This is a genomic window from Nocardioides sp. NPDC006273 (genome assembly GCF_040613495.1).
Lineage (GTDB): Bacteria > Actinomycetota > Actinomycetes > Propionibacteriales > Nocardioidaceae > Nocardioides.
Window position 1 is genome coordinate 1 of sequence record NZ_JBEXSD010000040.1, and the last position, 53,512, is coordinate 53,512.

Genomic DNA, 53,512 nt, shown 5'->3' on the forward strand with positions numbered 1-53,512 from the left:
CACACTGCTCAGCACGTAACGGCCGATAAACCATGACGACAACTCCTTCAGAACGAAGGTGTTGCGCTGACTCCTTGAATCCGCCCGCCGTTGGGCAGTCGTTCGTGGAGGTACGCCGCGTCGTGGGCGCGGTGGTGGTGGTGACTGCAGAGCAGGGCGGCGTTGTCGAGGTCGGTGGGTCCGCCTTGTGCCCAGGCGAGCCAGTGGTGGGCTTCAGCCCAGGTACCGGGGATGTCGCAACCCTCTGCCTCGCAGGTCGCCGACCTGAGCAGCAGGGCTCGGCGCTGCGCGGCGGTGAAGAAGCGTTGTAGGCGGCCGAGGTCGAGGACCTCGGAGGCCCCGCCGAGGACGGCCGGGATGATGCCCGCGGTGCACGCGAGCCGGCGGACTTCAGCTGCGGTGATCGCGGTGCCGCCGAGGATCTGGCCGATGCCGGTCTCGGTGCGGAGCTGGTCGAGGTCGATGGTCACGATGACGGTGGTCGCGTCGCCGCCGTGGATGGGGAGCCGGGTCGGGTCGAGGGTCTCCAGCATCTGGCAGAAGGCACGTCCGAGCCTGCGGGCGTAGGGCAGGTACTCGCCGGTCTCGGTGCGGGTCCCGTCATCGCGGCGCGGGGAGGCGAACGCTTCCAGGTTGGTCGCGAGCCGGTCCGCGGCCGCGTCGGGGACCACTGCTGAGATCCGGGTGGTGCCGTCCCCGATACGCCGCATCGTGAGCCGGGTCTTCTTCCTGGCGTGGGCCTCTTCGGCCGCGAGCCGTTTGGCTTCCTCGGCCTCGGCGATCTCGGGGGCGATGACGTCGAGGATCCAGCGCCCGAGGCGGCGCAGCCGAGACGGGTCGAAATCGGTCGCGTGGCCGACCAGAGCCTCCTCAGCCTTCACACGGATCACGGGATCCAAGTCGGCGGGCAGATCATCCAGAGCAGCCACGATCACGTGCGCCTGGGCGAGGTTGCACTCCCCGGCCCGCATCGCGGCCGCGACCCGGTGGTAGGTCCGGTCCAAAGCGGTTGCGAGCCGCAGGTCGGCACGCAGGTCCTCCGGGCGCTGCTGGGTGCGATGGTGCAGCCACGCGGCAATGTCCCGAGCCGCGCTCTCGGCGGCCACATCGTCGCCAGCCGCCATCACGCGTAGCTCGAGCTCGGCCAGCTGGGCTTTCGCCCGGGCGACCTCGACCAGCGTGGCGGCCTTCTGATCGGCCGCCATGAACGACGGGTTCGCGTCCGCGACCTGACCCAGGGTGCCGGTGATCGCGACCACGGCCGCCAGCACAGGATGCTGGGGCTGCTGCAGTGCGGTCATCGCGATGGTCACCTCCCGACGTACGAACTCAAAGGATCCGCACACACGCAGATCCGGCTTTGGTTCGCTGGTCCCGGAGGCCCGCCAAATACGGGCTATTACTTACCCTCGCAGCTCAGCGCTCACGCCCCTGGATCCCCTGGAATACCCCACGCCCGTTGTCTCCGGGACTGAGAGGCACGCCTCTGTCGAGGTGGTCGGCCTTCACGTTCACGCCTACCCCCACGATAACATATTATGTGAGACCAGGGAAGGAAAGGGATTCGAAAACCCGATCAGGGACAGGTATCCCCAGCTCAACCCAGGCCGCTGCTGGAAGCCCGCAAGACAGGTAAATGGCACCCAGCCCAGACACCCTGTCTTGAAATCTCCCAACCCAGACACCGTATTGGCCCCACCCACGCTGGAACTCAGGCACAGATGCCAGAGCCTCAGATACCCTGCGGACATGGCTGAACCGCTGGACGTGGGCCCGTTCTACCACGGCACGAAAGCCGATCTGCGAGTAGGAGAACACCTCACCCCCGGGTTCCGGTCGAACTACAAACCCGATGTGGTGATGAACCACATCTACTTCACCGCGCTACCCGACGGCGCAGGCCTGGCCGCCGAGATCACCCCCGGCGACGGGGCTCCGCGGGTCTACCTGGTCGAGCCGACCGGCGAGTTCGAGAACGACCCCAATGTCACCGACAAGAAGTTCCCAGGCAACCCGACTCGTTCCTACCGCAGCAAGGCACCGCTCCGGATCGTCGCGGAAGTCCACGACTGGCCGCGACTGACCCCCGAGGCTCTGCAGATGTGGCAAGAGCGTCTCGCTGCCATCCGGACCGACGACCGGGCCGAGATCATGAACTAGGCCGATCAGTGCAAGGCGGCGTCGGCCGCAGTCGTACGCAAGGCGTGGAAGGCGACCGTGAGCCCCGCCCGCGTAGGAGCACAGGCGAACGGCCCCGCCAACGCAACGAGATCCGGCGCAAACGGGGCAAGGCGGACGAGCCGGAGGTCACCGCCGTCGACCGAGGCGCGAACAGTCAGCGCGTCGCCAGACCGGCTGACTCGCATGAGAACCCTGCGGTCGTGCCAGTCCGGCGCTGGAGCCAGCGACCAGTCCGACCTACCGTCGGTGACGACGGCGCCGACCTGTGGGCGACCATCGGCGAACTCGACGCCTGCCTTGACCCAGTGCGTCTCGCTGACGCGTACGAAGATCCCGGCCTGGTCGAACTGCTGCGAGAAAGCGGCCGTGAACTCGACCTCGACCGCAGTGTCCTGGTCGAAGGGAGCCAGCAGGGCGTGCTCGCTGTCATGGACGAACCCGTAGGAGGTCGTACGCCACGCATCGCTCCCCTCGCCGGCGGTGACGAGGAGGTCGGAACCGCGCTCGACAGCGGCGACGGGCGGATGAGTCCAGCGCCCACTCCCCCAGCGGATGGACGTCGTCTCCAAACGTCAGCCCTCGCGGATGGTCATTCTGGAGATCCGGTCGCCGTCGACGTCGAAGACGAACTTCGAGCGACCGTTGGCATGGGTCGAGCGCCAGTCACCGACAACGGTCACCGCGGTGCCCGCGGTCTGAACCTCCTCGACGGCAAGGGTGCCGTTCGCGCCGATGAACTCGTTGTCGCTCCACCCCTTGATCTGCTCCCGTCCGGTGAAGACACGGCCCCAGTCGTCGACGGCCCCACCCTCGGTGAAGGCATCGAGGAAGGCGTTCTCGTCGTGCCGGTTGACGGCCTCGATGAAGGCCGCGACCGGCTCCGGGATCGTCTGGTCTGTCATGTGTTCGCTCCTTCTCAGCGGATGGCGTAACCACCGTAAGCCCGCCGTGGTGATGAACCGGCTCATGACAAGGCGGTCGCCACAGACTCAGTGTCGCTCCTCGAGCCCCACGGCCTGGCGCAGCGTACGCACCGATTCGGCGAGATCCTCGTCGTCACGAGCCCGGGAATCCATGAGGTCGGAGAGGGCCGCGGCGATGACGTTGAGCTTCTCGTGGGCCGCCTGCTCCGAGCGCCGCCCCGCGTTCTGGAGCAGCACCAGCAGGAGTAACGACAGGACCGAGGACCCGGTGTGCACCGCAAGCTCCCACTTGGTGCTCGAGGACCAGAAGGGAAAGCTCACTGCCCACAACAGCAGAGCGCCCACGATCACATAGAAGAAGGGAGCATGGCTGACCACAGAGGTGACGACCTCGACGAAGCGCTCGAAGGCGTTCAGCCCGTCTCCTCGCTGGCGTGACTTCCTGGCGCTGTTCTCTATGGTCATGCGGTCAACCTAGCCCCGATCAGGCAGCGATGACCGAGGTGACCAGGACGTACGCGGCCGTGCCGGCGAAGATGCTCAGCGTCATGCTGCCGCGCCACAGGTGCAGGCCGATGGTGATCGCGAGGGCCAGCACCGCCGGACCGACCGATGCCGCCACGACAGGGTCGGTGTCGCGGAGGGTGTAGACGGCGAGGATGACCATCATCCCGACGGGCATCCGCTCGCCGATGTGGGCCATCAGCGCACTGTGCCGAAGTGGCGCCAGCATCGCGAACGGGGCAGCTCGCAGTGCCCAGGTCACACCCGCGGAGACGGCGATACCGGACAGGACGTACCAGGGATCAGACACTGCGGCTCCTCCAGGCGGCGAAGACGTACGAGCAGACGAGCGCCGCGGCGAACATGCCCATCGCGATCAGCAGCATGTTCTCTCCCGAGACCAGAGCCGCGAGGATCGCGCAGCCGAGCGCGAGAGCCGGGATCGGCAGCGACCTGCGGACCTTGTACGCCTCGAGCCCGAGCACGACGAAGAGCGCGGTGACGGCGAACTCGAGGCCCACTACCTCCGGCGGGATCAGGGAGCCGACCCCAGCACCGACGGCCACGCAGACCACCCAGGCGAGGTGGAAGAACCCCTGGATGCTGAGGATCCTCGCCCGCGACCACTCCGCCGACTCCGGTGTCGCGGTGAGCGCATAGGCCTCGTCGGTGAGCGCGAAGGTGCTGTACGCCTTCCATCCGGCGCCGTGCACCCGGTGCAACGGGAACGAGATCGCGTAGAAGACGTGGCGGAAGTTCACCAGCAGGGTGCTGACGGCGATCTGCGCCAAGGGCGCCGCGACAGCCAGCAGACCGACGAGCAGGAACTCCATGGTGCCCGCGAACACGATCGCGCCGAGCACCGGCGCCCACCACCACGCGAGGCCGGAGTGGACCACCAGCACGCCGAGCGCGAGGCCCAGCGGGATCACGGCGACACATGCGGGCAGCACGGCCCGCCACCCTGCGGCGATCTCCTCGCGAGCCCCTGTCGGCTCGCGGGTCGCCGTGTCCATCTCCATCACTTGCATATGAGCAAGCGTAGGAGAGTTCAGACGCTCTCGGGTTGCCCATCAACAATGCTAAAGTGCCCCGATGCGCAATGATCAATCGATAGATGACCTGGATCGCGCAATTATTGCCGAACTGGAGGATGACGCCCGACTGAGCAACACCGAGCTGGCCCGACGTGTCGGGCTCACCCCGGCTCCCTGCCTGCGCCGCGTGCAGCGCCTGGAGCGCGACGGCGTGATCAGGGGCTACCACGCCAGCATCGACCCGAAGAGCGGCGGACGCGGGTTCGAGGTCGTCGTCGCGATCGACATCGCCGTCAACGACGGCAAGACCATCGAGGACTTCGAGACCGCGGCCGTCGCCGTTCCCGAGGTCACCGAGATGCGCCGCATGCTCGGTCAGCCCGACTACTACCTGCGCGTCCAGGTCGCCGACCCCGAGGCGTACGAGACGCTCCTCCTCGGCACGATCTCGCGACTGCCCGCGGTGAGCCGCCTGCTCTCCCACCAGACGATGCGGCTGGTCAAAGGCTAGAGCCGCGGGTGGCCAGCAAGATCAGACCGACCGTACGCAGCGAAAGCCGATATGCGTCGTCGCCGTGTCGTCTGCCTGCGGTGAGCGGGCCGCCGGTCGATAGCGCAGGCAGTACTCCGGGGCGCACAGGTGCGAGCCGCCCTTGAGGACCCGACGCGGGATCGTCGACCCGTTCTCGGCGCTCGTAACCGCCTGAGCCTCCTCCCGCGACGAAGGCCCACACCGGCATCCGTCACCACATGCACCTTGCCCGTCGAGCAGGTTCACCGGCTCGCGCCGGCGCTCGGGTTCGTGCCGTTCGGTGTAGAAGTCGGTCGTCCATTCCCAGACGTTGCCGATGCAGTCCAACATGCCGTAGCCGTTCGCCGGGAAGGTCCCCACCGGCGAGGTGCCCACCCATCGCGCGGCACCGGTGTTGCGCCACGGGAAGGAGCCCTGCCAGGTGTTCGCCATCAGGCGGCCGTCCGGGTGCACCTCCTCACCCCACGCGTACGTCGCGCCGGCCAGACCGCCGCGGGCGGCGTACTCGAACTCGGCCTCGGAGGGCAGCCGCTTGCCGGCCCACTCGGCGTAGGCCTGGGCGTCCTCCAGAGCGACCTGGGTGACCGGATGGTCCTCCCGGCCCTCGATCGACGATCCGGACCCGAACGGGGACTTCCAACTCGCGCCCGCGCCCCATGTCCACCATTGCCGCCAGTCGCGCAGGTCGACCGGTCCCCGGGTGGGCACGAAGACGAGCCCACCCGGGACCAGGTCAGCCGGATCGGCGCCTGGGAAGTCCGCTGGATCCAGCGGCCGCTCGGCCACGGTGAGGTAGCCGGTGGCGGCGACGAACGCGGCGTACTGGGCGTTGGTCACCGGATGCAGATCGATCTCGAACGCCGCGACGGTGCGCTCGTGGACCGGGCCTTCGTCCGGGTAGAACGCCTCCGATCCCATCGTGAACGTGCCGCCGTCGAGGCGGACCATCCGGGTCGGTTCCGACATCTCAGCCACGGGACCCGACTCTACGCGTCACTCGGTTCGGGCAAATAGCGCTCTACTGCGCTGCTCCCCCGGGGACCACGCTGAGCGCCTGCCGCGTACGGTCGTCGGCGGGAACGAAGGTCTCCAGATGGAGCCCGTTGAGCGTGACGTCGGCGGCGCTCTCGATCTGGCTGGCGACGCTGAAGAAGCGCAGCACGTGGCCACCCGTCTCGATCTCCAGCGGGACGACGGGGTCGGCGAGCGGTCGCGCGGACGGCTCTCCACCAGAGGAGTACGCGGTGACCTCGTCTCGGAGAGCGACCAGGGCAGGCTCACCGCCGGTGTGCGTGATGCGCCGACCGAGCTGGTGGAGCAGGTGCGCTCGCCAGACCGGCAGGTTGCGGATGGCCCCGGCGAGGCCTCGCGGATGCAGGCAGAGCCGGATCACGTTCAGCGGCGGCTCGAGCAACGCGGGGTCGCAGCCGGCGAGCAGCGCGTCCACTGCCTCGTTGGCATCGACGATGTCCCAGTGGTCGTCGAGGAGCAGGGCCGGGTACGGCGCGTGGGCGTCCAGCAGGCTGCGGAGTCCGGCCATCACCGGCGCGAGCGCGTCGTCATCGGTGGCGCGCTGCGGGTAGCGAGGAGCGAAGCCGCCGGCGAGTAGGAGCCGGTTCTGCTCGGCCATGGGCACCCGCATCACCTCGGCCAGCCGAACGATCATCTCCGGGGTCGGCCGCGAGCGGCCGTTCTCGACGTAGCTCAGGTGCCGGGTGCTCACCTCTGCCTGAGTGGCGAGGGCGAGCTGGCTCAGGGACCGCAGCTCCCGCCAGCGGCGGAGCTCGCCGCCGACCGACGGTGGCGGTGAGGTCAGAGTCGTTGTCACGGCCCGAGGCTAGCCAACCTCGGATCGCGACGGCCATGACCTCGGAGGTCATCGACCGATGCCCCGCTCAACGGCGAACCTTCTTCCACAAGCCCCATCGAGAGAAGGAAGACACCATGAACGACATCGTGACGCGCTACCTCGACACCTGGAACGCGACCGACGAGGCACTCACCGAGCTGCTGGCCACTCACTGGGCCGACGACTGCGTCTATGTCGATCCGCTCGCCGAGGTCCAGGGACGCGAGGCGGTCGCCGCGACCATCCAGGCCGTACGCGCACAGTTCCCCGGCTTCGTGTTCACCCCCGTCGGAGACGTCGACACGCATCACCAGCAGGCCCGCTTCCAGTGGGGCCTCGGACCCGCCGGCGAGGAGCCGATCATCATCGGCTTCGACGTGGTCGTCCTCGACGACGACCAGCGAATCCGTGACGTACGCGGCTTCCTCGACAAGGTGCCCGCCTGAGTCGATCACCGTGCGCTGAGCTGCGGCGGCCGGGGTTGGAATGTCACGGTTGGGCGGCCCGAGCTGCCGTCACGTGTGACATGTGCCCGGACGCCGTAGACCTCGGCGATGAGCTCGGAGGTGAGCACGTCCACCGGAGCACCCGCGGTGGTCACCCGCCCCCTCTGGAGCACCACGACGGTGTCGCAGAACATCGCGGCGAGGTTGAGATCGTGCAGGGCGACGATCGCGGTCACGGGCAGCGCGGAGACGAGGTCCAGCAGCTCGAGCTAGTGGCGGATGTCCAGATGATTCGTCGGCTCGTCGAGCAGGAGCTCGCGCGGTTCCTGGGCCAGGGCCCGAGCGATGTGCACCCGCTGGCACTCCCCACCGGAGAGGGTGTGCCAGAGGTGATCGGCTTTCGCGGTGAGCCCGACGTGCTCGAGTGCCTTCGCGATGATGCGTTCGTCCCGCGCGAGCTCACCACCGAACGCGGAGCGGTGCGGCGTGCGGCGTGCGGAACCACGTCGCGCACCACGATGTCCACATCGGTGTCGGCGTGCTGGGTCACGCTCGCCACGGTCTGCGCGATCTCACGGCGGCGCAGTCGGGAAAGCTCGGTGCCATCGAGCGTGATCGTCCCGGCGTCAGGCTCGGCGATGCCCTGGAGCAGCCTCAGGAGCGAGGACTTGCCCGAACCGTTGGGACCCAGCAGTCCGACTGTCGATCCGGGCTCGGGCTGCAACGTCACGCCGTCGAGGACGAGCGTGCCGCCGCGCCGCCACGAGACGCGCTGGGCTTCGAGTGTCATGCGCGCCCCCTTCTGCGCACCAGCAACAGCACGAACACCGGGACACCGACGAGGGCGGTCCCGACACCGACCGGCAGCGGGGGGGTGGGCGCGAAGGCGACCCGGGAGACCGCGTCCACCCAGACCATGAACCCTGACCGCAGTTCTCGAGCGCGAGCGGGTAGGCGGTGCGGACGCACTCAGCCCCAGCCGCGTCCGGCCGTCAGCCGGGACGAACGTTTCGGAGATCGCGCCGCGCGAACTCGGCCCCCGGAACGCCACCGCCAGCGAGGAGCAGGTTGGGCAGTTCGCGCATGTCGTCGAAGACGACGGTCCCCGGGCCCTCGAGTCGTTGGGCGGGCGTCGGGCCTCCGGCATAGCCGAAGGCCCGCATCCCCGCCGCTCGCGCAGCCGCGACCCCGGGCCCGCTGTCCTCGACCACCACGCACGCCTCCGGGGCGACACCCATCCGGTGAGCGGCATGCAGGAAGAGGTCCGGTGCGGGCTTGCCGCGGGAGACCTCGCTCGCACTGAAGATGCGGCCGGCGAAGGAGTCGTACAGCCCGGTGCGCCCCAAGGTGTGGCGCATCTTCTCGTGCGACCCGCTGGACGCGACACAGGTCGGAAGAGTGAGGGTGGCGAGTGCCTCGGGCAGACCGTCCACCGGCTCGAGACCGAGATCCACGGCGTCCCGATGGCGCTGGATCAGCTGGCTCCACCACAGCGAAGCCGTCTGCGTGCCCAGCCGCTCGGTGAGCTGCTCGATGATCGACTCCCGGGAACGCCCGATGAAGCGTTCGACCACATCGCCGGCGGTGAGCGGCCAGCCGAGTTCCGCGCCGAGCTCGATCTGGAGGCGTACGGCGAGACGTTCGGTGTCGACCAGGACGCCGTCGCAGTCGAAGATCACCAGCTCGATCGGCGCGGCGGACATCAGGTCTCGTCCGTAACCAGCGGCGAGAGCGGCCGTTCGAAGAAGGTCTCCAGGACCACCGTCGCCTGCGTTCCACTGACCCCCTCGATGGCGTAGATCCGGCGCAGCACGTCCTGCAGCTGCTCGGTGGTCGAGGTCCTCACCTTCACCAGCACCGAGGCGCTGCCCGCGATGACATGCGCCTCCACGATCTCCGGGAGTGCGGCGAACGCTTCCGCCGAGTCTCCCATCCACGACGTCGAGTCGACCATCACGTACGCCAGGACGCCGCTGCCCACGGCGGCGGGGTCCACGTCGGCGGTGGTGCGCCGGATCACGCCGCCCTCCCGCAGCTTGCGTACGCGCTCGTGAGCCGCGCCCGCGGAGAGGCCGACGGCCTGGCCGAGTGTGGCGTAGGACTGGGTGGCGTCGCGCTGGAGCTCGGCCAGCAGCTCGCGATCGATCTGATCCACAGGCTCTCCGTTCAGAAATATCTTGCGCTGACCATATCTGATCTTGCAGTCTTCGTCTCAGGCCGATTCACATTCGGCACATTGGAACTTCGAGGAGTGGATTCTATGAGCGGCGATCGCCCTGGGCTGTACGAGATGCTTGACGACCGGTTCCGCACCGGGCGGTGCATGAACGGTGACGAGGCGCTGGAGGTCCTGTTCACCGGCTGCCGTTGGGCCGAGGGGCCGATCTACGTTCCCGCCTGGCGCCAGGTGATCTGGAGCGACATCCCCAACGACCGGATGCTGCGCTGGGACGAGGAGACCGGCAACGTGGGCGTCTTCCGCCGCGGTGCCGGACACACCAACGGCAACACCCTCGACCGCGAGGGCCGGCTGATCACCTGCGAGCAGGGCAACCGCCGGGTCACCCGGACCGAGCACGACGGCACGATCACCGTGCTGGCCGAGCGCTGGCAGGGCAAGCGCCTGAACAGTCCCAACGACGCGACCGTGAAGTCCGACGGCTCGATCTGGTTCTCCGACCCCGACTTCGGCATCACCAGCGACTACGAGGGCTACCGCGCCGAGAGCGAGATCGGCTCCAACAACGTCTACCGGATCGACCCCGCCACCGGCGACGTCCGTCTGGTCGCGGACTGCTTCGGCGCCCCGAACGGGCTGGTCTTCTCCCCCGACGAGCGCCAGCTCTTCGTCTCCGACACCCGCGCGGGCCTCATCCGGGTCTTCGACGTACGCGAGGACGACACCGTCTCCGACGGCGCAGTCTTCGCCGAGGCCGGCGCCCGCGCCGACGCCCGCTTCGACAACCTCCGTTTCGACGACGGCGGGCGGCTATGGGTCGCAGCGATGAACGACGGCGTGCATTGCTACGACCCCGACGGCACCCTCATCGGTCGCCTCGACGTCCCCGAGGCAGTCGCCAACATCTCCTGGGGCGGAGCCAAGCGCAACCGGCTCTTCATCACCGCCGAGACCAGCCTGTACTCGGCGGTCATGGGCGTCACCGGCACCCACCAGACCGGCCCCGGTCGGCGGCCCTGGCTGGAGGCGGCCGCTCACAAAGATACCAACGGCTCGTCCCGGTAGGCCGAATGGAGAATGCGCATGAACTCGGCGTCCGGACGAAGGAGCGAACCACCGATTCGTGCGATCGAGATGCCGGGCGTCCACGAGTTCATCACCACTGCAGAAAGGTGGTCGCCGAGCTCCTCGCGGCGTACGTCGCGCGTCTGCTGCGCGATGCCGAGCCCGCGGAGGCGGCGGTCCAGGATCTGCATCGTGACTCCAGTCAGGATCTCGGCGCGAGGCCAGATCACGGATTCCCCGTCCCAGAAGGCCAGGTTCCAGATCGTCGCTTCGCTGAGCCGGCCCGAGCGATCGACGAACGCGGCGTCGTCGAAGCCGCGCGCCTCGGCACGTCGGATCAGAAGGGTCTTGGAGACCTCGCCCACGTGCTTGACGTGCGGCAGGTGTCTCTCGTGCTCGACGACGTCGAGGGAGAGCGGACCCGTGGGCGGCGTGGCGGGATCGGTGATCTTGACCAAGACGTCGAGGTCGACGGAATCGATGGCCGGCGCGAACTCTCCGGGCCGCGAGGTGACGAAGCACGTCAACGAAACGTCGGCCGGACTCACGGCCAGCGCGCCGCGCAGCCGCTCGACCAGCACCTCATCAGGCAGGTGCCGCCCGAAGAGCTCGTCGCTGGCCTCTCGGAGACGGGCGAGATGCAGGTCCAGGCCGCGAGCTCTGCCGTCCCGGACCTGCATGGCGGTGAAGTGGGCGTAGCCGGCGAAGGCCAGCGGCGCGAGGTCGGCCGAGGTGGCCACCCTACCATTGAGCTGAGTGATCGAAGTGGTCATGGCTGCGACCGTAGGAGCTGACACCAGTGGCAGAGGCAAGTCCTGGCACCGTGTATCGACCGCTACGGATCGGGGACCTCGCCGCGGTCACGTCCACGACTCCGAGGATGCTGCGGCACTACGAGAACCAGGGCCTCATCGAGGCCGAGCGGTCCTCGAGCGGCCAGCGGCTGTTCGACCCCTCGGTCATCGGGCAGGTCCGCTCCATCCGTCGCCTGCTCGGGGCGGGCCTGCCCGTCGTGGCCATCCGCGAGCTTCTCGACTGCATCCACGACACCGACCGGATCGAGCCGTGCGCCGTGCCGATCCTCGTCGAGCACCTCCATGCCTACGACGGACGCATCGCGGAGCTGATCAGCACCCGCGACGCTCTCCAAGGACTGATCGACGCCTCACCGGCGGGATGACCGGACGCCGATGTCTGTCTCGGGCCAGAGCGATCCCGCAGCGTGCCCCATCAGCAGCTTGGGGTAGTAGGACCAGGCGAACCATGGTGCGACGGTCGAGCTTCCCAGCGCGCGGTCGAGGACGAGACCGCCAGCGGTCAGAGCCAGCCCCAGGCTGCGTCGATGGATCGGGGAACGTCGGATGACGGCGGTCGAGAGCATCATGTAGCCGTACTGGGCCAGGGCCCAGGAGGCGACGTTGTCGCGGGCACCCACGCGATGGTCGGCCCAGGCGACCGCGACAGGATGTCCGTGCAGCGCTGCGAACCTGAGGTGGTCGGCGTCGTCCTGGCCGGCACGTTCGTACCACCGGACGGAGGCACGGGTGTTGTTCACGTACGCGCCACCGATCAGGTCGAGGGCCAGCGCGGCCATGGTCGTCGTCGACGCGGCGCCCGCCCCGCTGCGCTTCGCCCACATCGCTGCCCCGACCATTCCGACGACGGCGGATCCGAGGGCGATCGTGGTGTTCGTACGAGTGGCCTCCGGTCCCACCAGGTTCGCCCAGCCACTCTTGACAGATTCTGTCCAGACGCTCATCGTTTGCCTCCTTCGGCGGTTCGAGCTGCTGGTCGGCTCTCGGCGAGGTCCTGCGCGGCGGCGATCACCTCGGCCGAGTTGGTGATCATGGGTAGGTGCGCGCTGGCGATCTCGGTCACGCCGCTTGCGCCGAGCCGCGCTGCGTAGCCTCGCTGCATGCTGGCGGTCAGCTCGGCATCATCCGTGGTGACGACGTACTTCTTGAACGGCACTGCATGCATCGCCTCGTACCCCGTCGTGCGGGTGGTGAAGTACTTCAGCGGTTCGGGATCCATGTCGGCGATCAGCCGCTGCACGGCTTCTTCGTCGAGCCCCGCGGCGAGGCCTTTGCGGATCGCCGACTCGGGAGGTCGGGTGCCCGCGACGCGGAGGATCAGCGGTAGCACCACCTTGTTGGGGAACGGAAGCGACGAGGCGAAAGATCCACCGGAAGCGGGGATCACCGCGGCGACCCCGAGTACTGCGGCCACTCGACCCGCGGCGAGGTGTGCCAGCTCGGTGGCGACCACCCCTCCGGCAGAGTGCGCGACGACACCGAAGGGGCCCTCCGGAGCGGCGTCGAGAGCCGCTCGCGCGTAATCGGTGATGGTCCCTGAACCTGTCGCGGGACGAGGGGCGACCGCCGACGGGGCAGTGATCCCGGAACGAACCTCGTCCCAGATCCAAGCGGGAAGCCCGGCACCGGACAGGAAGAGAAGAGGAAGTGTCATACGCTTCAAACTACGGCTAGAGGCCGACAGGCCGATGTCGGCATTAGGGTCGCGTTGTGGCGTTCTCGAGATCGGCTGATCCGCATCTGACTCTTCGTCGGATCGAGCGGCAGCACGCCCTCATCGAGCAGCTGCGATGGCAGCGCGGCGTACCGAAGTCGGCACTCGCACTGGCTCATGCTCTCGAGGTGACCGCACGGACCGTCGAGCGCGACATCGCCCAGATGCGGGAGAGCGGCATCCCCATCCGGGTTCAGCGAGGCCCGGGAGGCGGCTATCTCCTGGATGTGCGGGCGAGGCTGGACCCCATCTCTCTCGAACCGGACGAGGTGGCGGCGCTGATCGTCGCGCTGGTCGCCCTCGGTCCCACAGCGACCGACTCGGCGCGGACGAGCATGCACAAGCTCACCCGAGCGCTGCTGCCCCCGGTGTAGCCGCGGAGCCGTCGAGCGTGTCCGACGATCGCGGGCGCAGCACTGCCTGCGCGTACGATCGAGGCAGGAGCTGCCCCTGGTTCCCCAATGACGGGAGTCCGGATGTCCGGCACCGAATCACCCCTGTCCATCGTCCCCAGCTCGTCGAGCAGCAACCTGCTCACCCTCGGGATGCTCGCCGCCTCCTCGATGGAGAACGAGCGGCGGCTGCCGATCCACCCTCATCACCTCGATCTGATCGACCCGGATCTCCGTGCGCGGATGATCGTCGAGCGTGGCTACGGCGCCGACTTCCAGCTGGAGTCCGGCTACGTCGAGTCGCGGGTCGGCAGGGTCGCGGATCGCTCCGCGGTGATCGAGGCGGCTGACGTGCTGCTGCTGCCGAAGCCGCAGGCTGCCGACGTGGCCGCGATCCCCGAGGGCCGCGTGCTGTGGGGATGGCCGCACTGCGTGCAGGACCCCGAGCTGACCCAGACCGCGATCGACCGCCGGCTCACGCTCATCGCGTTCGAGGTGATGAACCACTGGAGCCACCGCGGTGACTTCAGCCTGCACGTGTTCCACAAGAACAACGAGCTGGCCGGCTACTGCTCGGTGCTCCACGCCCTGCGCCTGATCGGATCCACGGGCATGTACGGGCCTCGTCGCAGCGCGGTCGTCATCGGCTTCGGTGCGACGGCACGAGGCGCGGTGACCGCGCTCACGGCGCAGGGCATCCACGACATCCAGGTCCTCACCCAGCGCGGCGTCGCAGCGGTCGGCTCCCCGATCCACGGCGCGCACATCGCCCAGCTCAACACCGGCGACGGCGAGACCCACCTCAGCGAGGTGCACACGTTGGACGGCAACGTCCTGCTCCCGGAGTTCCTGGCATCGCACGACATCGTCGTCAACTGCACCCTCCAGGACGTCGCCGCGCCGTTGACCTATCTGCGTACCGAGGATCTGGCGGGGTTCGCCCCGGGCAGCCTGATCGTCGACGTCTCGTGCGATGAGAAGATGGGGTTCGAGTGGGCGAAGCCCACGACGTTCGACGACCCGATGTTCACGGTCGGCGACGGCATCAACTACTACGCGGTCGACCACACCCCGTCGTACCTGTGGAACTCGGCCACCTGGGAGATCAGCGAGGCGCTGCTGCCGTTCCTGCGTACGGTCATGGAGGGGCCGGCCGCCTGGGAGACCGACCTGACCGTCACCCGGGCGATCGAGATCGAGGACGGCGTGATCCGCAACCCGAGCATCCTGAGCTTCCAGGATCGCGACCCGGCTTATCCCCACGTTCGCGCGGGATCGGTGCTCAGCGGATCAGTCAGTTCGAACTGACTAGCGTTCTGCGTCCTCGACTTCCGCGCCCGCCGGAACCTCACCAGCGACGAGCGCGCGACTCTCGCACGCATCTACCTTGATCGGCATGACGCCATCAGCACGTGGGACATGGTGGATCGGGCGGCCCCGCGGGTGCTCGGCTGGCCGATCCTCATCGGAGCCGTCGACGGCTCCGTGCTCGACGAGCTCGCGGGCGCTGCTGATCCGCTCCGACACAGATCAGCGATCACGGCACCCCTCTGGTTCATCAAGAAGGGAACGTCCGCAGACGTAGAACGCGGGCTCGCGATCGCCTCGACTCTCGATGGCGACGAGCACCCCCGCGTCCGATCCGCGGTCGAGATCTATCGAAAGCACGCACTTCAGCGGAACGCGTCCCGAACTGAAAGAGAGAACGCCAGGAATCTACTCGGCGCTCAACGGAGCTTGACTCCTTCCCGTCATCGATATTGCGGACCTTTGATGTCGATGATAGCGTCATAGCGGCCCATTCATGACCTCGACCGAGGCTGCTCGGGACCTGCAGCTGAGCTCGGGGTGACGACACGCTCGGAGTTCGGACTTCACGGACGAGGTCGCCGATTTTTCGCCCCCAATCCTGGATACCACCTACCGAAGGGTCGCTATGCCTGCACGAATGAAGGATGTGTACAAGCTCTCTGCCGATGGTTATCGAGGGCTCAATGCAGTCGAGGAGTACGTGAACAGCAGCGAGATCCCCCGCGGTCTCCTCGAGCTCGTGCGAATCCGAGCCAGTCAGATCAATGGGTGCGCGGTCTGTATCGATATGCACTCGCGTAAGGCGCGGTCGGTGGGCGAGAGCGATGAGCGCCTCTGGTCGGTCGCGGCCTGGCGGGATACGCCGTTCTTCACCGACGCTGAGCGCGCCGCGCTGGCACTGACCGAGGCGATCACCCGCATCGCCGACAGCTCCGTGGGAGTTCCCGACGACAGCTGGGACGAGGCCACCGATCATTTCACAGATGCGGAGCTGGCCGCGCTGGTGACCGCAATCGCATCGGTCAACGCGTGGAACCGGATAAACGTGGCCACGCGACTCGTCGCCGGTAGCTTCCGCTGACCGTTTGAGTGCTCCGCTGTGAACACGATCGACGTGTTGCAGAGCTTCGACGGCGAACCCGCGGAAGCAGCTCGTCCGCCCTTGCGGGGGATCCGACTCCCTCGCAAGGGTGATCACCCGCGATGCCAGGATCGCCAGAGTCAGAGACATGACGATCAAAAAGCTTCTCCACGTGTTCCACCCCACCGCTCCGGCCGTCGGCGACACCGAGCGGCCGGTGCCGCGATGGATCATGCGGCTGGCCTACGCGATGCCGTTGCTGCTGCTGCCGGCATGCCTGTGGCGGCTGCCCTTCGCGTTCCATTTCGAGATGGGGCAGCATCAGGACGGGGGCATGCCGGCCTTGTGGCTGAGCATCCCGTACGTGTTCGGGCTCAGCGTCCTGTCGGAGCTGGTCGCGTTCCTGTGCATCGGGCTGGTGCGCGGTTGGGGCGAGGTCGCCCCCGCACGGCTCCCGTTCATCGGCGGAAGACACATCCGGCCGATGGCGGCGGTGATCCCTGCCCTGCTCGGCGGTCTGACCCTCACCGCGCTGTTCGGATCCATCCCGCTCGGTGGCGGTCAATCACTGACCGTGTTCGGCATCGCGGACCACGTCACCTATGACAATGGGTGGTGGGAAGCGCTCGCGATGACCTGCACCGCTCCGCTCCCCATCTGGGGACCGGTCGTCGTCGTGCTCGCCATCGCCTACTACGTGCGTCGCCGTCCCCGCCCCGGCAACCAGACGCCCGCGCCCGGCTCCGCCCAGCGCAAGTCGGCGAACGTGTGACCGGGCTGCGTAGCGCCGCTCTGATCAGGCCTGCACACTGGCACCGAAAGTATGATCGGATCGTCGCATGGAGATCGAGCGCATCACCCCCATCCTGACCGTCGAGGATCTCGCGACCGCCACCACCGAGCACACCGGCCTGCTCGGCATGCGGGTGGTCATGGACATGGGGTGGATCGCCTTCCTGGCTGACGGCGCCGGCCACCAGATCGGACTGATGACCACTGACGCGACCGCCTCCGTCAACCCGGACGTCTCGATCTTCGTCGACGATGTCGAAGCCGCCCACGCCGCGGCGGTGGCCGCGGACGTTGAGATCGTCCACCCTCTGTCGACGGAAGAGTGGGGCGTACGCCGCTTCTTCTACCGCGACTCGTCCGGACGGGTGATCAACGTCGGCTCCCACACCTGACCGTTGCGAGACAGCTCCTCGGTACGCTCTGGCCGTGTCCGGAGCGCTTCGCGAAGCTGTTTCGAGCTCAATCTCGGGGAGCGCCCGCCTGCCAGATGGCCAGCAACAGATCCGCCCGCGGCCGACCCGGCTCGGTCCGCTCTGGCCCGAGTCCTGCTTGCTGGAGCAGCACCACGGACGATCAGGATCAGCGCGACGATCGTCGGCACATACATCAGCATCAGGAAAGCGGTCAACATCGCCGCAGCCTGACCATCCATCACAGCTCCACTCCGTCAGCCGAGACTTCGGCAGATCCTAGCCGCGATTCGTCGGCTGGCATTGCCACATTCGGCTCGATCTCGAGTGCAACGTTCTGGGTCTCCCGTACGACTGAAAGGTGTGATGACCACGAAGGGGCACGTGCCCAACGCTGGGTTCGAGGAGGCGTACCGGGAGCACCGGATGGCACTCCTGCGGCTGGCGTACCTGATTTCTGGCTCGCATGAGGTGAGCGAGGATGTGGTGCAGTCAGCATTCACCTCGGCGCACGAACGCTGGGATCAGATCAAGAACCCGTTGCCCTACCTCAAGAGGGCCGTGGTCAATCTCGTCAAGGATGGTCAGCGGCGGCACTTCCGCCTCAGAACCAAGGTTGTTGAACGACCACCGGTGGTCCTGCCGCATGAGCTAGACGAGGCCTGGACACAGATCACGCAGTTGCCGTGGGTACAACGCGCCGTCATCGTCCTCCACTACTACGAGGACCTTCCCCTGGCTGAGGTTGCAGACATCCTCAACCGCCCCGCCGCAACCGTCCGCTCGGACCACCGACGCGCGCTGGACAAGCTCCGAAAGGCACTCGCATGAACGACATCCGGAACCCGGAGAGCCTCGGACTGCTTCTGCGCCACACCCTGCACACGGTTGCCGACACCCTCACCGAGGACGACTTCTCCGCAAGCCGGACCAACTCCGCGCGCAAGCCTCACCGCAGGCGGAGGGCCCTCGTCGCCATCGGCGCGGTCGCCATCCCCGTGGTGCTGGCGGCAGGTGCGGCAGCCGCGATCGTCCGCGAGGGAACGGAGTACGTCGACAAGATCCCTCCGCAAGACATCGTCATGCGCGGAAGCGTGGACGGCAGCCGCTACCTGCTGATCGAGTCCGACCGAACCGATGAGTGTGGTCAGCCCGTCACCGGAGTGGAACTGATCGAGGAGAAGAAGAACCTGCTCGGAAGCGAATGGAACACCACTGGCTATCAGTACGGCGAGTACGCCGAACCGGACTGCGGCTACGTCAACGACACGTCCCGCTATCTGAAGAATCCGGCGCTCTTCAACGCTTCTGGTGCCGAGATCGGCGACTCGTTCGTCTGGGTCTATGCGGTTCACCCCGAGGTGAACTCGGTCCGCATCACGTCAGCGGGCTATACCAAGGACCTCGACGTCTACGAGGTCGACGGCGCCGGATACGCCGTCTTCGAAGTCCCCCAAGACATGGACGAGTACACCTCTGAGCTGACCATCGACGGCCAGATCGTCCCGGGGTCGCAGAAGGAGCAGAAGGTTCCGCGACCTTGACTAGCGAGCAACATGGGAACCCTGAGGTCACGGGGTGACTTCGGGACTCCCACGTCGCTGCTGCGTCAGCGCACGGGACGAGTGTTCGCGCAACTCCCATCCGCCGAGCTTCACGACCACGTCATCTGCGCCATCAGACCTCAGGCGTAGCGAGAGCGTCGACCAACCACGCGTTCCGTTGCTTCAGCAACTTCGTCATGTACGGAGTCAGCACCAGGGTATCCACCCACCGCCCGACCGACCCGGCTGGCGACTCGAACTCCACGACATCAGTCATCAACGTGCCGCCGGCGACCGATTCGAATCGGTGCTCATGCCACCACCGCCGAAACGGCCCGGACTCCTGCTCGTCCACGAATCGGTGCGGAGCGTCGTACTGACTGATCACCGAGGTCATCTCGACAAGATCACGGTCGGCACTCATCATTCGACGCTAGTTCGCGGAGGCGGTCCGCGCTCTCAGCATCGGCGGGAAGGAATGTCTCGATCGCGAGGCTCGCCGCTGTAACCTCCAGTGGAGCACCGATCGTTGCGATCAACGTGAACAGCCGGACCGGGCCCAATGGCGTGCGGAGCTCGAGCGTGACCATCGGCTGCTGGGCGGCCACCGTCGGCGTTTTGCCTGGCAGGTAGGACTCGACCTCGTCGATCAGGTCGACGAGTGCCTGGTCGGCGTTGTCGCGGCCCGTGCGCCTCAGCCGTTGTATCAGCGGAAGGCTGCAGGCGGCGGTCATGGACGAGACACTGGGCAGGCCGCCGGGATGGACCGACAGACGCAGCATGTTCAGCGGTGGCTTCATGAGCTCGGGATCCACCCCGCGCCACAGAAGGGACGCTGCGTCGTTGGCGTCGACCAGGTTCCACAACCCGTCGACTATCAGCGCCGGGTTGGGCATATGCGCATCCAGCAACCGGCCTAGAGACTCGCGCAGCAGCCTCATCGCCTCAGAGTCGTACGGCTCATCGAGGTACAACGGGGCGAAACCACCGGCCAAAAGCAGGTGGTTGCGTTCGGACATGGGCAGGTCGAGGTGATTCGACAGGTGGACCAGCAGCTGTCGGCTGGGCTGCGCGCGCCCCGTCTCCACAAAGCTGAGGTGCTTGGTCGACATCTCAGCGTCGAGGGCTAGCTCGAGCTGACTGAGCCGCCGGTGCAGTCGCCAGAAGCGGATCAGCTCGCCGACGGTCTGTGGCTCTCCCCGTGCTTCTGCGGTCATCTGGCTGTTGTCGCAATCTCCGCGGTCTCGTTGGCGGGTTCAGCCTACGACGAGGGTCCGCCGACCATCCATTACCTGCCGGGTAATGCGAATGGCTGCACCAAGGAGGTAATGGATATCGCGCTTCGCCCGGGCGATCGTGGACGGCGTCCACAGCCACGCATCTGGAAGGCAACAGCATGAACCCCACCTACACCGCAGTCGCCACCTCATCCGGTCGCGACGACCGCGCCGTCACCTCCGACGGGCAGCTGGATGTCCAGCTCGCACTGCCCAAGGAGATGGGCGGAACCGGCGACGGCGTCAATCCCGAGCAACTGTTCGCCGCAGGCTGGGCCGCCTGCTTCGCCACGACCTTGGATTTGATCGCGCAGCGGCAGGGCCTGGACGCCACGGACGTCGCGGTCACCGCCGAGGTCAGCCTCGTTCCGGCCGGCGCGGGTTTCACCCTGGCCGCCACGCTCCGGGTCGGGCTGCCCGATCACCTCAGCGGCGAGCCCGGCAACAGGTTGTTGGAGGCAGCACACCGCTCCTGCCCGTACTCCAAGGCCACCCGGGGAACCATCCCGGTCGAGGTCGTCGTCGAATAGACCGAGCCCCGTGCCGTCAGGCGACGTCCTGCTCTTCTCGACGAATTCGCGGGTACTGGGCGGCACGTTCTCCGACGTGCCCCGCACTAGAGAGCTGACCAACCGATGACAACCATCAACGCCAATGACGTCTCGCTGGGCATCGAGTCCTTCGGTGACGACGACGCACCACTCGTTCTGCTCGCGGGCGGGACGACGATGCTCTCCTGGCCCGACGCGCTTTGCGAGCGCCTCGCCGCTGGCGGACGTCGCGTGGTGCGCTACGACCTGCGCGACAGCGGCGAGTCGACGACGGCGGACCCGGCGGCGCCCGCCTACACCTTGCGCGACCTCGCCGCTGACGCGGCGGCCCTTGTCGACGCGCTCGGCGGCGGCCCCGCGCACCTCGCGGGGATCGGCGTCGGCGGGATGGTCGCCCAAGCCGCCGCGCTCGACCATCCCGGCGTGTTCTCGGCGCTCACGCTGGCCGGCACTCGCGCGGTTGCGCCCGGCAAGGCCGATGCCGACCTCCCCGATCACGACGAGGCGACGATGAAGCGCCTGTTCACGCGTCCGATGCCCGACTGGACCAACCGCGAGGCGGTGGCGGAGTTCGCCGCTGCCCGCGCGGAGATCCGCGGCGACGACCCCGTCGCCGCACGCGCGATCGCCGCGCGCATCTGGGATCGCACACCCGGCACAGCACCCCCGATCCAGATGGCCAACCAGCTCGGCATGGTCTTCGCCAAGCTCAACTGCAAACCCCGCTGGCGGGAGCGACTACCCGAGATCGAGGTCCCCACGCTCGTCGTCCACGGTCGCCGGGACCCGTTCTTCCCCGTTGGAAACGGCGAGGCAATCGCGCGCGAGATCCCCAGGGCACGGCTGCTCGTCCTCGAGGAAGCTGCCACTGCGATTCCCGATGCGGCGGCCGGCGAGGTCGCCGAGGCCATGGTCACGCTGGGGTAGAGAATGGCGTGTAACGCGGGGGTATGGCATCCGCGAAGCAGCGGGCGTCGCAGGCTCGAGAGTTCCGCGGGCGCCGATCGCAGGCGCGGTCGCGCGGCCGTGTCGGACACCAACCGACTCGGCATGCCGACTGGTCGCCGGTCCCACTGAGTCTCCAGGTCGCGGAGACGGGGCGAGGAAGATCTCGCGGCTAGCCGCCTTCTCTTGACCCGGTGGTGCTAAGCGGACGATGACTTGCCCGGGTAGGCGGTAGATCTGGTTCTCGCCCGCGCGGATGGCGGATGCGTCGGTCGTTGACCCCGATACTGTGCTGCCCCTTGCGATCGCCCTCGAGCTGCTCGAGACGGTCGCCCGGTGGGATCCGGAGATCCTCGACGTCCGTCGCAGCGTGCAGCAGCTCCAGCTTTCGGAGCGCCTTGCGTTGAAGGACCTTGTCGAAGGCCTTGACGTATCAACGGCTGCACCTGGAGGTCGGCTTGCGTGTTGAGTCCTGCCGCTCGATGAGGCGCAGAGCAACGTTGCAGAGCAAGAGGATGACGTACATGATCGTCATCGCGCACAGCGCGACGAACGCTGCGACCAGCGGCACCACCGCATAGCTCGGGTCCGGGTCGATGTGTTCCCCGACGATCCCGACGACGATCAGAACGGCGACCAGGAGCCCAGCCGCGACGCCGACCCAGAACGACGTGTGTAGCGGGCGCTCGAGGTTGGCCCACGCATACTTGTTCCGCTCCGGGGTCTTGTCGGGCACCGGATCAGGAACCGAATGATGAACCCGCGGCCCCTGCTTCCGCTTCCGCGGACGAGAGCCCGCGCGCCCCATGACCGCAGGTCAGACGTTGAATCGGAACTCGACGACGTCGCCGTCAGCCATGACGTAGTCCTTGCCCTCCATGCGCACCTTGCCGAGGTCACGGGCCTTGGCGACCGAGCCGCACGCGATGAGGTCGTCGTAGGAGACGATCTCGGCCTTGATGAAGCCCTTCTGGAAGTCGGTGTGGATGACACCGGCGGCCTCGGGGGCGGTGGCGCCCTGGGGGATCTCCCACGCGCGGACCTCCTTGGGGCCGGCGGTGAGGTAGGTCTGCAGGCCGAGGGTGTCGAAGCCGACGCGGGCCAGGATGTCCAGGCCGGGCTCCTCGACGCCGGCGTCGGCCAAGAACTCGCGGGCCTCGTCCTCGTCGAGCTCGACGAGCTCGGACTCGAACTTCGCGTCCAGGAAGATCGCCTCGGCGGGAGCGACCAGCTCGCGCATCGAGTCCTTGAGCGCCTCGTCGGCGAGCTCGTCGGAGTCGCAGTTGAAGACGAAGATGTAGGGCTTCGCGGTCAGCAGCATCAGGTCGCGGATCAGAGCCCGGTCGATCTTGGTGGCGATGATCGGGGTGCCGGCCTCGAGGGCCTCCTTGGCCTCGACCGCGGCGGCGAGGTTGGCCTTGAGGTCGGGCGCCTTGCGGGACTCCTTCTCCAGCCGCGGGATCGCCTTCTCGACCGTCTCCAAGTCGGCCAGGATCAGCTCGGTCTGGATCGTGGAGATGTCGTTGGCGGGCTCGACCTTGCCATCGACGTGGGTGACGTCGTCGTCACGGAACACCCGGGTGACCTGGCAGATCGCGTCGGACTCACGGATGTGGGAGAGGAACTTGTTGCCCAGACCCTCACCCTGCGAGGCGCCGCGCACGATCCCGGCGATGTCGACGAACTGCACCGTGGCCGGCAGCAGCTTCTGGGACCCGTAGATCTTCGCCAGCTCCGGCAGCCGCTCGTCGGGCACCCCGACGACGCCGACGTTGGGCTCGATGGTGGCGAAGGGGTAGTTCGCCGCGAGTACGTCGTTCTTGGTCAGAGCGTTGAAGAGGGTCGACTTGCCCGCGTTGGGAAGTCCCACGATGCCGATGGTGAGTGCCACGATCGACAATCCTAGGGTCGTACGTCGAGCACAGCCGAAACGCGGACAGAGCCGGGGTCGGACCGGCAAACTCGACGGCGTGAGCGAGCTTCCCGGCAGCACCCTCCCGACCGGCTTCCGCTTCGGCGCCAGCACCGCTTCCTACCAGATCGAAGGAGCGGCCGACGAGGACGGACGAGGTCCTTCGGTCTGGGACATCTTCTGCGCCGAACCCGGACGGATCGTCGACGGCTCCAGCGGAGCGGTGGCGTGCGACCACTACCACCGGCTCGACGAGGACCTCGCGCTGATGGCGCGGCTCGGGCTCGATGCGTACCGCTTCTCGATCTCGTGGTCCCGGGTGCTGCCGACCGGCGCGGGCAAGATCAACCAGGCGGGCCTGGACTTCTACGACCGGCTCGTCGACGGGCTCCTCGAGCACGGCATCGCGCCGATGGCGACCCTGTTCCACTGGGACACCCCGCAGGTGCTGCAAGACGCCCATGGCGGCTGGCTGAGCCGGAAGACGGCGCAGAGATTCGGAGAGTACGCCGCGGTCCTGGGCGAGCGGCTCGCCGACCGGGTCGCCCACTGGTGCCCGGTGAACGAACCGAACGTGGTGACCGTCCTCGGGCACGCGATGGGCATCCACGCCCCCGGTCAGGCCCTCGTCTTCGACGCGCTGCCGGTCGGTCACCACCTGCTGCTCGGTCACGGCCTGGCGGTCCAGGCGCTGCGCGCCGCGGGCGCGGGCAGCATCGGCACCGCGACGAACCACATGCCGGTCTGGCCGGCGACCTCCTCGGAGGCGGACCAGGCCACCGCCGGGCTGCTGGACACGCTGTGGAACCACTCGTTCGCCGACCCGGTGCTGCTCGGGAGCTATCCCGAGGACCTCGCCGCGCTCTTCCCGGTCCAGGGCGGAGACCTGGAGGTGATCAGCGCGCCGCTCGACTTCTACGGCCTCAACTACTACAACCCGACCGCCGCTGCCGCCGCGCCGGAGGGCGCGGCGAACCCGATCGAGCAGCCGCCGATCACCGGCTACCCGACCACCGACTTCGGCTGGCCGGTCGTCCCGGACGGCCTCCATGACCTGCTGACCGCCCTGCACGAGCGCTATCCGGAGCATCCGCCGTTCGTGATCACCGAGAACGGCGCCTCCTACAACACCGCCCCCGGCGACGGCGACGCCGACCGCATCGCCTACCTGGACCTCCACCTGCGCCAGGTCGAGCGTGCCGTGGCAGACGGCATCGACGTCGACGGCTACTACTGCTGGTCGCTGATGGACAACTTCGAGTGGGCCGAGGGCTACACGCAGCGGTTCGGACTGGTCCATGTCGACTACGACACCCTCGTCCGCACTCCGCGCGAGTCCTTCGACTGGTACTCATCCGTAATCGCCGCGCACAAATTCCGCCGCTGAAGACCAGCCACCCCATAGGCTCGCCTCCTGTGAGCTCCCCCGAAGCACCCCAACGACTGCGCGAACCTGCTCATCAGGTCTCCGAGCGCGCACCGGCCTACTGGCGCACGACCTCGGCCATCGGTGCCGTGTTCTGGCTGGTCTTCGCGGTCGGTGCGGCGGTCACGGCGTTCCTGGTCCCCTCCGGATGGTGGACGTGGCTGATCTGGCTGGCCGTTGCGCTGATGGTCCTGGCGCCGATCCCGGGACTGACCTTCGTGCCGTCGGTCCGGTTCCGGATCCACCGGTGGGAGGTCACCGAGATCGCCGTCCACGTGCGCCATGGCTGGCTCACCGTCGTCGACGAGATCGTGCCGCTCTCCCGGGTGCAGACGGTCGACTCGACCCAGGGGCCGCTGATGCGGCACTTCGGGCTGCGTACGGTCAAGGTCTCGACCGCCTCGTCCGCAGGCATCGTCGAGATCTCATGCCTCGACGACGCGCTCGCGCTCGAGGTCGTCGCGAAGCTGGTCGCGATCACCGCGGCGACGCCTGAGGACGCGACGTGAGCACTCCGGAGACGCCCCCGCCTCCCCCGACGACCCCGCAGCCCCCGACACCCCCGCAGCCCCCGGTCCCGGAGGACGACTGGCAGCGCCTGGCCGGCTGGACGGCCGTGGTCAGCCCGATCTCGACGCTGCGCCAGGCCGTCATCCCGGTCGCCGTCGGTGCCTTCGGCGCCGGGCAGGCCAACCCGCTCATCGGTCTGCTGGTCGCTGTCGGCATCGCCGTGGTCGCCGCGGTCATCGGCCTGATCCCCTGGCTGACCACGACGTACCGGGTGACCCCGACCCATCTGGAGGTCCGCAAGGGCCTCCTCAACCGCACCACCCTGACCGCCCGCCTCGACCGGGTGCGCAGCGTCGATCTCAACTCGACGCTCGTCCACCGTGCGCTCGGCGTCACCAAGGTCAGCGTCGGCACCGGCGTCGACGAGGGCCAGATCAACCTCGACTCCCTGACCAAGGAATCCGCCGCCCGGCTGCGACGCGAGCTGTTGCACGCCACACCGTCGCCATCGGCGGCCGAGGCCGGCGTGACCCCCGGCGCGGCCCCCGGCGCGGCCCCCGGCGCGGCCCCCGGCGAAGCCGGCGACGTGGCGACCGCAACCGGTGGCAGCGACGTCGCACCAGGCTCCGTCGCCGACGACGGCGAGGTGATCGCCAAGCTCGACTGGTCCTGGATCAAGTACGCCCCGCTCAACCTCAAGAACCTCGCGATCGCACTCGGTGGACTGGCCGCGTTCTTCGGCGCCTTCTCCGAGCTCATCCCCTGGGAGCGGACGATCGGGATCCGGATCGACGACGGCGAGCTCAACGGCCGTCCGATCGATTCGTACCTCAGCATGCTGCTGATCGCGATCCCGATCGCGCTGGTCGTCGCCGCACTGGTGTGGACGGCCGGCTCCTGCGTCGGCTACGTCGTGCGCTGGTGGGATCTCCAGGTCGTGCGCGAGCAGGGCCGGGAAGGCACCACGCTGCGCCGCAGCTTCGGCCTGACCAGCACCCGCGCGACGACGGTGGAAGAGGCGAAGGTACGCGGAGCCACCTCGACCGTCGGCCCGCTGATCCGTCTGGCCGGCGGCGCCGACCTCAACCTGCTCACCACCGGTCTCGACGACAACTTCCCCGCCGTCCTGCCCACAGCGCCGGAGTCCGTGGTGTCGGCCGTCGGCACGGACATCCTCGGCGAAGACGCGTTCTCGGCCGAGCTCACCGGCCACGGACCGCGACCACGGCGCCGCTATTGGTTCCGGGCGCTGTTCGGCACGGCGATGTGGACGTTGGTCGCACTCGTGCCGACGGTGCTGATCGGCATCTTCGGCGACACCTGGCTCTGGTGGCTACCGGCCGCGATACTGGTGGTCGCGCTCGTCCTCGAGCTGCTCGGCGCCGAGCTCGCCCATCGTCACCTCGGTCATGCGCTCACCGAGCGCTACCTGGTCGTCCGCTCGGGCTCCTTCACGACCGTTCGCACCGCACTGCAGACCGAGGGCGTCATCGGTTGGCGGGTCAAGCAGACCTACTTCGACCGTCGCCTCGGGCTCGCCCAGGTCACCGCCATGACGGCGGCCGGCCGGGAGTACGTGGAGGTCCCGGACGTGCCGCTCGAGACAGCCGTCGCGCTCGCGACGGCGGCCACACCGCGTACGGTCTCGGAGTTCGTCGAATAACCCGTTCCACTTCGGACGGGCTTCGGTGGATGATCCGGCCATGACTATCCCGATCCGCCACCTCACCTTCGACTGTGCCGACCCCCGCAAGCTCGGGGAGTTCTGGTCGGCGGTCACCGGCTGGCACCTCTTCTACGACGAGGACCCTGAGGTGATCGTCGCCAAGAGCTTCCCCTCGACGGAGATGATGCTCCTCTTCATCCCGGTGCCCGAGGCGAAGTCGGCGAAGAACCGCGTCCACATCGACATCAAGCCGGAGGACACGACCCGTGACGAGCTGGTCGAGCGGGCGCTCGCCCTCGGCGCCACCGTCTTCGGCGACCACCGCAAGGAGGACGGGACCGGCTTCGTCGCACTCCGCGACCCCGAGGGCAACGAGTTCTGCGTCGAGCGTGGCGAGCACGAGATGACCTCGCGTGGCCCGATGACGATCGGGCTCAAGATCTGACCTCAGCAGGTCTGGGCCTCAGCGGGTGAGCACTCCGACCCGCCCACCGGCACCGGCGGCCCAGCAGGTGCCGCCGACACAGTCGACGACGTGGAAGCGGGTCTGCTCGGCGCCGAACGGCTTCCAGGAGCGGCCGTTGTCGTGGGTGAGGTCGCTGCCGTTCGGGCCGACCGCGATCGCGGTGCTGCCGCCGATCCAGGCGACCGCCTCGCGGTATCCACCCAGATCGGAGGCGGAGTTGGTCCAGGTGCGACCACCGTCGGTGGAGTAGGCAGCACGGTCGACGCCGTCGTCCTCGAGGCCGAAGTCGCCGCCCACTGCGATCCCCTGGCGGGGGTTGCGGAAGCCGAGGCCGAAGACTCCGGCGGCCTCGCCGGTCGCGATCGTGGAGTCGGCCGACGACCAGGTGCGGCCACCGTCGTGGGTGGCGTGGACCTTCGCGGCCGAGCCGCCGCCACCGATCCAGGCGTCCCGCGCTCCCGCGGTGACCAGGCAGGTCCCGCTGGCGGAGTAGCCGACCTCGCCCGGAGCCTCCAGGCCACGCGTGTCCGCGATCGTCCAGGTGTCGCCGCCGTCAGCGGTGGTGATGATCCGCCACTCGCCGTCCACCGGGTCACTCATCGCGATCCCGCGCTTGCCACCGGGCCAGAAGTCGAGACAGTTGTAGAACGCGGCCGGCTCCGCGGAGCGGAACGTCTCGGTCCAGGTCGCGCCACCGTCGACGGTCTTGTAGATCCGGCTCGCCTCGCCCTCACCGATCGAGAGCACCACCGCCTCGCTCGCCGAGCGCGCCTCGACGTCACGGAAGAGCAGCTCGTCGGCTCCCGGCGGGGACACCTCGTCCCAGGTCTGGCCGCCGTCCGTCGTACGGAACACTCCCCCGCCGTCGCCGCCGAGCCACGCGGTGTCCGCGTCGACGGCGTCGAGCGCCCGGAACCCCTGCGTCGTGTCGACGTTCACGGACGTCCAGTCGTACGCACCTCCTGGCTGCGCCGACAGCGCAGCCTGCGCCGCCGGCGCGAAGGTGAGGGTGGCGAGAGCGAGAGTGGCCGCCGCAGCGGCTCCGACAACGATGCGCACGGAGTTCACCCTGTCCCTGCCGGCGCATTCTGTCCACCGAACTGACAAAATTCGTCCGCCTGAACAACACCATCAACAGGCGAATCTGTAGTTCTGGGTGACGAATATCGAGTTTCATCCTCCACAACTACAGATTCGGTCGCCGGAACTACCGATTGGACGTGCCAATTCCGCAGTCTCTGCAATTTTCTTCCATGGCCGGTTGATAGCCCCTAAAGTGAATCGCCGTGCCGCGTATCAGCGGTGCAGATGGAGAGGTTGTCATGAGCAGAACGACACTGACTAGGCGCGGAAGGCTCGCGGCTGCGGGTCTCGCCGCCGCGGTGGCGGTTGCGATGCCGTACGCAGCAACCCATGCCGCAGGGCCGGAACAGGCCACCGCCGCGAGCGGCAAGACGCCGACACAGCACGGCAAGATCGTCTCCCTGATGCAGCACATGTCGCTTCAGCAGAAGATCGGCCAGCTCTTCGTGATCGAGGTCTACGGACGCGACGCCAACAACATCAGCGACACGGCGAAGGCCGGGAACCAGAAGCTCTACGGGGTGGACACCCCGGCTCAGGCGATCGCGAAGTACCAGCCCGGCGGCGTCATCTACTTCACCACCCGCGGCCCCGACAACATCGGTGACCCGGCCCAGGTGGCGACCCTCTCCAACGGCCTCCAGCAGGCCGCGCTGCAGCAGCGGCCCAAGATCCCCTTGAACATCGCCGTCGACCAGGAGGGCGGCGCGCTCGTGGCGCGCTTCGGTCCCGCCAGCGGCGCGACGCAGATGCCCGGGCAGATGGCATTGGGCGCCTCCGGCTCGACCGACGACGCCGCCCGTTCGGCCGAGGTGATCGGCACCGAGCTGGCCGCCGTCGGCGTCACCCAGGACTACGCACCCGTGGCCGACGTCAACCTCAACCCCAACAACCCGGTGATCGGGATCCGCTCGCCGGGCGCTGACCCGGCCGCGGTCTCCGACATCGTCGCCGCCGAGGTCGAAGGCTTCGACGACGGCAACCTCTCCTCGATCGCCAAACACTTCCCCGGTCACGGCGACACCGGAGTCGACAGTCACTACGGCCTGCCCGAGGTGACCCACACTCGCGAGGAGCTCGAGGAGATCGACTTGCCGCCCTTCAAGGCCGCGATCGACGCCGGGATCGACGCGATCATGACGGCGCACGTGACCGTGCCCGCGATCGACCCCACCGGCGAGCCCGCGACCATGTCCGAGCCGATCCTCACCGGGCTGCTCCGCGAGGAGATGGGCTTCGACGGCCTGATCGTCACCGACGCCCTCGACATGCAGGGCGCGGCCGCGACCTACCCGGCCGACGTCGCACCGGTCGAGGCCTTCCTGGCCGGTGCCGACCAGCTGCTCATCCCACCGAAGATGGACGTCGCCTACGCTGCGGTCACCGACGCCGTCAAGGAGGGCACGATCTCGCGCAAGCGGCTCGACGAGTCGGTCTACCGGATCCTGAAGCACAAGCTCGACAACGAGATCTTCAAGAGCCCCTACGTCGACGTCGCGGCCGCCCCGGCGGTCTTCAACGACCCGCAGCACAAGGCCGACGCCCAGTCCATCTCCGACCGCACCACCACCTTGGTGAAGAACGACGACGACCTGCTGCCGCTGGCGGCCGGCCCGAAGAACGTTCTGGTCGCAGGCTGGGGCGTCGACACCACCGCGGGCATCGCGGCCGGCCTCCAGAAGCGCGGCGCGACCACCCAGGTGCTGCAGTCGGGCACCACGCCGAGCGACGCGAGCATCGCCGCTGCGGTCGAGGCCGCCGAGGGCAAGGACCTGGTCGTGGTGCCGACCAACAACGCCTGGCAGATCAACCCGTCGACCGGTCAGCCGACCCCCGCCGCGGTGGCCCAGACCAAGCTGGTCAAGGCCCTGCTCGACACCGAGACCCCGGTGGTCGTGACCGCGATGCGCAACCCGTACGACGTCACGTCCTTCCCTGAGGCCGCGACCGTCCTGAACACCTATGGCTACACCTCTCACCAGCTCGAGTCGCTGGTGCGGGTGCTCTACGGCGAGGTCGACCCGAGCGGCAAGCTGCCCGTCGAGATCCCCGACCTCTACCCGCTGGGTCACGGGCTCTCCTACTAGTCCCGAACAGGTTCCACAGAACGACGATGGCGGCCCTCCCGCATCCGGGAGGGCCGCCATCGTTCTGCTACCGGCTCAGGAGCCGTACAGCGCCCGGACCCCGGCCGCGTCGGAGGACTGGAACTCCAGGTCCGCCGAGCCACCGTTGCATTGCGGGTAGTGCATGATCGAGGAGGAGTCGTACGGGGTCAGCGCACGCCAGTTGTTGTCCTCGAAGCAGGTCGCCGCCTCCGGGCGGGTGTGCTCGTGCCGGAACCCGAGCGTGTGCCCGAGCTCGTGGGCGATGATGTCATCTGCCTCCCAGCTGCCCGACGAGAAGATCGAGTCGTCGATGAGCACGTTGCGCGAGCGCTTGGAGGTCGACGGGAAGAACGCCCGGGCGATGTACTGCGTGGTGTTCACCGGCTCGACCGAGAAGAGCACGTTGGAGTTGCGGGTGTTGCAGGAGGAGTCCTGGCTGGGGACGTAGATGTAGTCCACCTTCGAGCTCGCCGCCTCCCACATGCCGGCGCCCTGCTCCATGGCGGTGACGATGGCGGCCTTGTCGGTGCCGAACTTGTTCGAGACGCAGTAGGTCAGGTTGAGCGCCTGCGAGGCCGACCACTTGTCGTCCTTGCCACTGACGGTGTTGACGATGAGGCCATCCTCCGGGATGTGCTTCGGCGTCGAGACCATCGACTCGTAGAACTTGTGCAGGTCACCCTGGTTGGAGACGACCTCGTCGCCGTTGACGACGTACTGACCGTCGACGTCCACGTACGTGGACGCCTCGAACTCCCGGTAGCTCGGCGCCTCTTGGGCGGATGCGGGAACCATCGACGCAGTCAGCGCCGCGGCACCCGCAGCCGCGGCGATCATCATGGGAATACGAACTCGCATAGCTCTTCCTCCTGGATTCGTGAACGACCGCCGGCGATCGACGCCAGCGGCCACAGGAGATTCAAGCGTCGACATTTAGGAAGGGCCATAGAAACTATGGTCAAATTCCCGACGAACAGGCAAAAGTTTCAACGCGAACTCATAGGTTTGCACCAATCACGTCACGGAGCGGGCCAGATGACCTTGTCCTCGTCGTCGACGACCGCTTCGGCGAAGGACGTGTCGAACCAGGAGGCGGCGTCCTCGGGCGTGACCTTCTGCCCGGCGTACGTCGACACGACCCCGGCCAGCGCGGCGACGTTGTCGGGGTCGACCGAGCCGAACCTGCCCGGGAGCGGGTTGTCGGCAGCGACCTCGACCTCGGTGCGCCAGATCGCCGTCTCGTGCTCCTCGTCCGACTCGGCGCCGGCGAGTTCGTGCTGATAGGCGATGCACTCCTCGACGTGCTCGTCGGCGGCACAGTAGGCGTAGGCCTTGAAGATGGCGCGAAGGAAGTCCTGGACCGCGGTGGGGTGCTTCTTCGCCCAGGCGGGGTTGACGGAGTAGGCGCCCAGCGAGCCGGGCACGTCGAAGTCGGTCGGCTCCCAGACGGTGACCTCCTCGCCGGCCTCCTTCAGCTGGTTGGGCTCGTTGGAGACGAACCCGACCAGCGCGTCGACCTGCCCGCGGGTCAGGATGCCGGGGTCGTAGCCGACCTTGACCTGCTTCACCAACGACTGGTCGACCCCCGCCTGGGCGAGCATCGCCTGCACCCCGACCGGCACCCAGCCCTTGTGGCCGAGGGTCTTGCCCTCGAGCTGGGCGAGGTCGGTGATGCCGGTGCGGGTCATCAGCACATCGAGACCGGCGTTGGAGTAGGACGAGACGCCGAGCACCTCCAGCCCGCTCGCGTTGGAGGTCATGATGTCCTGCTCGGACAGCGGCCCGACCTGGACCTTCCCGGCGGCGATCAGCTTGGCGTTCTGGGAGACGTCGCCCGAGCCCGGCTGGAGCTCGACGTCGAGGCAGAGGTCGTTGAAGTAGCCCAGCCGATCCGCGGCGATCGCCTCCATGATCGAGGCCGACGCCTGCCAGTAGTAGCCCGACATGTAGGTGATCTTCCCGGCCGCCTCGTTCTGCTCGCAGCGCTCGGCCGAGACCGCGCTCCCCTGCTCGCCGGCAGTCTCCTGCGAGGACCCACAGGCGGTCAGCGCAGCCAGCAGGACGAGCACCGTGGCGAGGGCAGGGGCTATCGGACGTACGCGGGACATCAAGGGCTCCTTAGGAGGATCAGGGCTGGTGCCAGCGGAGCACTCGCCGCTCGGCGAGCGTCACGAACCAGAACAGCAGCGACCCGAGCGCCGCGAGGACGAAGATCGCTGCCCACACGGTAGCCAGTCTGTTCTGTGAGCTGGCCACCTGTATCACGCTGCCGAGCCCGTCCGCCGAGCCCGCGGCGGCGAGCTCGGCCACCACCGCGCCGATCATCGAGAGCGGGAAGACGATCCTCAGGGAGGCGAAGACGTAGGGAAGCGACGCCGGGACCCGCAGGTACCGCAGCACCTCCAGCCGGCTCGCGGCCACGGTGCGGTAGACCTCCAGCACCGGACCCGGCACCGTGCGCAGCCCGGTCGCCACGTTGATCAGGATCGGGAAGAAGCAGACCAGGGCGGTCAGGACGACCTTCGGTGCCATCCCGAAGCCGAGCGCGACCACCAGCAGCGGCGCGATCGCCACCAGCGGTGTCACCGACAGCACCACCGCCAGCGGCATCACCGCGCGTCGCACCACCGCGACCTCGCTCACCACCACGGCGAGCGCGAAGGCGGCGACGAACCCGATCCCGAGCCCCACCATCGCCTCGCCGAGCGTGATCAGGGTGTTCTCCAGGAAGTAGACCGGATCCTCGCTCAGCACTCCCGCGATCTCGCCGAGCGGCGCGAACAGGTAGGGCATCTGCCGCGCCCCGATGCCCCACGCGATCGCGAGCACCACGACGAGGAGGACGAACGGGAGCCAGTACGCCGGACGGAGCAGCCGAGTCCGGCGACGCAGGCGGCGAGCGGCGAGCTGCTCAGGGGTGGGGACGAGGAGATGCGGCCGCCTCGGTGAGATCGGCTGCGTACCCGTCTGTGCACCTGGCTGGAGGGTCACGAGACCACCTCGCCGTGACTGAAGGCATCCCGCAGGCTGTCACGCAGGGCCAGCTCGTAGGCGTGGAACTGCGGCGAGGTGATGATCTCCTGGTGGCGCGGGCGGGGCAGGTCGATGTCGATGATGTCGGTGATCCGGCCGGGCCGCGGCGCCATCACCACCACCTGGTCCGACAGCCTGACGGCCTCGGAGATCGAGTGGGTGACGAAGACGACGGTCGCGCGGGTCTGCTCCCACAACTCGAGCAGCTGCTCCTGGAGAGCCTCTCGGGTGAACTCGTCGAGAGCGCCGAACGGCTCGTCGAGAAGGAGTACGTCGGGGCGCAGCCCGAAGGCGCGTACGATCGCGGTCCGTTGCTTCATGCCGCCCGACAGCTCGGCCGGGAGCTTGTGGAGCGACTCCCCCAGACCGACCTCGCGCAGCATCGCCGCCAGGTCCGGGCGGCCGCGGTCGCTACGACGGTTGACCTTGTGGGGCAACGTCACGTTGCCGAGCACGCTCAGCCAGGGCAGCAGCGCAGGAGACTGCGGAACGAACCCGAAGGCCTTCGCCTCGGCGGCCTCCCTCGGCGTCAGGCCGCAGACGGTGATCCTCCCCGCGTCGGCCGACTCCTGCCCGCTGATCAGGCGCAACAGCGTCGACTTTCCACAGCCCGAGGGACCGATGATGCTCACGAACGTGCCCGGCTCGATGGTCAGGTCGACGTCGTCCAGTGCGATCAGATCGACGAGGTCGGCCTGCTCGTAGAGACGACGGACCCCGTGCATCTCGATCGTCGCGCTGCCCACGCCTCAAACGGTAGTCCACCGGGCCTCCCCGATAGTCTGACGGGCGTGCGTATCGCCACCTGGAACATCAACTCCATCCGCTCCCGCATCGACCGCGTCGAGGCCTTCGTCGAACGACACTCGATCGACGTGCTCGCCCTGCAGGAGACCAAGGCCAAGCCCGACCAGATCCCGACGATGGGGCTGGAGGCGCGTGGCTACGAGGTGGCCTCGGTCGGCTACGACCAGTGGAACGGCGTCGCGCTGCTCTCCCGGGTCGGGCTGGACGACGTCCAGGTCGGGTTCGAGGGGATGCCCTCGTTCAAGGACGTGGCCGAGGCGCGCGCCCTCACGGCGACGTGCGGCGGCGTACGCGTCACCTCGGTCTACGTCCCCAACGGCCGCAAGCCCGACGACCCGCACTACGCCTACAAGCTGGAGTGGCTCACCGCACTGCAGAAGGCCGCGGCCGCCTGGCACGACGGACCGTCGGCAATGGTCGGCGACTGGAACGTCTGCCCCTACGACGAGGACTGCTTCGACCCCAAGCAGTTCGTCGGCAAGACCCACCTCACCCCCGCCGAGCGCGACGCCTTCTTCGCCATCGAGAAGGACTTCAAGGACGTCGTACGCCCCTTCGTGCCCGGCCCGGAGGCCTACACCTACTTCGACTACTACCGGCAGCGCTTCGAACGCAACCGCGGTCTGCGCATCGACTTCGTCCTCGGCTCACCGACGTTCGCCTCGCGGGTCACCGGCGCCTTCGTCGACCTCGACGAGCGCAACCCCGCCATCGGCACCGGCTCCCCCTCCGACCACGCTCCGGTGATCGTCGACATCGCTGACTGAGGCCTGCTGCTTCGACTACTTCGGTGGCTTCGGGGGTTTCGGCGGCAGCGACTCGGCGGTCGCCACGCCGCGGCCGACCCAGTCGGCGAGCGCGTCGCCGCGGACCAGGTCGGCGGCGACGTTGACGTAGCCGGACATCGTCCGGGCGCCCATGATCATCGGTTCCGCACCCGCGGCGATGGCGGCCTCGTAGGCCGACTTGCCGGTGCGTACGAGCAGGTCGTCGGGGCCGACTGCGCACGCCATGTTGCCGTTCACCATGAACGCCAGCCCACCGAACATCTTCATCTCGGTGGCACCGGCAGGCATCAGGTCGCGCACTCGTTCGGCCAGCTCAGTGTCGTAGGCCATGTCTCTATGGAATCACGAGTCGGCGAAACCGTGCCCGCTCGAGCAACTGTGCCTGACTGAAACTGTCGGTGGTCCCTGCGAGGATCAGTGGCATGGAGATCTGGATCCTTGTGCTCGGCCTGGTGATCGGTCTCGTCCTGGGTGCCCTCCTCGGAGTGCTGTGGGTGCGTGCGCGGAGTGTGGGGACGGTCGCGGCGGGCATGGTCGACCAGGCAGAGGTGATGCAGGGCCTCGACCGGCTCAGCGACCAGATGCAGCATCTCGACCGGGAGCGGGCGCGCTGGCAGGGACAGTTCGAGACCGAGGTCGGCCGGCTGCAGACCGAGACCCGGACGCTCTCGACCGCGCTGCGCAAACCCCAGGTCAGGGGCCGTTGGGGTGAGATGCACCTGCGGCGCGCGGTGGAGCTCGCGGGTCTGGTGGACAAGTGCGACTTCTCCGAGCAGGTCCACCTGGAGGACGGCCGGCTGCGCCCCGACCTGGTGGTGCACCTGTCCGGCAACAAGGAGCTGGTCGTCGACTCCAAGGTCCCGCTGGATGCCTACCTCGATGCCGCGGCCGCGGACAACGAGGACGACTACCGGGCTCACCTGCGCAGACACACCGCCCAGCTGCGGACGCATGTGGACCAGCTGGCGTCGAAGGCCTACTGGCGCTTCCTGGAGGAGTCGCCCGAGTTCGTCGTGCTGTTCGTGCCCGCGGAGTCGTTCCTCTCGGCAGCCCTGGAGACCGAGCCCGGCCTGATCGAGTACGCCGCGGAGCGCCGCGTCGTGCTCGCCTCACCGACGACGCTGATCGCCCTGCTGCGCACGGTCGCGCACGGATGGTCCCACGAAGCCCTCGCCGAGCAGGCCCGGGAGATCCACCGCCTCGGTCGCGACCTGCACCAACGCCTGTCCACGATGTCCACGCACCTGGACGGGATCGGGCGCTCGCTCAACACCGCGGTGACTCGCTACAACCAGGCGATCGGGTCGTTCGACAACCGGGTCCTGGTGGCCGCCCGTCGTTTCAATGAACTATCGGTAACCGACGAAGATCTCGAGACGCCGCGGGCGGTCGAGATCCGGGCCGTGGAACGGCTGAGCAGCGTAAGGGAGGATGATCGGCGCGCCGCCGAGAATGACGGTGTGCCGGGCCCTACCGTGGGTTCTGATACACAGGCTGCATACGAGAGATCGTGACCCCATGAGTGAGCGCCAGCGAGCGACGATAGGCCTCATGCTGTCGCGTCCGTATCCTGGCGCTTGCGCCACGGAGGCGACGGCATGAGCGAGCGCACCATCTGGGAGGAAGGACGCGAGTCCGGCCGCCATGTTGTCGCGCTCGGATCCGCCACGTCGCTGACGGTGACCTTCGTCGATCTGCTCATCGACGATCAGATCGGCCTCTTCTTCGACCTCACCTTCGTGGCGATCGCGCTGACGCTCGCGCTCATCGTCAGACCCAGTGACTTCTTCGCCGTCGCCGTGCTTCCGCCGCTGATCATGCTCGGCATCTTCATCCTGCTGGCCGCGACCCAGCCCGGGTCGATCGCCGATCCCGAGGACGGGTTCGTCCAAGCTGTGGTCAGCGGCCTCGGACACCATGCGATCAGCCTCTTCATCGGCTACGGGCTCTGCCTGGGCTGTCTGGTGATGCGCCGCCGGGTCCTGCGACAGCGCAGCGACACCCGCGAAGAGGTCGAGCGCGAGCGCGCACTGGCCTCCTGACTCGACCCGTTCGAGGCGTCAGTCCATGGCCAGGAAGCCGGAGACATCGCCGGCTCCCTCACGAATGATCTCGGGCTGACCTTCGGACCAGTCGATGACCGTGGTCGGCTCGGCCGGGGTCTCACCGGCCTCGATCACGATGTCGACCTGGTGGTCGAGCGCCTCCTTGACGTTCCAGCCGAAGACCTCCGGCTCGGTCTCACCCGGCAGGATCAGCGTCGAGGACAGCAGCGGCTCACCGAGCTCGTCGAGGATCGCCTGCACCACGGCGTGCTCGGGGATGCGTACGCCGACGGTCTTCTTCTTCGGGTGCATCAGCCGACGCGGCACCTCCGGGGTCGCCGGGAGGATGAAGGTGTAGGGCCCCGGAGTCGCGTGCTTGATCGCCCGGAAGGCGCTGTTGTCGACGTGGACCATCGTGCCGAGCTGCGCGAAGTCCTTGCAGATCAGTGTGAAGTGGTGGCGGTCGTCGAGACCACGGATCCGCAGGATCCGGTCGCGACCGTCCTTGTTGCCGACACGGGAGCCGAGCGCGTAGCCGGAGTCGGTCGGGTACGCGATCAGCTGGTCGTCGCGCAGGGCGTCGACGACCTGGCTGATCAGGCGGGACTGCGGGTTGTCAGGGTGTACGTCGAGGAATCGGGCCACCCCTCGACCCTAACCCTCTTGGGAGGGGGTGGATCAAGAGGCGACCGGGGGCAAGCCCTAGCGTGCTGCGGCGGCAGCCTTGAGGTCCTTGCGGAGCTCGGTGGGCAGCGCGAAGATCAGCGACTCCTCCGCGCTCTTGTGGGCAGTGGCGTCCGGGAAGCCCCGGGCCTTGAGGAACTCGATGACGCCCTCGACCAGGTTCTCCGGGACGCTGGCCCCGGAGGTGACCGAGACGTTGCGCACACCGTCGAGCCAGGACTCGTCGATCTCGCTGGCGTCGTCGACGCGGTAGGAGGCCTTGGCTCCGGCCTCGAGGGCGACCTCGACCAGGCGGACCGAGTTGGAGGAGTTGCCGGAGCCGACGACGATGACCAGGTCGCTGGCGGCGCCGATCTCCTTGACCGCCTGCTGACGGTTCTGGGTGGCGTAGCAGATGTCGTCGCTGGGCGGGTCGAGCAGCTCGGGGAACTTCACCCGGAGCGCGGCGACGGTCTCCATGGTCTCGTCGACCGAGAGGGTCGTCTGGGAGAGCCAGACGACCTTGGACGGGTCGGGAACCTCGATGTTCTGCACGTCGCCGGGGCCCTCGACGAGCGTGGTCGCCTCCGGCGCCTCGCCCATGGTGCCCTCGACCTCCTCGTGACCCGCGTGGCCGATCAGCAGGATGCTGTAGCCCTCGCGCGCGAACCGCTTGGCCTCGAGGTGGACCTTGGTCACCAGGGGGCAGGTCGCGTCGATCGTCTTCAGCTCACGCACAGCCGCGTCGGAGTGGACCGCCGGCGAGACGCCGTGGGCGGAGAAGACGACGGTCGCGCCCGAGGGGACCTCGTCGAGCTCGTTGACGAAGACCGCGCCACGGTTGCGAAGGTCGTCGACGACGTGCTTGTTGTGCACGATCTCCTTGCGCACGTATACCGGCGCGCCGTAGAGGTCCAGGGCCTGCTCTACGGTGATCACGGCCCGGTCCACTCCGGCACAGTAGCCGCGCGGCTCCGCGAGGAGGACAGCCTTCTCGTCGTCGGAGATCAGGCGTGGGGTGCCGAGGTCGATGCTCATGTCTCCAGTCTAGAGACCCGGCCCGAGAACGCCGAGTCGGCTCGTTCTGACGCCCACCCATGCCGAGTCGGCGCGTCATGACGCGCCGACTCGGCAGAGAAATCGGTCAGGACGAGCCGACTCGACCGGGATCTGGGTCAGGATGAGCCGACTCGGCGGCATTAGGGTGGCAGCCATGGCGTTGGACACCTCCCCCGAGTCGCCCGCTCCGGTGCGGCAGATCGCGAATGCGATCGGCGGCTGGATCGACAAGCTCGGTGCGGTCTGGGTGGAGGGGCAGGTGGCCCAGATGAGCCGGCGACCGGGGATGCAGACGGTGTTCTTGACCCTGCGCGACTCGGTGGCCGACATCTCGGTGCCGGTGACGTGCACCCGGTTCCTGCTCGACAGCCTCAACCCGCCGCTGGTCGAGGGCGCGTCGGTGATCATCCACGCGAAGCCGTCCTACTACGCCAACCGGGGCACCCTCTCGCTGCAGGCCCGCGACATCCGTCCGGTCGGGCTCGGCGAGCTGCTCGCCCGGCTCGAGCAGCGCCGGCAGCTGCTGGCCGCCGAGGGGCTCTTCGCGGCCGAGCTCAAGCGGCCCCTCCCCTTTCTGCCGACCACGGTCGGCCTGGTCACCGCGGCCAACTCCGCAGCCGAGCGCGACGTGCTCGAGAACGCGCGGCGACGCTGGCCGCAGGTGCGGTTCGAGGTGGCGTACGCCGCGATGCAGGGCACCCGCAGCGCAGCCGACGTCGTCGAGAAGCTGCAGCGGCTCGACCGCGACCCCGAGGTCGACGTCATCGTCATCGCCCGCGGTGGCGGCTCCGTGGAGGACCTGCTGCCGTTCTCCGACGAGCACCTGATCCGCGCGGTCCACGCCGCCCGCACCCCGATCGTCTCTGCGATCGGCCACGAGCCCGACTCGCCGCTGCTGGACCTCGCTGCCGACGTACGCGCCTCGACGCCGACCGATGCCGCCAAGCTCGTCGTGCCCGACGTGGTCGAGGAGCAGCGGATCGTCGCCACCGGGCGCGACCGGCTTCGCGGCGGGATCGCCGCGCTGATCCATCGCGAGCAGACCCTGCTGGACGCGCTGCGCTCGCGCCCGGTGCTGGCCGACCCCCGCTCGCTGATCGACGCTCGGTTCGACGAGGTCGTCTCGCTGCGAGACCGCGCCCGTCGCACCGTCGGCCACGCTCTCGACCGGGCCGCCGACGACATCGGCCACCACCGAGCCCGTGCCCGGGCGCTGTCTCCGCTGGAGACGCTGAGGCGCGGCTACGCCGTCGCCCAGGACGCCGACGGCCACGTGCTCACCAGCGTCGCCGACGCCACCGAAGGCGCCACCGTCAGCATCCGTGTCGCGGACGGACGCCTGGCCGCAACCATCACCTCGACCGAGAAGACTGAGCCCATCAAGGACGGCGCCGATGACTGACGACAGCACCGACAAGAACCTCTCCTACGAGCAGGCCCGCGAAGAGCTGATCGACGTCGTGCGCAAGCTCGAGGCCGGTGGCATCACCCTCGAGGAGTCCTTGGCCCTGTGGGAGCGCGGCGAGAAGCTGGCCACCCTGTGCCAGGAGTGGCTCGACGGCGCTCGGAAGAAGATCGACGCCGCGGTCGCCGACGACTGATCCCAACCCGCTGGTCGAGCCCGCGAGCGCCAGCGAGCGGTGTCGAGACCAACACGGTTCCCCTCGGCGCTCGAGGGGACTGTGTTGGTCTCGGCACACCTCCGCCTAGCGGATCCGAGGTCTGAACGAAGTGGCCTTCGACCAGCGGTGGTCGTTACTTCAGGGGCTCGGTGGTGAGGAGCGCGAGGTAGTCGCGTACGTCGCCGTCCTTGGGGCCCCACAGCATCAGCGTCTGGCCGTCGACCTCGGTGGAGTAGCCGTTGTCGCCGTCGGAGTCGGACCATTCGGTCCAGGTGGTGGCGACATCGGTCTCGATGGTGACCTCGTCGCCCTTGGTGGCCTGGGTGTCGACGTTCTTCTGGGCCAGCGTCTGCGCCGAGCGGGCGGAGAGCTCCAGGCCGACGTAGGAGGTCTCGCCCTTGACGAACGACATGGTCCACGACGGCTCCTCGCCGCCCTGGTAGGACGGCTCGGTGTTGGCGTACCAGCCGGCGGGCAGCTCACGGGGGTAGACGACGTCGATGTCGGCGGCCTGGGCGCTGTCGACGGCGTCGGCCCAGTCGGCCTGGTAGGTCTTGTTGGCGCCGCTGATGTCGCGCTCGACGTTGCCGCGCCACTGCACGATCAGCACGATCGGGACGACCAGGGCGAGCAGGAAGATCATCGACCCGATGAGCGCACCGAACGTACGCGGGTAGCTGCGTGCCGGGGTCTCCGGCTGCTCGCTCGTCGGCTGGTTCGACGGCTGGGCGGGCTGCTGCTGATCGGTGTCGCTCACGCCGCCACCTCCGTGGCGCAAGCGCCATCATACGGACGCGGCGGCGTGTTGATCGTCTGGTTCCCTCGCTGACGCTCGCTCACGCCGCCACCTCCGTGGCGCAAGCGCCATCATACGGACGCGGCGGCGTGTTGATCGTTTGGTTCCCTCGCTGGCGCTCGCTCACGCCCTCCATGGTCCCACTCGGCCGATGTTCCCTCGAATCGCGGTCTCGACCGGCGCGGAGATCGATTCCAAAGGATCCGCAGATGCGGAACTCTTGTGCATTTATACCCCGCAGATGCGATACTCGTACGGTGCCCACCTACCGCATCGCCGAAGCCGCCGAGCTCCTCGGTGTCAGCGACGACACCGTGCGCCGCTGGATCGACGCGGGACGGATCGAGGCGGCCACGGAGAACGGCCGCGCGGTCATCGAAGGCACCGTGCTGGCCGGGCTCGCCGCGGAGCTGGCCGATGCCCCCGCCCCTGATCGGGCGAAGGCGGTCAGCGCGCGCAACCGGATGCTCGGGATCGTCACCAGGACCACCATGGACACGGTGATGGCCCAGGTGGAGATGGTCTGCGGGCCCTACCGGATCGTCTCGCTGATGAGCGCCGAGGCCGCGACCGAGCTCGGCCTGGAGCCGGGCGTCAGCGCGGTCGCGTCCATCAAGTCGACCAACGTCGTCGTGGAGCGCCCATGACCAACCGACCTGGGATCATGGCCGTCGCCGCTGCGGCCGTCCTCGTCCTCGCCGGCTGCGGGAGCGCGAACGGGCAGACCGACGCCCAGGACCTGACCGTCTTCGCGGCGGCCTCCCTGAGGGACACGTTCACCGAGCTGGCCGAGACGTTCGAGAAGGAGCACCCCGGCGTGAAGGTGACCACGAGCTTCGGCGGCTCCTCGGACCTGGTGGCCCAGATCGAGGACGGCGCTCCTGCGGACGTCTTCGCCTCGGCCGACACCAAGAACATGGACAAGCTCGGCGACCTGGCCAACGACCCGCGGGACTTCGCCGCCAACACGCTGGAGATCGCCACGCCCCCGGGCAACCCGGCGAAGATCTCCGGCTTCCAGGATCTGGCCGAAGCGGGGGCCAAGGTCGTCGTCTGCACGGTCGAGGTCCCGTGCGGCAACGCGACCGCCGAGATGGAGAGGCGGACCGGCGTCGACATCGAGCCGGTCAGCGAGGAGCAGTCGGTCAGCGACGTACTCGCCAAGGTCACCTCCGGCGACGCCGACGCCGGGTTGGTCTACGTCACCGACGTGACCGCCGCCGGCGACTCCGTGACTGGCGTCGAGCTGGAGGAGTCCGGCCGCGTCGTGAACACCTATCCGATCAGCGTCCTGGACGGCGCTGATGACGCCGACCTCGCCCAGGCGTTCGTCGACCTGGTGCTGAGCGAGACCGGGCAGAAGGTACTGACCGATGCCGGCTTCGGCCAACCCTGATCTTCTCGGGGCCACAAGGCGGACGGACCGGCAGAGGGGGGCCGGTCCGTCCGTCGGGATGCCACGCTGGCTGTGGGTCCCGGCGGCACTCGCCGCGGCGTTCATCATCCTCCCGCTCGCCGCGATCGTCCTTCGGGTCGACCCGGCGAGCCTTCCCGCGCTCGTCACCTCGCCGTCCGCGCTGGAGGCGCTCTGGCTGAGCCTGCGCACCGCCACCGCCGGCACCGTGCTGTGCATCCTCCTCGGCGTACCTCTCGCCACGGTGCTCGCCCGCACCAGCTTCCGAGGACAGGGCCTGATCCGCTCCCTGGTGCTGCTGCCGCTCGTGCTGCCGCCGGTCGTCAGCGGGCTGGCGCTGCTCTACACCTTCGGCCGCCGCGGTCTGCTCGGCCAGTCCCTGGACGTGGTCGGCATCCAGATCCCGTTCACCACCCTCGCCGTCGTGATCGCGCAGACCTTCGTCGCGCTGCCGTTCCTGGTGATCAGCCTCGAAGGGGCCCTGCGCACCAGCGGCACCCGGTACGAAGCGGTCGCAGCCACGCTCGGGGCCCGCCCGACGACCGTCTTCCGGCGCGTCACCCTCCCGCTCGTCGCGCCTGGCCTGCTCTCCGGATCGGTCCTCGCCTTCGCCCGCTGCCTGGGCGAGTTCGGCGCCACGATCACCTTCGCCGGCAACCTCCCCGGGGTCACCAGCACGATGCCGCTCCAGGTCTACCTGCTCCGTGTCGACGATCCCGACGCGGCGGTCGCGCTCTCGCTGGTGCTGGTCGTCGTCGCCATCGCCGTGATCGGCTTCGCCCGCCACGGGAGGGCCCTGTGAGCGAGCTTCATCTGCGTGCGGTGATCGCCCATCGCGGCATCGACGTCACCCTCGACGTGGCCGCCGGGGAGACGGTCGCGATCACCGGGCCCAACGGCGCCGGCAAGTCGAGCCTCCTCGGCGTGATCGCCGGGCTCCTTCGCCCCGACGAAGGAGAGGTACGCCTCGGCGGCCGCGTCCTCGACGCCACTCCCCCGCACGCTCGCGGGGTCGCGCTGCTGGCCCAGGACCCGCTGCTCTTCCCGCACATGTCGGTGCTGGCCAACGTCGCCTTCGCTCCGCGAGCCCGAGGCGTACGCCGTCACCAGGCCAACGAGCTCGCCCTCCGCCACCTGACCGAGGTCGGCGCCGAGACCCTGGCCGGACGCAGACCCGCGGAGATCTCCGGCGGGCAGGCCCAGCGGGTGGCGGTGGCCCGGGCCCTCGCTGCCGACCCCGAGCTGCTCCTGCTCGACGAGCCGATGGCCTCTCTGGACGTCGACGTACGTCCCGCACTGAGGCAGACGCTGCGCACCGCCCTCGCGGACAGGACCGCCGTCATCGTCACCCACGACGCCGCCGACGCCCGCGCGCTCGCCGACCGGGTGGTGGTGATCGAGCACGGCCACATCGTCGAGGACGGCCCCACCAGACAGGTTCTGGAGCACCCGCAGTCGGGGTTCGCTGTGAGGCTTGTGGCGCGTCCGGGAGGTTCCTGAAGGCTTGGCGTCGTCAGGGTGCGTGCATCGCAAGGCGGCGCCGCGAAGGCATACCGGGCGTCTGTCGAGGGGCGCCAACGCAGCGAGGTGCGTGCCACGGCGGCGCGAAGCGCCCAGGAGCCTCCCGGACGCGCCACCATCTGGATCGATCAAGTGACACCAGGGCCGCTCCACCGCGCCCGGCCGATAGATTGGCCCTCATGAACGACACCCAGCCGCTCGGCGTCGCCCCCACCGCCCCTGACCGCAACCTGGCCCTGGAGCTGGTACGCGTCACCGAGGCGGCGGCGATGGCCGCATCCCGCTGGGTCGGTCGCGGCGACAAGAACGGCGCCGACGGGGTCGCGGTCAACGCGATGCGCACGATGATCTCCACGGTCGCCATGGACGGCACGGTCGTGATCGGCGAGGGCGAGAAGGACAACGCCCCGATGCTCTACAACGGCGAGCGCGTCGGCGACGGCACCGGCCCCGAGTGCGATGTCGCGGTCGACCCGATCGACGGCACCACGCTGACCGCCAAGGGCATGAGCAACGCGGTCGCGGTGATGGCGGTCGCCCCGCGCGGCAGCATGTACGACCCGAGCGCCGTCTTCTACATGGAGAAGCTGGTCACCGGCCCCGAGGCCGCCGACGTCGTCGACATCCGGCTGCCGGTCGCGGAGAACATCGCCGCGGTGGCGAAGGCCAAGGACACCAAGACCTCAGACATCACCGTGATCGTCCTCGACCGGCCGCGTCACGACAAGATGGTCGAGGAGATCCGCGACACCGGTGCGCGGATCAAGTTCATCGTCGACGGCGACGTCGCCGGCGCGATCTCCGCTGCCCGCGCGGGCAGCGGCGCCGACCTGCTGATGGGCATCGGCGGCACCCCCGAGGGCATCGTCGCCGCCTGCGCGATGAAGGCTCTCGGCGGCACCATCCAGGGCCGGCTGTGGCCCAAGGACGACGAGGAGCGCCAGCGCGCCCTCGACGCCGGCCACAACCTCGACCCCGACTTCGTGCTCCACACCGACGACCTGGTCACCGGCGACGACTGCTTCTTCGTCGCCACCGGCATCACCGACGGCGACCTGATGCGAGGCGTGCAGTACCTCCCCCACGGCGCCGTCGTCACCGACTCCCTGGTGATGCGCAGCCGCTCCGGCACCATCCGCAAGGTGACCTCGGAGCACCAGCTCGCCAAGCTCCAGGCCTACAGCGCGATTGATTTTTGAGCCTCGCACGGCGCTTGCGCCGGGCGAACGCGAAAAGATCGAGCGAGCCCCGTGCCGGCGAGCTTGCTCGTCGGCACGACGGGCGGGTCGAGATCTACGCTTCCCGGAGACATCTGGCCGTCCCCGGTAAAGTTGACACATGACCACCCCCGCCGAGCCGACCGAGTCCAGAGCCCTCCTCCCCGGAGGCGTCGAGCTGGCGTACGACACGTTCGGCAGCCCCAGCGCTGACCCGCTGCTGCTGATCATGGGGCTCGGCGGCCCGATGACCTGGTGGGACGTCCAGCTGTGCGAGCAGCTGGCCGAGGCCGGGTTCTACGTGGTCCGCTACGACAACCGCGACGTCGGCCACTCCTCGCCGCACCCGTCCGACGAGCGGATCACGCTCGCGCGGCTGGCGCGGGCGTTCGCGGGGCTGCCGACCCAGGCGCCGTACACGCTCGACGACCTCGCCGACGACGCGGCCGCGCTGCTGACCCATCTCGACATCGACTCCGCGCACGTCTGGGGCGTGTCGATGGGCGGGATGATCGCCCAGACCCTCGCCATCCGTCACCCCGACAGGGTGCGCTCAGTCTGCTCGACGATGTCCACGACCGGCCACCGCGCGGTCGGCTTCCAGCACCCGACCCTGCTGCCGGCGCTGGTCATCAAGAAGCCCGGGCTGGAGGGCTACATCGAGCGCCAGATCAAGGGCGGCGTCCAGATCGGCTCGCCGGCCTTCCCCGAGCCCGAGGACGACGTACGCCGCCGGGCGATCGAGACCTGGAACCGCGGGGTGAGCTCAGCAGCCGTCGCGCGGCAGATGCTCACCGTCCTCACCCAGCCCGACCGCACCGAGGCTCTCGGGCGCCTCCGGGTCCCGTTCAGCGTCATCCACGGCCTGAACGACAAGATGGTCCATGTCTCCGGTGGCCGGGCGACCGCTGCCGCCGTCCCCGGCGCCGAGCTCACCTTGTTCAAGGGCATGGGCCACGACCTGCCCCGCCCGCTGTGGCCGGCCTTCATCAGGGTCGTCCGTCGCACCGCGGGCCGCGCCGCCGACCACGCCAGCCGGGCCGGCGACCGCCCCGTCACGGCCTAGCCCTGATGCCCACCACTCTCCCGGAGGACGAGTCCGGGTCGATGCTCGCCAGGGCCCTCGCCGACGTCGCCGAGCCCATCGAGGACGAGGCGGTGACCGCCAGGCTCCTCGACGCGGCCGCGGAGCAGTTCCGTCAGATCGGGATCAAGCGCACCACCATGGAGGAGGTCGCCAAGCGGGCCGGGGTCGCCCGGATCACCGTCTACCGGCGATTCACCAACAAGGACGCGCTTGTCGAGCAGGTCGTACGCCGCGAGTTCCGGCGCTACTTCGACCAGTTCGTGCTCGACATCGCCGATGCCGCCGACGCCGCCGAGCGCGTCGAGATCGGCTTCGCCAGCGCGATGCGGGCGATCCGCGGCAACCCGCTGATCGGCGGCCTGCTCACCGTCGAGACCGACTCGCTGGTGCACTCGATCGTCGGCGACGGCGGCCGAACGGTGGCCACGATCGCGCGCTTCGTGGCTGGTCAGCTGCGGCGCGAGCAGCGCGCCGGCAACGTACCTGCCGAGGTCGAGGTCGACCTCGTCGCCGAGCTGATGGTCCGCACCTCGACCTCGTTCCTGGTCACGCCGAGCGAGGTCGTCGACATCGACGACGAGACGCAGCTGCGCGCCCTGGCCCGGTTGCTCCTGGTGCCACTGATCGACCCCGGCAGCCGCCTGAAATAACCTCCGCTGGCGCCCCGGAGATACCGTGAGACCATGCACGACCACGGCTCCCTGCCCGCGCTCGGCTGGTCCGAGTTCTTCACCACCTGGAGTCTCCAGCCCGGCTGGCTGCTCGCCGCGGTGATCCTCGCGGCGGGATATCTCACGCTTCGCAACGCCGCCGGCGCGGCCTCGACGGTCAAGGGCTGGCGGGTGGCGTCGTTCCTGACCGGTCTCGCCCTGATGTACGTCGTCATCGCCTCGGCGATCAACGGCTACGCGATGTCGCTGGCCTGGATGCACATGGTGCTCCACCTGACCCTGATCATGGTCGTGCCCACGCTGCTCGTGCTGGGCCATCCGCTCACCGTCATCGCCGAGACCGGACCCCGCGCCGAGCGGGCGATGCGATCGCTCCCGGTCACCGTCCTGGTCCACCCGGTCACCGGCACCCTGCTCTACTCGGTGGTGATCATCGGCACCCATCTGTCCGGGTTCATGGACTCGATGGCGCAGAGCACCACGCTGATGGTCAGCGAGCAGATCCTCTACGTCGTATCCGGGTTCCTCTTCCTCACCGGCACGATCGGTGAGGAGAAGGTGCGCTCCGACCTGCCCTACCTGGGCCGGATCGCGCTTCTCGTGGTCGGCATGGTGCCCGACACGATCGTCGGGATCGTGATGCTGCAGACCGAGCGCGACCTCTATCCGGTCTACTCCGAGGCCCGGCCCGAGTGGGCGCTCGACGCGGTCACGGACATCCAGACCGCCGGTGGCCTGATGTGGGCCGCCGGCGACGGCGGCATGATGCTGCTCGCCATCGGGCTGGTCATCGCCGTGGTCTCCTCACCGGAACGACGGGTCAAGATGACCGGCCGTTTCCTCGACGGCGTACGCACCACCCAGCTCGCCCAGGAGAGCGCGCGTGGCTCTGCTGTTCATGGAGCCGGCGAGGGCCCCGCCGCGCCGGGATCCGTGGATCCCGACAGCGACGAGGCCCTCGATGCCTACAACGCGATGCTGGCTCGCATGAACCAGCAGCACTGAGGTCTCGACAAGCTCGACCACCGGGGCGGTGGTCAGTCGCTGACGCGCAGACCGGACTCCGTGTCGAAGACGTGGACGTCCTCGGGGTCGGTGGTGACGTAGAGGGTGTCGCCCTTGGCGACGTGGTCCTTGGAGGAGACCCGCACGATCAGCGTCGACGGGACGCCCTCGACGTCGCTGGTGCCGTAGATGAAGGAGTCCGAGCCGAGCTCCTCGACGACGGTCACCTTCACCGGCAGACCACCGTCGTTCTCGCCGACGATGCGGAAGCCCTCGGGACGCACACCGACGGTGATCTCCTTCGGCAGGTTGGCGGTGGCACCGACGGGCACGACGTACTCGCCGATCTTGGCACCGCCGTCGGCAGCGGTCGCCTTGATGATGTTCATCTGCGGCGAGCCGATGAAACCGGCGACGAAGAGGTTGACCGGCTTGCGGTAGAGCTCGAGCGGCGTGGCGACCTGCTGCAGCTCACCGGCGTTCATCACCGCGACGCGGTCGCCCATCGTCATCGCCTCGACCTGGTCGTGGGTGACGTAGACCGTGGTGATGCCGAGGTCGGCCTGGAGCTTGGCGATGTCGGTGCGGGTCTGCACGCGCATCTTGGCGTCGAGGTTGGAGAGCGGCTCGTCCATGCAGAAGACCTGCGGCTGGCGGACGATCGCGCGGCCCATGGCGACGCGCTGGCGCTGACCGCCGGAGAGCGCCTTCGGCTTGCGGTCGAGGTAGTCGGTCAGGCCCAGGGTCTTGGCGGCGTCGGCGACGAGCTTGTCACGCTCGGCCTTCGGGACCTTGGCCATCTTCAGCGAGAACGCCATGTTCTCGGCGACGCTCATGTGCGGGTAGAGCGCGTAGTTCTGGAAGACCATCGCGATGTCGCGGTCCTTGGGCGCCACGTTGGTGACGTCGCGGTCACCGATCCTGATGGCACCGGAGTTGACCTCCTCCAGCCCGGCGAGCATGCGCAGGGTGGTGGTCTTACCGCATCCGGACGGGCCGACGAGCACCATGAACTCGCCGTCCTGGATCTCGAGGTCGATGCCCTTGACCGCGGGCTCGTTGGCGCCCGCGTACCAACGCTGGGCCTTCTCGAAGCTGACTGTTGCCATGATTCCGTTGTCTCCTTCACCGGCAGGTACGTGCCGGACGATCCGTTGTGAAGTGACCGAGGCCACATCGGCCCCGGCGGGGACACCATAGCCCAGATTCGAGATCAGCGGGTCAGAGCCCGGCACACAGCCGGTGCGCAACCCTCGTAGGCCTCGAGCCGGCGCATCAGCTCGCGCGCGTAAGGCTTCGCGTGGTCCTCGGCGAAGACGTTGCGATCCTCCCACGGCCGGTCGTAGCGGTAGAGCTCGTAGGCGTGGTCGGTGCCCTTCCAGGACTTGTCCAGGTCGAACCGGACCAGCAGGCCCTGCGAGCCGCGCACCGCGATGTAGGACGGGATGATGTCGATGGTCCCACCCGACCCCCTGTCGAGGTCGACCTCGCCGGGATGGGCCTTGGCATAGGTGTGCTCGAAGAAGGCGTACCTCGGTCCCGGCAGCCTCGTCCGGCTCAGCGTGTCGGCGAACGAGCTCCCCGAGACGTACGCCGGGATCGGGGCGCCCGCGATGTCGAGGAAGGTCGGCGCGAGGTCGATGTTGTTGACGAACTGGCTGCGCTCGCCGGGCACAACGTCGGGGCCGACCACGACCAGGGGGACGCGGGTGTCGGAGTCGTAGGGGGCACCCTTGCCGCCGTTGAGCTGATGCTGGCCGAGATGGAAGCCGTTGTCGGAGGTCAGCACGATGTAGGCGTCGTCGCCGGCGGCTTCGCGCACCTGGGTGACCATCCGGTCGATCGACTGGACCATCCGAGCGCGGTCGCGGTACTGGCTCAGCGCCGTCTCGGCGCTGAGCGAGACCTTGTTGGTGCGCCAGGCAGGGGCCGGCGACGTACGTCCGCCGCGATGCAGGTAGGTGGGGGCGTTGTCCTGGCGGTCGTCGTCGTAGCCGACCAGATCCGCCAACGTAAGCTCGGCGCAGTCGAACCGGCCGCAGTTGCCGCCTGCCGGGTCGCCGGCCGGCGCCTGGTCGGCGAATGCGGGCGGGAACCAGGTCTCCAGGCCCGGGTAGTGGCGGCCGAGCCGGGAGTGGGGACCGTAGGCGGCGATCTCGAGGAAGTAGGGCTCCTCGTCGTCTCGATGGTCCTCGATGAAGGCGAGGGCGTAGTCGCGGGTGACGTTGGTGGCGTACGCGGCGTCCTTGACGGCCGGGGTGGCCGACGTCGGCGGTTGCGGATGGTGGCGCAGCCGCACCTCGCCGTCGTCGTCGAGGAAGGTGCTCTGATAGCCCCAGCCGCCGTAGGCGCCGCCGAGGAGCGCGTTCCACGAGTCCCAGCCGGGCACCTTGGGCGGCGGGACCCGGTTGCCGTCCGGATCGACGCTGGCCTCGTAGGCGTTGATGAACTTGCCCACGAAACCGGTCGTGTAGCCGGCCTCCTGCAGCCCGATGCTGAACTGCTTCTCGAGGTTGCCGTAGCGCTGGAACGCCGACCAGCCGCCGACCGGGTGCTCCGGGTCGTTCTGGGTGTTGGTGAGGACCTTGGTGTGGTGTGGCGTCTGCCCGGTCAGCAGCGCCGCACGGGAGGGGCAGCACAGCGAGTCGATGACGAAGGAGTTCTGATAGGTCGCGCCCTCGGCGGCCATCTTGGTGGCCTCCGGCATCGTCCGAAGCAGCTCCAAGGAGAAGTCGTCCATCAGGATCAGGACGATGTCGGGGTGCTCGTCGGTCGTCGCGGCCAGCTCGGCTGCGGGCTCCGCGACCGCCGCGGACGACTCGCCTGCCGCCGCAGGGCCGGCGACGACCGTCTTGGGGCCGGCGACCAGTAGACCGACGACCAGCGCCACGACCGCCAGGAGTGCGACGCCCAGCAGCGCGCTCCACGTCGGCTTCATCCTGAGGCTCCTTTGTGTATTAAGTAACTAGACAATAACGAGTTCAGGAGAGGGTATCGTCTTCTCTGCGGGCACGGCAACAACGGTCCGCGAAGCGGACCCGAGGGGCGGGTTCGGCCCGGAGGTGTGGCTAGTGCAGCCCGTGCGGCGGGAGCTCGTGCGGCGGCGGCATCCGAAGCTGCCTGCCCTTGGTCTCCTTCAACGGCTTACGGATGACGGTGACGCCACCCATCAGCGCCAGGCCCTTCACCCGCAGCACCGGGCCACCGGTCGGCTCGATCCCGCGTGGACCGACGTAGCCGCCCATGATCCCGACGCCCTGCATCACGACCTGGACGTCAGGACCGACGGTGATGTTGACGCCGCCCATGATCGCGTTGGCGTAGATCACCGTCTCCTGGGCGGAGAACTGCGCCTGGCGCATGTCGAGCTCGGCGCCACCCATCAGCGCGATCACGTTTCCGGTCGCTGGGACCGTCCAGATCCCGCGCCGGTCGACGCCGCTCATGATCGCGACGTAGAGCTGGCTCTCGATCGGAGCGTCGGCGAAGACCGCGGCCCTCTTCCCGGTGACGGGCGAGCTCTGTGGGACCGGCAGCGACGGGGTCCCCGCGGCCGGCAGGTCGACGGTGATCGGGATCAGATCGGCGTACGTCTTGGCCTTGAAGGTCGCGTCGAGGCGCTCGTCGAGCTCGTCGATCTCCAGACGACCCTCGCCGGCGGCCTCGCGCAGGATGTCGGCCACCTTGTGGCGGTCGGCATCGCTGATCCGAAGGTTCGGATCAGGATTCTGGCCACGGAATGGCTCGGGGGTCGTTCCCATGAGGCGAATGCTAGTGCGGGGGTCGGAGGTGCGCCTCAACACGGTGAAATTTGCTGGCCCGGATGCCCATCGCCATAGGCTCAGTCACTCCAGACCGAGATGCTGCTTCAGCGTGCGCTTCGGAGGGCGCGGCCCCCGGCGCTTGACGGTCACGTCGCCCAGGACAGCGATGCCGCGCACTCGCACCACCGGCGAGTCCGCGGTGAGCTCCTCGGGCACCTTGCCGGACGGCTCCTTGAAGTCACCCAGGACGCCGTTGCCCTCGACGATCACGTGCACGTTCGGCGGCACGGTGACCTTCACGCTGCCCAGGACCGAGGTCGCGCTGATGACCACCTCGCGCGCGGAGTAGTGCGCCTCGCGCAGGTCGATGTTGGCATCACCCAGCACCGCGTTGACCGACAGCTGCTGCGGAACCATCCATACGCCCTTGCGCTCGACGTTGCTCAGGAACGCACTGGCGCTGTCGTTCGCCTCGCCGGCGCCATAGACGACGGGCACTGCGCCGGCACCCGCAGCAGGTGCCACCGGCGGCCGCCCCGCGACCGGGAGGTCCTGCGTGATCGGCTCCAGGTCGGCGTACGTCTTGGCTTTGTAGGTCTCCTCGATCCGCTCCTCGAGCTCGTCGATGTCCAGCCGGCCCTCGCCGGCGGCCTCCCGCAGGATGTCGGCGACCGCATGGCGGTCGGCGTCGCTCACGCGCAGGTCGGCTCGTCGAGGCTGGCCGGGGTGCGGTTCAGGGAGTCCCATGATCATGAATGCTATCTGGGCGCGCCTCCCCCGTCTCTCAGGTTCAACCCTGAGACTTGGACACTTACCATCTGGTGCGTACCCCAGTAATTAGTGGGTACTCCCGCAACCCGGCCAAGTCCTCCAGCATGGATGACATGTCAGAAACCACCGGAAACTCGACCCACTCGACCGACGTCAGCGTGCTCGGGCTCGGCGCGATGGGCAGCGCACTCGCGGCCGCGCTGCTCGACGCCGGCCGCTCCGTGACCGTCTGGAACCGCACCCCTGGCCGTTCTACGGAGCTGGTGGGCCGTGGCGCCGGCGCCGCGGACTCGGTCTCCGAGGCGGTGCTGGCGAGCCCCGTGATCATCGCCTGCCTCTTCGATCACGCCTCCGTCGAGAAGACCCTCGGTCCGGCCGCCGACGAGCTGTGCGGCCGCACCTTGGTCAACGTCACGACCACGACGCCGAACGAAGCCCGCGAGCTCGCGTCCTGGGCGGCCGAGAACGGCATCGACTACCTCGACGGCGCCATCATGGCCGTGCCGTCGATGATCGGACCCCGCGCGGGT

The 53,512-nt window shown here is 68.5% G+C and carries 65 protein-coding genes and 3 pseudogenes (1 of these 68 cut by a window edge); 34 read left to right on the plus strand and 34 right to left on the minus strand.

Annotation, left to right across the window (positions count from 1 at the left end; translation table 11 throughout):
• Positions 1-47: 47 nt before the first annotated feature.
• Positions 48-1,301, minus strand: coding sequence for a DUF222 domain-containing protein (locus tag ABZZ22_RS17340; protein WP_354933525.1), 1,254 nt, complete (start codon positions 1,299-1,301; stop codon positions 48-50).
• 448 nt (positions 1,302-1,749) lie between these two features.
• Here ABZZ22_RS17340 and arr point away from each other — a divergent pair, with 448 nt between their 5' ends.
• The gene (gene arr / locus ABZZ22_RS17345; RefSeq protein WP_354933527.1) at positions 1,750-2,160 is read left to right on the plus strand and encodes an NAD(+)--rifampin ADP-ribosyltransferase; all 411 of its coding nucleotides are present in this window, start codon (positions 1,750-1,752) and stop codon (positions 2,158-2,160) included.
• A 5-nt stretch (positions 2,161-2,165) separates the two neighbouring features.
• Here arr and ABZZ22_RS17350 read toward each other — a convergent pair whose 3' ends face one another.
• The 5 genes from ABZZ22_RS17350 to ABZZ22_RS17370 all read right to left on the minus strand — a co-directional run bounded on the left by ABZZ22_RS17350 (position 2,166) and on the right by ABZZ22_RS17370 (position 4,639).
• Complete coding sequence (locus ABZZ22_RS17350; RefSeq protein ID WP_354933529.1) at positions 2,166-2,750, minus strand: DUF1349 domain-containing protein; 585 nt, start codon at positions 2,748-2,750, stop codon at positions 2,166-2,168.
• A gap of 3 nt (positions 2,751-2,753) precedes the next feature.
• Positions 2,754-3,083 (minus strand): nuclear transport factor 2 family protein, encoded by a 330-nt coding sequence (locus ABZZ22_RS17355; protein WP_354933531.1) that lies wholly within the window; start codon positions 3,081-3,083, stop codon positions 2,754-2,756.
• A gap of 87 nt (positions 3,084-3,170) precedes the next feature.
• Positions 3,171-3,569, minus strand: a complete 399-nt coding sequence (locus ABZZ22_RS17360) for a low affinity iron permease family protein (RefSeq protein WP_354933533.1) — start codon at positions 3,567-3,569, stop codon at positions 3,171-3,173.
• A gap of 19 nt (positions 3,570-3,588) precedes the next feature.
• Positions 3,589-3,918 (minus strand): AzlD domain-containing protein, encoded by a 330-nt coding sequence (locus tag ABZZ22_RS17365; RefSeq protein ID WP_354933535.1) that lies wholly within the window; start codon positions 3,916-3,918, stop codon positions 3,589-3,591.
• Positions 3,911-4,639: an AzlC family ABC transporter permease gene (locus ABZZ22_RS17370; protein ID WP_354933537.1), complete on the minus strand. Its 729-nt coding sequence runs from the start codon at positions 4,637-4,639 to the stop codon at positions 3,911-3,913. The genes ABZZ22_RS17365 and ABZZ22_RS17370 overlap by 8 nt, the downstream gene beginning before the upstream one ends.
• A gap of 64 nt (positions 4,640-4,703) precedes the next feature.
• Here ABZZ22_RS17370 and ABZZ22_RS17375 point away from each other — a divergent pair, with 64 nt between their 5' ends.
• A complete protein-coding gene (locus tag ABZZ22_RS17375) occupies positions 4,704-5,156 on the plus strand; it encodes an Lrp/AsnC family transcriptional regulator (protein WP_354933539.1) in 453 nt (150 codons plus the stop codon).
• A 21-nt stretch (positions 5,157-5,177) separates the two neighbouring features.
• On the opposite strand, the gene ABZZ22_RS17380 is transcribed toward ABZZ22_RS17375, so the two are convergent.
• Together ABZZ22_RS17380 and ABZZ22_RS17385 are read right to left on the minus strand one after the other, a co-directional pair.
• Positions 5,178-6,143 carry a formylglycine-generating enzyme family protein gene (locus tag ABZZ22_RS17380; RefSeq protein WP_354933651.1) on the minus strand — a complete coding sequence of 322 codons (966 nt, stop codon included), beginning with the start codon at positions 6,141-6,143 and terminating at the stop codon, positions 5,178-5,180.
• Between the two features lie 52 nt (positions 6,144-6,195).
• A complete protein-coding gene (locus ABZZ22_RS17385) occupies positions 6,196-7,005 on the minus strand; it encodes a helix-turn-helix transcriptional regulator (protein WP_354933541.1) in 810 nt (269 codons plus the stop codon).
• Between the two features lie 116 nt (positions 7,006-7,121).
• On the opposite strand from ABZZ22_RS17385, the gene ABZZ22_RS17390 reads away from it, so the two are divergent.
• Entirely contained in the window at positions 7,122-7,472 is a 351-nt protein-coding gene (locus tag ABZZ22_RS17390; protein WP_354933543.1) for a nuclear transport factor 2 family protein, read from the plus strand.
• A 5-nt stretch (positions 7,473-7,477) separates the two neighbouring features.
• Here ABZZ22_RS17390 and ABZZ22_RS17395 read toward each other — a convergent pair whose 3' ends face one another.
• From ABZZ22_RS17395 to ABZZ22_RS17415, 5 genes and pseudogenes are all read right to left on the minus strand, one after another.
• On the minus strand, positions 7,478-7,708 hold the full coding sequence (locus tag ABZZ22_RS17395; protein ID WP_354933545.1) for an ABC transporter ATP-binding protein: 231 nt from the start codon (positions 7,706-7,708) through the stop codon (positions 7,478-7,480).
• 33 nt (positions 7,709-7,741) lie between these two features.
• A complete protein-coding gene (locus ABZZ22_RS17400; protein WP_354933653.1) occupies positions 7,742-7,912 on the minus strand; it encodes an ATP-binding cassette domain-containing protein in 171 nt (56 codons plus the stop codon).
• A gap of 122 nt (positions 7,913-8,034) precedes the next feature.
• Positions 8,035-8,262 (minus strand): annotated as a pseudogene (locus ABZZ22_RS17405) (ATP-binding cassette domain-containing protein); the annotation flags it as partial.
• Positions 8,263-8,464: 202 nt separating this feature from the next.
• Complete coding sequence (locus tag ABZZ22_RS17410; RefSeq protein WP_354933547.1) at positions 8,465-9,175, minus strand: HAD family hydrolase; 711 nt, start codon at positions 9,173-9,175, stop codon at positions 8,465-8,467.
• The gene (locus tag ABZZ22_RS17415) at positions 9,175-9,627 is read right to left on the minus strand and encodes an Lrp/AsnC family transcriptional regulator (RefSeq protein WP_354933549.1); all 453 of its coding nucleotides are present in this window, start codon (positions 9,625-9,627) and stop codon (positions 9,175-9,177) included. Before ABZZ22_RS17415 ends, ABZZ22_RS17410 begins: the two co-directional genes overlap by 1 nt.
• 105 nt (positions 9,628-9,732) lie before the next feature.
• Between ABZZ22_RS17415 and ABZZ22_RS17420 the strand changes: the two genes are divergently transcribed.
• Positions 9,733-10,716 (plus strand): SMP-30/gluconolactonase/LRE family protein, encoded by a 984-nt coding sequence (locus ABZZ22_RS17420; protein ID WP_354933551.1) that lies wholly within the window; start codon positions 9,733-9,735, stop codon positions 10,714-10,716.
• On the opposite strand, the gene ABZZ22_RS17425 is transcribed toward ABZZ22_RS17420, so the two are convergent.
• The gene (locus ABZZ22_RS17425; protein ID WP_354933553.1) at positions 10,686-11,489 is read right to left on the minus strand and encodes an aminotransferase class IV family protein; all 804 of its coding nucleotides are present in this window, start codon (positions 11,487-11,489) and stop codon (positions 10,686-10,688) included. The two genes, ABZZ22_RS17420 and ABZZ22_RS17425, sit on opposite strands and share 31 nt — an antisense overlap.
• Before the next feature lie 26 nt (positions 11,490-11,515).
• Between ABZZ22_RS17425 and ABZZ22_RS17430 the strand changes: the two genes are divergently transcribed.
• Positions 11,516-11,896 (plus strand): MerR family transcriptional regulator, encoded by a 381-nt coding sequence (locus tag ABZZ22_RS17430; protein ID WP_354933555.1) that lies wholly within the window; start codon positions 11,516-11,518, stop codon positions 11,894-11,896.
• Here ABZZ22_RS17430 and ABZZ22_RS17435 read toward each other — a convergent pair.
• Complete coding sequence (locus ABZZ22_RS17435; protein ID WP_354933557.1) at positions 11,882-12,475, minus strand: hypothetical protein; 594 nt, start codon at positions 12,473-12,475, stop codon at positions 11,882-11,884. The two genes, ABZZ22_RS17430 and ABZZ22_RS17435, sit on opposite strands and share 15 nt — an antisense overlap.
• Positions 12,472-13,185 (minus strand): alpha/beta hydrolase, encoded by a 714-nt coding sequence (locus ABZZ22_RS17440; protein ID WP_354933559.1) that lies wholly within the window; start codon positions 13,183-13,185, stop codon positions 12,472-12,474. Before ABZZ22_RS17440 ends, ABZZ22_RS17435 begins: the two co-directional genes overlap by 4 nt.
• Positions 13,186-13,241: 56 nt before the next feature.
• Here ABZZ22_RS17440 and ABZZ22_RS17445 point away from each other — a divergent pair, with 56 nt between their 5' ends.
• The 8 genes and pseudogenes from ABZZ22_RS17445 to ABZZ22_RS17480 all read left to right on the plus strand — a co-directional run bounded on the left by ABZZ22_RS17445 (position 13,242) and on the right by ABZZ22_RS17480 (position 18,775).
• Complete coding sequence (locus tag ABZZ22_RS17445; RefSeq protein WP_354933561.1) at positions 13,242-13,619, plus strand: HTH domain-containing protein; 378 nt, start codon at positions 13,242-13,244, stop codon at positions 13,617-13,619.
• Between the two features lie 102 nt (positions 13,620-13,721).
• Positions 13,722-14,945, plus strand: a complete 1,224-nt coding sequence (locus ABZZ22_RS17450) for a N(5)-(carboxyethyl)ornithine synthase (RefSeq protein ID WP_354933563.1) — start codon at positions 13,722-13,724, stop codon at positions 14,943-14,945.
• Positions 14,946-15,005: 60 nt separating this feature from the next.
• Positions 15,006-15,431, plus strand: a pseudogene (locus ABZZ22_RS17455) (DNA alkylation repair protein); the annotation flags it as partial.
• A 154-nt stretch (positions 15,432-15,585) separates the two neighbouring features.
• Positions 15,586-16,029, plus strand: coding sequence for a carboxymuconolactone decarboxylase family protein (locus ABZZ22_RS17460; protein WP_354933565.1), 444 nt, complete (start codon positions 15,586-15,588; stop codon positions 16,027-16,029).
• Positions 16,030-16,177: 148 nt separating this feature from the next.
• Entirely contained in the window at positions 16,178-16,801 is a 624-nt protein-coding gene (locus ABZZ22_RS17465) for a hypothetical protein (protein WP_354933567.1), read from the plus strand.
• Positions 16,802-16,868: 67 nt separating this feature from the next.
• Positions 16,869-17,213 carry a VOC family protein gene (locus ABZZ22_RS17470; protein WP_354933569.1) on the plus strand — a complete coding sequence of 115 codons (345 nt, stop codon included), beginning with the start codon at positions 16,869-16,871 and terminating at the stop codon, positions 17,211-17,213.
• 384 nt (positions 17,214-17,597) lie between these two features.
• The gene (locus ABZZ22_RS17475; protein ID WP_354933571.1) at positions 17,598-18,062 is read left to right on the plus strand and encodes a sigma-70 family RNA polymerase sigma factor; all 465 of its coding nucleotides are present in this window, start codon (positions 17,598-17,600) and stop codon (positions 18,060-18,062) included.
• Positions 18,059-18,775 carry a hypothetical protein gene (locus ABZZ22_RS17480; RefSeq protein WP_354933573.1) on the plus strand — a complete coding sequence of 239 codons (717 nt, stop codon included), beginning with the start codon at positions 18,059-18,061 and terminating at the stop codon, positions 18,773-18,775. The genes ABZZ22_RS17475 and ABZZ22_RS17480 overlap by 4 nt, the downstream gene beginning before the upstream one ends.
• A gap of 133 nt (positions 18,776-18,908) precedes the next feature.
• Here the strand turns inward: ABZZ22_RS17480 and ABZZ22_RS17485 are convergent, their stop codons facing one another.
• Both ABZZ22_RS17485 and ABZZ22_RS17490 read right to left on the minus strand, forming a co-directional pair.
• Positions 18,909-19,199, minus strand: a complete 291-nt coding sequence (locus ABZZ22_RS17485; protein ID WP_354933575.1) for an SRPBCC family protein — start codon at positions 19,197-19,199, stop codon at positions 18,909-18,911.
• Positions 19,183-19,992: a helix-turn-helix transcriptional regulator gene (locus ABZZ22_RS17490; RefSeq protein ID WP_354933577.1), complete on the minus strand. Its 810-nt coding sequence runs from the start codon at positions 19,990-19,992 to the stop codon at positions 19,183-19,185. Before ABZZ22_RS17490 ends, ABZZ22_RS17485 begins: the two co-directional genes overlap by 17 nt.
• Positions 19,993-20,171: 179 nt before the next feature.
• Between ABZZ22_RS17490 and ABZZ22_RS17495 the strand changes: the two genes are divergently transcribed.
• Both ABZZ22_RS17495 and ABZZ22_RS17500 read left to right on the plus strand, forming a co-directional pair.
• Positions 20,172-20,582: an Ohr family peroxiredoxin gene (locus tag ABZZ22_RS17495; RefSeq protein WP_354933579.1), complete on the plus strand. Its 411-nt coding sequence runs from the start codon at positions 20,172-20,174 to the stop codon at positions 20,580-20,582.
• A gap of 105 nt (positions 20,583-20,687) precedes the next feature.
• A complete protein-coding gene (locus ABZZ22_RS17500; RefSeq protein ID WP_354933581.1) occupies positions 20,688-21,530 on the plus strand; it encodes an alpha/beta hydrolase in 843 nt (280 codons plus the stop codon).
• Between the two features lie 190 nt (positions 21,531-21,720).
• On the opposite strand, the pseudogene ABZZ22_RS17505 reads toward ABZZ22_RS17500, so the two are convergent.
• The 3 genes and pseudogenes from ABZZ22_RS17505 to ychF form a co-directional block, all read right to left on the minus strand.
• A pseudogene (locus tag ABZZ22_RS17505) lies at positions 21,721-21,945 on the minus strand (type II toxin-antitoxin system RelE/ParE family toxin); the annotation flags it as partial.
• 36 nt (positions 21,946-21,981) lie between these two features.
• Positions 21,982-22,284 carry a hypothetical protein gene (locus ABZZ22_RS17510; RefSeq protein ID WP_354933583.1) on the minus strand — a complete coding sequence of 101 codons (303 nt, stop codon included), beginning with the start codon at positions 22,282-22,284 and terminating at the stop codon, positions 21,982-21,984.
• 81 nt (positions 22,285-22,365) lie between these two features.
• Entirely contained in the window at positions 22,366-23,439 is a 1,074-nt protein-coding gene (ychF, locus tag ABZZ22_RS17515; RefSeq protein ID WP_354933585.1) for a redox-regulated ATPase YchF, read from the minus strand.
• A 79-nt stretch (positions 23,440-23,518) separates the two neighbouring features.
• Here ychF and ABZZ22_RS17520 point away from each other — a divergent pair, with 79 nt between their 5' ends.
• Genes ABZZ22_RS17520 through ABZZ22_RS17535 form a run of 4 tightly spaced genes read left to right on the plus strand, consistent with a single transcriptional unit; the run spans position 23,519 to position 27,507 of the window.
• Complete coding sequence (locus ABZZ22_RS17520; RefSeq protein WP_354933587.1) at positions 23,519-24,847, plus strand: GH1 family beta-glucosidase; 1,329 nt, start codon at positions 23,519-23,521, stop codon at positions 24,845-24,847.
• Positions 24,848-24,876: 29 nt separating this feature from the next.
• Positions 24,877-25,395 (plus strand): PH domain-containing protein, encoded by a 519-nt coding sequence (locus ABZZ22_RS17525; protein ID WP_354933589.1) that lies wholly within the window; start codon positions 24,877-24,879, stop codon positions 25,393-25,395.
• Complete coding sequence (locus ABZZ22_RS17530; protein WP_354933591.1) at positions 25,392-27,059, plus strand: PH domain-containing protein; 1,668 nt, start codon at positions 25,392-25,394, stop codon at positions 27,057-27,059. The genes ABZZ22_RS17525 and ABZZ22_RS17530 overlap by 4 nt, the downstream gene beginning before the upstream one ends.
• Before the next feature lie 40 nt (positions 27,060-27,099).
• On the plus strand, positions 27,100-27,507 hold the full coding sequence (locus ABZZ22_RS17535; RefSeq protein WP_354933593.1) for a VOC family protein: 408 nt from the start codon (positions 27,100-27,102) through the stop codon (positions 27,505-27,507).
• Between the two features lie 18 nt (positions 27,508-27,525).
• Here ABZZ22_RS17535 and ABZZ22_RS17540 read toward each other — a convergent pair whose 3' ends face one another.
• On the minus strand, positions 27,526-28,587 hold the full coding sequence (locus ABZZ22_RS17540; protein ID WP_354933595.1) for an oxidoreductase: 1,062 nt from the start codon (positions 28,585-28,587) through the stop codon (positions 27,526-27,528).
• Positions 28,588-28,850: 263 nt separating this feature from the next.
• On the opposite strand from ABZZ22_RS17540, the gene ABZZ22_RS17545 reads away from it, so the two are divergent.
• Entirely contained in the window at positions 28,851-30,698 is a 1,848-nt protein-coding gene (locus ABZZ22_RS17545) for a glycoside hydrolase family 3 protein (RefSeq protein WP_354933596.1), read from the plus strand.
• Between the two features lie 75 nt (positions 30,699-30,773).
• On the opposite strand, the gene ABZZ22_RS17550 is transcribed toward ABZZ22_RS17545, so the two are convergent.
• The 4 genes from ABZZ22_RS17550 to ABZZ22_RS17565 all read right to left on the minus strand — a co-directional run bounded on the left by ABZZ22_RS17550 (position 30,774) and on the right by ABZZ22_RS17565 (position 34,498).
• On the minus strand, positions 30,774-31,577 hold the full coding sequence (locus ABZZ22_RS17550) for a M57 family metalloprotease (RefSeq protein ID WP_354933599.1): 804 nt from the start codon (positions 31,575-31,577) through the stop codon (positions 30,774-30,776).
• Between the two features lie 161 nt (positions 31,578-31,738).
• Positions 31,739-32,827, minus strand: coding sequence for an ABC transporter substrate-binding protein (locus ABZZ22_RS17555; protein WP_354933601.1), 1,089 nt, complete (start codon positions 32,825-32,827; stop codon positions 31,739-31,741).
• Between the two features lie 19 nt (positions 32,828-32,846).
• Entirely contained in the window at positions 32,847-33,710 is an 864-nt protein-coding gene (locus ABZZ22_RS17560; RefSeq protein ID WP_354933603.1) for an ABC transporter permease, read from the minus strand.
• On the minus strand, positions 33,707-34,498 hold the full coding sequence (locus ABZZ22_RS17565; RefSeq protein ID WP_354933605.1) for an ABC transporter ATP-binding protein: 792 nt from the start codon (positions 34,496-34,498) through the stop codon (positions 33,707-33,709). Before ABZZ22_RS17565 ends, ABZZ22_RS17560 begins: the two co-directional genes overlap by 4 nt.
• A 45-nt stretch (positions 34,499-34,543) precedes the next feature.
• Between ABZZ22_RS17565 and ABZZ22_RS17570 the strand changes: the two genes are divergently transcribed.
• Positions 34,544-35,326 (plus strand): exodeoxyribonuclease III, encoded by a 783-nt coding sequence (locus ABZZ22_RS17570; protein WP_354933607.1) that lies wholly within the window; start codon positions 34,544-34,546, stop codon positions 35,324-35,326.
• 15 nt (positions 35,327-35,341) lie between these two features.
• On the opposite strand, the gene ABZZ22_RS17575 is transcribed toward ABZZ22_RS17570, so the two are convergent.
• On the minus strand, positions 35,342-35,677 hold the full coding sequence (locus ABZZ22_RS17575) for a TfoX/Sxy family protein (RefSeq protein WP_354933609.1): 336 nt from the start codon (positions 35,675-35,677) through the stop codon (positions 35,342-35,344).
• Between the two features lie 92 nt (positions 35,678-35,769).
• On the opposite strand from ABZZ22_RS17575, the gene ABZZ22_RS17580 reads away from it, so the two are divergent.
• Positions 35,770-36,861, plus strand: coding sequence for a DNA recombination protein RmuC (locus tag ABZZ22_RS17580; protein ID WP_354933611.1), 1,092 nt, complete (start codon positions 35,770-35,772; stop codon positions 36,859-36,861).
• Between the two features lie 84 nt (positions 36,862-36,945).
• Positions 36,946-37,389 (plus strand): DUF6542 domain-containing protein, encoded by a 444-nt coding sequence (locus ABZZ22_RS17585; protein WP_354933613.1) that lies wholly within the window; start codon positions 36,946-36,948, stop codon positions 37,387-37,389.
• 18 nt (positions 37,390-37,407) lie between these two features.
• On the opposite strand, the gene ABZZ22_RS17590 is transcribed toward ABZZ22_RS17585, so the two are convergent.
• Together ABZZ22_RS17590 and ABZZ22_RS17595 are read right to left on the minus strand one after the other, a co-directional pair.
• A complete protein-coding gene (locus tag ABZZ22_RS17590) occupies positions 37,408-38,037 on the minus strand; it encodes an L-threonylcarbamoyladenylate synthase (protein WP_354933615.1) in 630 nt (209 codons plus the stop codon).
• Positions 38,038-38,094: 57 nt separating this feature from the next.
• The gene (locus tag ABZZ22_RS17595; protein ID WP_354933617.1) at positions 38,095-39,093 is read right to left on the minus strand and encodes a 4-hydroxy-3-methylbut-2-enyl diphosphate reductase; all 999 of its coding nucleotides are present in this window, start codon (positions 39,091-39,093) and stop codon (positions 38,095-38,097) included.
• 175 nt (positions 39,094-39,268) lie between these two features.
• Between ABZZ22_RS17595 and xseA the strand changes: the two genes are divergently transcribed.
• Positions 39,269-40,516: an exodeoxyribonuclease VII large subunit gene (gene xseA, locus ABZZ22_RS17600; protein WP_354933619.1), complete on the plus strand. Its 1,248-nt coding sequence runs from the start codon at positions 39,269-39,271 to the stop codon at positions 40,514-40,516.
• Positions 40,509-40,715 (plus strand): exodeoxyribonuclease VII small subunit, encoded by a 207-nt coding sequence (locus tag ABZZ22_RS17605; RefSeq protein WP_354933621.1) that lies wholly within the window; start codon positions 40,509-40,511, stop codon positions 40,713-40,715. Before xseA ends, ABZZ22_RS17605 begins: the two co-directional genes overlap by 8 nt.
• 154 nt (positions 40,716-40,869) lie before the next feature.
• Here the strand turns inward: ABZZ22_RS17605 and ABZZ22_RS17610 are convergent, their stop codons facing one another.
• The gene (locus ABZZ22_RS17610) at positions 40,870-41,493 is read right to left on the minus strand and encodes a DUF4245 family protein (protein WP_354933623.1); all 624 of its coding nucleotides are present in this window, start codon (positions 41,491-41,493) and stop codon (positions 40,870-40,872) included.
• A 296-nt stretch (positions 41,494-41,789) separates the two neighbouring features.
• Here ABZZ22_RS17610 and ABZZ22_RS17615 point away from each other — a divergent pair, with 296 nt between their 5' ends.
• The 8 genes from ABZZ22_RS17615 (at position 41,790) to ABZZ22_RS17650 (ending at position 48,447) form a co-directional block, all read left to right on the plus strand.
• On the plus strand, positions 41,790-42,179 hold the full coding sequence (locus tag ABZZ22_RS17615; RefSeq protein ID WP_354933625.1) for a helix-turn-helix transcriptional regulator: 390 nt from the start codon (positions 41,790-41,792) through the stop codon (positions 42,177-42,179).
• The gene (modA, locus tag ABZZ22_RS17620; protein WP_354933627.1) at positions 42,176-42,928 is read left to right on the plus strand and encodes a molybdate ABC transporter substrate-binding protein; all 753 of its coding nucleotides are present in this window, start codon (positions 42,176-42,178) and stop codon (positions 42,926-42,928) included. The genes ABZZ22_RS17615 and modA overlap by 4 nt, the downstream gene beginning before the upstream one ends.
• 58 nt (positions 42,929-42,986) lie before the next feature.
• On the plus strand, positions 42,987-43,748 hold the full coding sequence (locus ABZZ22_RS17625; protein WP_354933629.1) for an ABC transporter permease: 762 nt from the start codon (positions 42,987-42,989) through the stop codon (positions 43,746-43,748).
• Positions 43,745-44,446, plus strand: coding sequence for an ATP-binding cassette domain-containing protein (locus ABZZ22_RS17630; RefSeq protein WP_354933631.1), 702 nt, complete (start codon positions 43,745-43,747; stop codon positions 44,444-44,446). Before ABZZ22_RS17625 ends, ABZZ22_RS17630 begins: the two co-directional genes overlap by 4 nt.
• 200 nt (positions 44,447-44,646) lie before the next feature.
• Positions 44,647-45,666, plus strand: coding sequence for a class II fructose-bisphosphatase (glpX, locus tag ABZZ22_RS17635; protein ID WP_354933633.1), 1,020 nt, complete (start codon positions 44,647-44,649; stop codon positions 45,664-45,666).
• A gap of 139 nt (positions 45,667-45,805) precedes the next feature.
• Entirely contained in the window at positions 45,806-46,750 is a 945-nt protein-coding gene (locus tag ABZZ22_RS17640; RefSeq protein ID WP_354933635.1) for an alpha/beta fold hydrolase, read from the plus strand.
• A 5-nt stretch (positions 46,751-46,755) separates the two neighbouring features.
• Positions 46,756-47,421, plus strand: coding sequence for a helix-turn-helix domain-containing protein (locus tag ABZZ22_RS17645; protein WP_354933637.1), 666 nt, complete (start codon positions 46,756-46,758; stop codon positions 47,419-47,421).
• A gap of 33 nt (positions 47,422-47,454) precedes the next feature.
• Entirely contained in the window at positions 47,455-48,447 is a 993-nt protein-coding gene (locus ABZZ22_RS17650) for a cytochrome c oxidase assembly protein (RefSeq protein ID WP_354933639.1), read from the plus strand.
• A 32-nt stretch (positions 48,448-48,479) separates the two neighbouring features.
• On the opposite strand, the gene ugpC is transcribed toward ABZZ22_RS17650, so the two are convergent.
• From ugpC to ABZZ22_RS17670, 4 genes are all read right to left on the minus strand, one after another.
• The gene (gene ugpC, locus ABZZ22_RS17655; protein ID WP_354933641.1) at positions 48,480-49,556 is read right to left on the minus strand and encodes a sn-glycerol-3-phosphate ABC transporter ATP-binding protein UgpC; all 1,077 of its coding nucleotides are present in this window, start codon (positions 49,554-49,556) and stop codon (positions 48,480-48,482) included.
• A 104-nt stretch (positions 49,557-49,660) separates the two neighbouring features.
• The gene (locus ABZZ22_RS17660; RefSeq protein WP_354933643.1) at positions 49,661-51,385 is read right to left on the minus strand and encodes a sulfatase-like hydrolase/transferase; all 1,725 of its coding nucleotides are present in this window, start codon (positions 51,383-51,385) and stop codon (positions 49,661-49,663) included.
• 130 nt (positions 51,386-51,515) lie between these two features.
• Positions 51,516-52,208, minus strand: a complete 693-nt coding sequence (locus ABZZ22_RS17665; RefSeq protein WP_354933645.1) for a DUF1707 domain-containing protein — start codon at positions 52,206-52,208, stop codon at positions 51,516-51,518.
• Between the two features lie 84 nt (positions 52,209-52,292).
• Positions 52,293-52,958, minus strand: coding sequence for a DUF1707 domain-containing protein (locus tag ABZZ22_RS17670; protein ID WP_354933647.1), 666 nt, complete (start codon positions 52,956-52,958; stop codon positions 52,293-52,295).
• Between the two features lie 137 nt (positions 52,959-53,095).
• Here ABZZ22_RS17670 and ABZZ22_RS17675 point away from each other — a divergent pair.
• Positions 53,096-53,512 carry part of the coding region annotated (locus ABZZ22_RS17675) for an NAD(P)-binding domain-containing protein (protein ID WP_354933649.1) on the plus strand (this coding region is incomplete at its 3' end). The annotated region continues 515 nt past the right edge of the window, so 417 of the 932 annotated nt are shown.

Coding starts and splice junctions, on each gene's coding strand:
- ABZZ22_RS17340 (WP_354933525.1), bottom strand. CDS start 1,301: ATGACCGCACTGCAGCAGCCCCAGCATCCTGTGCTGGCGGCCGTGGTC.
- arr (WP_354933527.1), top strand. CDS start 1,750: ATGGCTGAACCGCTGGACGTGGGCCCGTTCTACCACGGCACGAAAGCC.
- ABZZ22_RS17355 (WP_354933531.1), bottom strand. CDS start 3,083: ATGACAGACCAGACGATCCCGGAGCCGGTCGCGGCCTTCATCGAGGCC.
- ABZZ22_RS17360 (WP_354933533.1), bottom strand. CDS start 3,569: ATGACCATAGAGAACAGCGCCAGGAAGTCACGCCAGCGAGGAGACGGG.
- ABZZ22_RS17370 (WP_354933537.1), bottom strand. CDS start 4,639: ATGCAAGTGATGGAGATGGACACGGCGACCCGCGAGCCGACAGGGGCT.
- ABZZ22_RS17375 (WP_354933539.1), top strand. CDS start 4,704: ATGCGCAATGATCAATCGATAGATGACCTGGATCGCGCAATTATTGCC.
- ABZZ22_RS17380 (WP_354933651.1), bottom strand. CDS start 6,143: ATGTCGGAACCGACCCGGATGGTCCGCCTCGACGGCGGCACGTTCACG.
- ABZZ22_RS17390 (WP_354933543.1), top strand. CDS start 7,122: ATGAACGACATCGTGACGCGCTACCTCGACACCTGGAACGCGACCGAC.
- ABZZ22_RS17410 (WP_354933547.1), bottom strand. CDS start 9,175: ATGTCCGCCGCGCCGATCGAGCTGGTGATCTTCGACTGCGACGGCGTC.
- ABZZ22_RS17420 (WP_354933551.1), top strand. CDS start 9,733: ATGAGCGGCGATCGCCCTGGGCTGTACGAGATGCTTGACGACCGGTTC.
- ABZZ22_RS17425 (WP_354933553.1), bottom strand. CDS start 11,489: ATGACCACTTCGATCACTCAGCTCAATGGTAGGGTGGCCACCTCGGCC.
- ABZZ22_RS17435 (WP_354933557.1), bottom strand. CDS start 12,475: ATGAGCGTCTGGACAGAATCTGTCAAGAGTGGCTGGGCGAACCTGGTG.
- ABZZ22_RS17440 (WP_354933559.1), bottom strand. CDS start 13,185: ATGACACTTCCTCTTCTCTTCCTGTCCGGTGCCGGGCTTCCCGCTTGG.
- ABZZ22_RS17450 (WP_354933563.1), top strand. CDS start 13,722: ATGTCCGGCACCGAATCACCCCTGTCCATCGTCCCCAGCTCGTCGAGC.
- ABZZ22_RS17460 (WP_354933565.1), top strand. CDS start 15,586: ATGAAGGATGTGTACAAGCTCTCTGCCGATGGTTATCGAGGGCTCAAT.
- ABZZ22_RS17465 (WP_354933567.1), top strand. CDS start 16,178: ATGACGATCAAAAAGCTTCTCCACGTGTTCCACCCCACCGCTCCGGCC.
- ABZZ22_RS17470 (WP_354933569.1), top strand. CDS start 16,869: ATGGAGATCGAGCGCATCACCCCCATCCTGACCGTCGAGGATCTCGCG.
- ABZZ22_RS17475 (WP_354933571.1), top strand. CDS start 17,598: ATGACCACGAAGGGGCACGTGCCCAACGCTGGGTTCGAGGAGGCGTAC.
- ABZZ22_RS17480 (WP_354933573.1), top strand. CDS start 18,059: ATGAACGACATCCGGAACCCGGAGAGCCTCGGACTGCTTCTGCGCCAC.
- ABZZ22_RS17485 (WP_354933575.1), bottom strand. CDS start 19,199: ATGAGTGCCGACCGTGATCTTGTCGAGATGACCTCGGTGATCAGTCAG.
- ABZZ22_RS17490 (WP_354933577.1), bottom strand. CDS start 19,992: ATGACCGCAGAAGCACGGGGAGAGCCACAGACCGTCGGCGAGCTGATC.
- ABZZ22_RS17495 (WP_354933579.1), top strand. CDS start 20,172: ATGAACCCCACCTACACCGCAGTCGCCACCTCATCCGGTCGCGACGAC.
- ABZZ22_RS17500 (WP_354933581.1), top strand. CDS start 20,688: ATGACAACCATCAACGCCAATGACGTCTCGCTGGGCATCGAGTCCTTC.
- ABZZ22_RS17535 (WP_354933593.1), top strand. CDS start 27,100: ATGACTATCCCGATCCGCCACCTCACCTTCGACTGTGCCGACCCCCGC.
- ABZZ22_RS17545 (WP_354933596.1), top strand. CDS start 28,851: ATGAGCAGAACGACACTGACTAGGCGCGGAAGGCTCGCGGCTGCGGGT.
- ABZZ22_RS17550 (WP_354933599.1), bottom strand. CDS start 31,577: ATGCGAGTTCGTATTCCCATGATGATCGCCGCGGCTGCGGGTGCCGCG.
- ABZZ22_RS17555 (WP_354933601.1), bottom strand. CDS start 32,827: ATGTCCCGCGTACGTCCGATAGCCCCTGCCCTCGCCACGGTGCTCGTC.
- ABZZ22_RS17575 (WP_354933609.1), bottom strand. CDS start 35,677: ATGGCCTACGACACTGAGCTGGCCGAACGAGTGCGCGACCTGATGCCT.
- ABZZ22_RS17580 (WP_354933611.1), top strand. CDS start 35,770: ATGGAGATCTGGATCCTTGTGCTCGGCCTGGTGATCGGTCTCGTCCTG.
- ABZZ22_RS17585 (WP_354933613.1), top strand. CDS start 36,946: ATGAGCGAGCGCACCATCTGGGAGGAAGGACGCGAGTCCGGCCGCCAT.
- ABZZ22_RS17595 (WP_354933617.1), bottom strand. CDS start 39,093: ATGAGCATCGACCTCGGCACCCCACGCCTGATCTCCGACGACGAGAAG.
- xseA (WP_354933619.1), top strand. CDS start 39,269: ATGGCGTTGGACACCTCCCCCGAGTCGCCCGCTCCGGTGCGGCAGATC.
- ABZZ22_RS17605 (WP_354933621.1), top strand. CDS start 40,509: ATGACTGACGACAGCACCGACAAGAACCTCTCCTACGAGCAGGCCCGC.
- modA (WP_354933627.1), top strand. CDS start 42,176: ATGACCAACCGACCTGGGATCATGGCCGTCGCCGCTGCGGCCGTCCTC.
- ABZZ22_RS17625 (WP_354933629.1), top strand. CDS start 42,987: ATGCCACGCTGGCTGTGGGTCCCGGCGGCACTCGCCGCGGCGTTCATC.
- glpX (WP_354933633.1), top strand. CDS start 44,647: ATGAACGACACCCAGCCGCTCGGCGTCGCCCCCACCGCCCCTGACCGC.
- ABZZ22_RS17640 (WP_354933635.1), top strand. CDS start 45,806: ATGACCACCCCCGCCGAGCCGACCGAGTCCAGAGCCCTCCTCCCCGGA.
- ABZZ22_RS17645 (WP_354933637.1), top strand. CDS start 46,756: ATGCCCACCACTCTCCCGGAGGACGAGTCCGGGTCGATGCTCGCCAGG.
- ABZZ22_RS17650 (WP_354933639.1), top strand. CDS start 47,455: ATGCACGACCACGGCTCCCTGCCCGCGCTCGGCTGGTCCGAGTTCTTC.
- ugpC (WP_354933641.1), bottom strand. CDS start 49,556: ATGGCAACAGTCAGCTTCGAGAAGGCCCAGCGTTGGTACGCGGGCGCC.
- ABZZ22_RS17660 (WP_354933643.1), bottom strand. CDS start 51,385: ATGAAGCCGACGTGGAGCGCGCTGCTGGGCGTCGCACTCCTGGCGGTC.
- ABZZ22_RS17665 (WP_354933645.1), bottom strand. CDS start 52,208: ATGGGAACGACCCCCGAGCCATTCCGTGGCCAGAATCCTGATCCGAAC.
- ABZZ22_RS17670 (WP_354933647.1), bottom strand. CDS start 52,958: ATGGGACTCCCTGAACCGCACCCCGGCCAGCCTCGACGAGCCGACCTG.